This window comes from Pseudomonas sp. GW531-T4 (genome assembly GCF_017349615.1).
Classification (GTDB): Bacteria; Pseudomonadota; Gammaproteobacteria; order Pseudomonadales; family Pseudomonadaceae; genus Aquipseudomonas; species Aquipseudomonas chlororaphis_I.
In genome coordinates, this window is the sequence record NZ_JACMZT010000036.1 from 1 (window position 1) to 53191 (window position 53191).

The window sequence follows — 53191 nt, forward strand, 5'->3', positions numbered from 1 at the left end:
GGCAACCCGAAAGCCATCCTCATCTTCACCGCCTTCCTGCCGCAGTTCGTCGATCCTCAAGCGCCGGTGTCCGCCCAGTTCCTGGTGCTGGGCGTGCTGTTCCTGATCCTGGAGTGGATCGCCATCAGCGCCTACGCCTACATGGGCCTGCACATGCGCCGCTGGTTCGCCGAACCGCGAGGCAAGAAGCTCTTCAACCGCTGTTGCGCGGTGTTGTTGTCGGGGGCTGCTTCGGTGCTGTTGTTGGCGCGGCGGGCGTGAGTCGGTTGGTAAGCATCGTTGGGGCTACGGGCGCTTGGTTGAGTCCACAGCCAGAAGCTGCCTTTCACGCTGTCCACAGAAACACACTCAACGTACCCTGCTGAAAGACAACATTGAAAAGGAGTTCGAATGAAAACCGATTGGCAACAAATTCGAGAAATGATGAACACTGTTATCGATAGCTGTGAGCAGATCGAAACGGCAGGGTTCAATGAGGAGCATCGCTCCGCGACTGTGAAAATCGAAGGCGTCGATTACTCCGTTCAGGAGTTTTTAATCAGTGCCTGGAGCCTCCCGGAGAACATTCGCTACCAGATCATTCGCGAGCGCCATGAAGCTGGAAATGATCTTCCCTACGTTCCCGAAGCAGCCCGCATTCTTGTCTCAATGGCGCAGGCTTGTGCTGAACTGGTCGGAGCAGCCGACACGGCACCCGCTCAGAAAGCTATTGCAGGAATGAATCATTGGTACAAGGCCTGCGCTGTACCGCATATGACTGCCGCCATCAGGCTGGCAAAAAAACAATCTGACGCTTAGGTTCACGGGCAATCACCCAGCGGAGACGGATCTGTCATCTCTGGTTTGAACGTCTCCTATGGGGCGGGAGCCGCCCCATAGCCGAAACGAACAATGGGGTTAAAACCCATGCTTCGTGAGGGATCACAAAGGAAAACTTATGCCTATCGACAACTGTCTTCATACATTTGAAGAGCTTGCCTCAACGGTGTTGCCTAGCCATTTTGCAAGGCTGAAGGTTGCCCTGGAGACTCCAATGCCTGCTGCAACCTTTGTTGGCTTCAAGAGCGCATCAAAAGAAGCTCTGTCCAAGGTGGGTAGAACCACAGACTTTCCAGGGTGCTACGTCTTCAGCGATCAAGGTAAACCGGTCTATGTAGGTATCTCGAGAGGGGTAGTAAAGAGGCTCGTCCAGCATTTGAATTTCGAGTCGCACAACACCGCAAGCCTCGTCTACAAAATGGCTGCAGAAGACTATCCGCACGAAATGAAGCGTGATCAAGCGATGAAAGACGAACAATTCAAGGAAGTCTTTCTTTCAGCTCAGGGGCGCCTCCGACAAACAACGGTGGCCTTCATCGAAGTCAACAATGACCTTGAGTTGTACGCCTTCGAAGTACTTGCGGCCATGAAGCTGGACACAGATGTATGGAACACATTCCGCACACATTGAAGCTGATAGCGAACCTTTCCATAAAGCGGACTCTGCCACGCAAACAGGTTGCCGCCGTTCATTACAAACGTTTAGTCGCGTCCGCGCTGAATCGAATGTGGTCTGAAATGAGCGTCCGCTTCCGGCCACCAGCGAACATCTGGATAGCCAACCTCAAAGAGACTGAACACTGAGGTCCTCGGCTATTTAAGCCGCCGCTCCCTAGAACTTTTCTCTATTTATCGGTCTATGTGGATAGGCTCATTTGCTCGGTAAGCGCGACCTCGCAGGCTTACCGCTGCCAGATGGCCACACGTCCGATTGTCAAGCAGAGGTTGTCTTCGCTCATGAAACTCCATGACCCACGGATGGTGCTCTTCGGCCTGTTTGCGTTCGCGGCATTGGGCTCGGCATCAGCAACACAGATGAAGACCTCAACCCCTGTTTTAGCAACTGAAGTCACAGCCGTTCAGACCCCTGCCCAGGCCGCCGGCAACCCTTGGCCGACCTTGACCAGCATGGCTGGCAAGCAGCCCGGGCCATTGCTTGCCCATGACGACCGATACTGGCATGACGACCGTTGGCACGATCGTAGAGACGATTGGCGCCGGCACGACTGGCGTCGAGAAGACTGGCGTCGGGAACAGTGGCGTAGGGAGCAAGCCCGCCGAGAAGCTGAACGCCATCGTGATTGGGAGCGCCACCATGATCGCGCCATGCGGCACCGCTACGAAGACAATCACCGCTACTATCGTCGCTAGTGTGGCGCCACGAGATTAATCCACCTCAGGCTGGTGCCAAAACAAGCGCGGGGATATCGAGTGGCTAGGTCAACAGGCGAACTGGCAATACGTCAGATCTCAGCGCTTGCTCCGGAAATCCTGGAACTGGAAGCGGAGGCCGTTGCAGAAGGTTTCAGGTTTCTCACGCGCCTGGTTGCGGATTGGAAAAGCGGGGCCAATCGATTCGACCAACCCGGTGAGTGCCTTTTGGGCGCTTTCCGCGACGGGCAACTGATTGCCATCGGCGGTCTTTCCTATGATCCATATGCCGGGCCGGGCATCGGCAGGCTGCGGAGGGTATACGTCGCGCGAGCAGCAAGGGGGCAGAATGTGGGTAAAGCCCTGGTGCAGCAGCTTTTGGCCTATGCGGCTCAGCGATTTCGTGTCGTGCGCCTATCCACGGATACTCCGGAGGGCGCCGCATTTTACCTGCGCTGCGGGTTCCAACCGATACAGGATGATTTTGCGACTCATGTGAAGTCATTAGCCGATGCCACGTAACCCGCTCATTGAAGGGCAGATGGTTGGCATAGCCGGTCAACGGCGAAGAGTGAAGGCTTTGCAGGCTTGCAAAGCCTTGCTGCAGAGGCCATCAGCGCGAAACGGCCATCCAGCCCGCACACCCCGTCATTACCCCAGCTGAGGTTCTGTTCAGTCGCTGCATTGCCTTCGGAGACTGTATGGCGTTCTTGATGCGTGATGCCGTAACGAGGTACGCCAATTGGATGGTCAGATCGATCCCGATGCCGAGCGCGGTAATCAGGATGACTTCCGGCCAGGACAGCGCCGTCAGATCGAATGCGTGAGGCAACACTGCACCGAAAAATACGACCGCTTTTGGATTGCTCAGCGTCAGCACTGCGCCTGCAAGCAGGCCTCGGCTTGCCGAGCGCTTTGGAGGGGCTTGAAGGTGCTCGGTGTTCTTCGACCACAAGTTCCAGGCGATGAACAGAATAAAGGCGACACCCAGCCACTTCACGGCAATGAACACCTGCTCGAACTGCAGCGCCAGTGCCGCAAGACCGAGGGTGGCGACCACCAGCCAGACAGCATTGCCCAGCACCATGCCTGCGATGAAAGGCAGCGTAGCCCTCGCGCCGCGTGATACCACTTGCCCTAGCAGGGCTCCCTGAGCGGGGCCGGGGATTGCAGCCGCAATCGCGAATGGCACGACAAAAAACCAGAGCGAAGAAGTAGCGCTCATGGGTGAAGCCTCCCTGTTGTCTTGGTATATCGAACGGCATGTTCGCATTGGGTGAGCAGGGAAGACAGTAAGGTCGCTTGCTTCCCAAGGCACGCAGTGGTGAATTCCCGCGTTGAGTCCAGAGTGTGTAAAAACCTACGTCGAAGTGCATGAATTCCGGCTAGCAAGCTGGGCCAACCATCGGAACACACTGGCGAACATAGTAATTGTCGAACTCACCGCTTTCGATGAATTGGAAACCATGGCGGGTATAAAAACGATTCGAAGCGCTTTCTTTGAGAGCACCCACTCTAATCGGGAGCCCAGCCATATCCGCCTCTTTGAAAATCTGGGCGAGAACAGCAGAGCCGATCCCTGATCCCTGCGCGTTCGGTCTCACATACAAGTGGTCGAGCAAGAGTTCAGGGTGCCGGTGCTTGACCACGACAAAACCAACCCTCTCTCCAGATACCTCGATGTAGCGTGTATTGCGGGCTTCAAAGCCGCTAAGAAAGCGTTCGCGCGCGCGTACCGGATCAAATCGCCCAACCCGTTCCAGGCTTTCGCGCATGGCCTCGATTCGAATGGCTACAAGAGTGTCCAAGTCGCTTTGTCGAGCCGGGACCAAAATGACCTGGGATTTTTTATCGGGTGTGGCGGGCATCATCTGCGCTCTGACTGTCATCCTGGGCAGCGAGTATAGAGAGAATGGAAACAAGCGGCCCACCCGCTTTTTCTGTCGAGGCCAACAGGCGAAAGCCGCTGAAATCAAGCCGGGCTTGTCACGCACCGAATATCAGGCCTGACCCCATCTCATCAATGGAACGGAAAGATGTAGTTCATCCAGGCCGACATGCGCAGGAGGATCTTGCGCATGATCGCCACATGGTGGAAGTGCTGGCTGTAGAGCGCCGCCTGGCCATAGGCGCCACCGGGCATGAGTTTGGCGTAGGGCAGGTAGTCCGGGTCAGTGATTTCGATGACCACCGGCACCCGCCCCGGCGGCGGGGAGCCGGTGTAGCTCAGCAGGGTGCCGGACGGTTGTACCTGTCCTTCGCCGATCACCGTGATGACGTTCTTGACCCGGCCCTTGAACACCCTGCCGGGGATACCGTCGAACGCCACTTCCGCCTCGTCCCCCGGGACCAGGCGCAGCAGGCTGTTCTGGCGCATCCAGGCGGAAAAATAATGGCCCTCGTCGGGAATGAACACCATCGACGGGCGCAACGGCAGTTTGCTCGCCATCATCCCCGGGCGCAGCGACACATGGGTGACGAAGCCTCGGCTCGGGGCGCGGACCACGGTGCTGTCCAGCTCGAACTGGGCGTTGTCGATCTGAGCTTGCAGGTCGTCGACCCGGGCAATCGCGGCTTCCTGCTCGCGGCGGGTGCCGAAGTTGCGCTTGATCAACTCGTTGATCCGGTACAGGTCGCCCCGCGCCGCCAGTTGCTGGGCCTTGAGCGACTTGAGCCGGTTCTCGAAAGGTTCGGGGTCGATGCGAAACAGCACATCGCCTGGCTCCAGCGGCGTGTTGCCCTGGACCGGCACCTCGATCACCCGGCCGGTGACGACCGGAATCACCGGCACCGAGACGAAGTAGGAGCGCGCCACCTCCGAATAGGGGTGGTTGTAGTTCATCAGGAAAATCAGCGCGCCGATCAACACCACGCCGCCCAGCACGGCGGTGGGCACCGTCCATTTGTTCAGCGGGATACGGAAGATCTTGAAGATGGCCACGCAGATGGCGGTGTAGGTCAGGATCAGTAACAGGTCCATGGGTCACATTTTCCCTTCCGGGCGGGACCCGGCCTGGGCTTGTCCTTCCAGTCGCTCGACCCGCTGCCGCAGCTCGGCCAGCTCTTGCGCCAGAGCCTTTTCGCCCTGCATCCGCGCCTTGTCGGTGGCAAAGCCCCAGCCCCGATCCTCGCGGTACAACATGGCCCAGATCCACAGGAACGGCCACAGGGCATGGAGCGTGAACAGGCTGACCCAGCCTGCCGCGTGAATGGCGTCCTGATGGGGGTGGTTCCGATGGACGGCAATTTCGTAGGGAATGTCGTGCAGGACGATGATTCCGTAGAACAGGACTATTCCGGCGAAGATAAGCATGCCCAGCGCAATCTGATCGAGCATGATTCGCCTCCCGGAAGCCTTCAGCCCGCACGCAACCGCTTATGAAGCACCTTGGTCAGCCTCGGCCATGGGACAGCTCGATGGCGCGGGCCTTGCAATCCATACTAGTTCAAGTTCGTTCATCTGCCGGGCTGCCTTCCAGGGCGCGCGCGCAGCCCTGAACCTGGAAAGCTGCGCTCGCGCGGGCAGCGGTTTATGATCCTTGCCTGTCGTCCATCACTGCGAGTCCGATCATGCCTTTTGAACTGGACCTTCCCGAAATCCGCGCCGGTATCCTTGAGTTCCCGGTCTGGCATGCACGCGGTGGTACGTCCACCGGGCTGATCCTGGCTCGCGAAACCCTGCCCGAGGACCCGGCGCTGGTCGAGGAACTGCTGCGCCACCTCATGGGCGTGCCGCTGAGCGGCGACCTGCCGGGCAATAACCAGATCACCGGCCTGGGCCGTGGCGGGCCCACCAGCAACAAGGTGTTCATTGCCGAGCGGCGGCCTGGCGAGTCGCGTCTGGTCAGCACCCTGGCGCAGCTGGCGGCGGGTAAAAGCGCGATCGACTGGAGCGTCAATTGCGGCAACATGTCGGCGGCCTTGCCCTTGTACGCCCTGGAGCGTGGCTGGCTGAGCCCGGACGAGGACAGCGCGCAGATCGAGATCTTCAACAGCAATACCCAGACCACCATGCTCGTGCGCCTGGCGTTCCGCGACGGTCGCCTGCTGAGCGATACGCGGATTCCTGGGGTCAATGGCGTATTCCCCGGGGTCGACCTGTTTCTCAGCGACCCGGTGGGGGCCAAGACCGGCCAGCTGTTTCCCACCGGGCAACGCATCGATCTGCTCGACGGCGTGCGCGCCACCTGCCTCGATGTGGCGGTGCCGATGGTCATCGTCCAGGCCGCGGACCTGGGCAAGACCGGCCTGGAAACCCCGGCGCAGCTGGATGCCGATGGCGAATTCAAGGCGCGGCTGATCAGCCTGATGGTGCAGGGCGGCCTGCGCATGCAATTGCGCAACCGCAGCGGCGCCCTGATGAGCACCGAGGAGCTGCAACGCAGCGAAACCCTGCCGAAGATCTGCATCGTCAGCCCGGCCCAGGGCGCGGGCGATATCAATACCCGTTATTTCACCCCGCAGAATGCCCATCCTTCATTGGCCGTCTCCGGTGGCTGCTGCCTGGCCGCCGCCTGCCTGGCGCCAGGCACCGTGGCCCACGAGCTGCTCAAGGCGCCCAAGCCCTTGAGCGCCACCACGGCGGAATACCCGGTGTCGATCGAAAACCCGGCGGGGGTGCTGGACACCTTGATCACCGCGCGCGAGGAGGGCGGTTCGATGCGCATCGACGCGGCCGCCTACCGGCGCAGCGCGCAGATCCTGCTCAAGGGCCGGGTGCCGCTGTACAACGCCTCGGCGGCGTTGTTCGAGGCGTTGCAAGGGCGGGGCTGAATCCCGCATCCAGCAGGCAGCAAATCCGCTCAAGCCTGTGAGCGGTATTCGCTGGGAGCGACCCCGAACTCGCGGCGAAAGGCCCGGCTGAAGGCCGCCTCGGATTCATAACCCAGCTGTTCGGCGATCTGCGAAATGCGCAGGCTGGAGGTCTGCAGGCGCTGACCGGCCAGTTGCATGCGCCAGTGCATCAGGTAGCGCATCGGCGACTGGCCCACCAGGTGAGTGAAACGTTGCGCCAGGTTGGAGCGCGACTGGTTGACCAGGCCGGCCAGGCGCTCGACGCTCCACGCCGCGCCCGGCTCGGCGTGCAACAGCGCCAGTGCCTGGCCGATCAGCGGGTCGCGCAGGGCGGCGATCCAGCCGCTGATCCCTTGCGGGGCATGGGCCAGCCAATGGCGCACGGCCCAGATAAACATCAGGTCGATGATCCGCGACAGCATGATGGTGCTGCCGATCGAAGGGTTGCGCACTTCCTTCTGCATCGCCGCCACGGTCAGCGATAGCCATTCACGGGAGCCGATCAGGTCGCTCGGGTCCTCGCCCTGGCAGCTGACTTGCAACACCCCGGGCAAGCCCTGGATCAAGGCCTGGCCACACCCGCCCTCGAACCGGAAGACGCCGCTGGTGATGCGCGCCGGCAGGCCCGGGCTGGCATCCGCAGCGCGTTGCAGTTGATGAGCCTGGCCGTGGGGCACGAACAGGATGTCCCCGGGCACCAGGCGGGTGGCTTCGTCATTGCCGTCGAGCCTGAGCTGGCAGCCGGCGTCCTGGATCACATGGAAACAGGCGCCGCCCGCCGCTTGCTGCAACAGCTGGCCGGGTTGCAGCAGCGTCTCGCCCAGCAGCTCGCCACGCATCCGCGCCAGGCTGAACACTTCGAAAAACACATCGGCGGCCGGGTGCCTGAGGTCGGATGGCGAGGCGGCCGGGGTCAGGTGTCTCTGCACAGTCTTCGGCTTTTCGGTCATGGTCGGTCGGCACCGTCCCCTTCGATAATGAGCGTGCCCGAGCATAAGCCAGCATGGGGGAGGGCGTCTCCTGCCTGTCACTTGACGAGCGACCTGCCCCGCAATGCCCAGGGCCCGGTAGTACCGCCGCCAGCGGCGAGCGGTCTTTATCCAGACAGAGGACTCAAGGTCATGAGTGGTCAGCCTACGATTGTGTTGGTGCATGGTTTTTGGGGCGATGCGGCCCATTGGAGCAAGGTGATCATCGAGCTTTCGCGCAAGGGCTACAGCGCGATCCGCGCGGTGGAAATGCCCTTGACGTCGCTGGCCGATGACGTCGAGCGCACCCGCAAGATGATTGCCCAGGTCGATGGCCCGGTGTTGCTGGTGGGACATTCTTACGGCGGCGCGGTGATTACCGAAGTGGGTGACCAGCCCAACGTGGTCGGACTGGTGTATATCGCGGCCTTCGCCCCGGATGCCGGGGAAAGCCCGGGCTCGATCACCCAGCAGCACCTGCCTGCGGCGGCGGCCAACCTCGAGCCCGACAGCGATGGCTACCTGTGGCTCAAGCCGCAGGCCTTCCATGAGAGCTTCTGCCAGGACCTGGGCGCCGACGAAGCGCTGGTCATGGCGGTGACCCAGAGGGCGCCGCTGGCCAGCACTTTCGGCGACACCATCAGCGCGCCGGCCTGGAAGAACAAGCCGTCCTGGTACCAGATCTCCAGCGACGACCGCATGATCCATCCGCGCAACCAGCAACTGATGGCCGCCCGGCTCAACCCCCAAAAGACCCTGACCCTGGCCAGCTCCCATGCCTCGCTGGCCTCGCGGGCGGCGGAGGTCGCGGCCTTTATCCACGAGGCCGCCAGCGCCAGCGTCCAGGGCTGACAAGGCCGTGCTTCAGGCCCCGCTCGGGAGCGGGGCCGGTTCGGCTCACAGGTCCAGGTCGACCCATACCGCCGCGTGATCCGAACCGGCGTTTTCCTTCTTGTCCAGCTGCGGGTAGACGTCCCAGCGCTTGGGCTTGCTGCCCGGCCACATGCCCTTGCGCCATACGCCGCCGGCGGTGACGGTGGCGAACAGCGCGGGAGACAGCAGCAGGTAGTCGATCTTGTTCGCCGCCTTGCAGGTGTCGAAGGTGCCGGGGTAACCGCCGTCGTCGAAGGCCGGATGGACAAAGGCATCCTTGAGGTCGGTGCCCTTGAGCAAGGGCTCCAGCGGCGCACTGTCCGGGGTGTCGTTGAAGTCGCCGACCACCGCGATATAGGTCTCGCCCTGGGCCACCAGCGCCTGGTAGATGAGCTTGATCCGTTCGGCCTGGGCCAGGCGTTTTTTTGCCGAAGCCGCGAGACTGCCGAAGCCTTTGCTCTTGAGGTGATTGACCAGGACGATCAGCTGCTTGCCGTCAGATAGCGGGATCTGGAACTGCGCGCAATCGCGGGAAAAGATCAGCTCGCCGTTGGCCGCGCTGTCGTCGACATGGCTGCGCAGCTGGCCGATGGGGTAGCCCTCGGCGGTCATCAGGCCGACGTCGATGCCCCGCGTATCGTTGCCGTCGATCAGCATCACATGCCGGAACAACGGGCCGCCCAGGGCGCCGATGATTTCCGTGTTGAAGTCGCGCAGGGCCGGGCGGCTTTCCGCCTCGACCACCGCCAGCACATCGGCTTGCAGGTCGATCATCACCCGCGCGGTATTGCGCATGGCTTCCAGGTCCACCGGGGCTTCGATCAGCTCCAGCGAGCCGACCCACTCGGTGCGGCCGTTGGCGACAATCTCCAGGCCGCCGGCCTTGGGCCGCTTGACCAGGCTGCCGCGGTTCTGCCGCAGGATCACAAAAGGGCCGGTGTCCGACTTGCTCAGCCCCAGCTCGGTCAGCAGCTTGACCATCTGCGCCTTGTCCTGGTCCGTGTAGATGGGCTCGCCCAGCAGCTGGTTGAGCCGGGCGAAACGCTCCAGCACAGGCCGGCCCTCGGCCCAGCCTTCCAGGTTCATGGCTTTGGCGCGGTTGAACAGGTTTTCAACGTTGTAGGACGCGAGTCTCATCGTGCTCTTCCTGTGAAAGGGGGCGGACGTCAATGAGCATTACAACCGATAAAAATGACCGAATGCCGACAGGCGCGGCGTCTTGTTGCCTTCTTTATGCTGAACTCAAGAAAGGGCTAAACCGGCCTGAGATTCCCGGTGGGCGAGTCGCAGAGGGCCGGTGGGGGAACGGCCTGACAGACAGCACTTCGTCCGAACCGAACCGGAGGACAGGGCATGAATGATGAGTCCCGCGAGCAGGGCGAGCCGTTCAAGCGGCTGTTCTTCGCCTTGCCCTGCACCGTCGCCCAACGCCGGGCCATCGCCCAGTGGCGCGGCGCGCTGGGCCTCAGGAGCGGCCGGCCGGTGGCGGCGGAAAACTTTCATTTGACCCTGATGTTCCTGGGCTCGGTCGCTGTGGCGCAGATTCCGCGGATCTGCGCCGCGGCGGCGAGCGTGCGCACCTGTGGCGAGCCGCTGGACGTCCCGCTCGACCGCCTGGAGGTCTGGCGCCGGGCCGGGGTCTTGTTGCTGGCGCCGACACAGGCGCCGCTGGAGTTGCGCCAGCTGGTGTATGCCTTGCAGGAAGCGCTGCTGCCACTGGGGCTGGTCGATTCGCCGCGGGAGTTTCGTCCGCACTTGACCTTGATGCGCGACTATCGGGCGCCGGTGCCCGAGTCCCAGACCCCTGCGGACTTTCACCTGAGTGCCCGGCACTTCGCCCTGTTCGAGTCGCATAAAGGCCGTTACCGGCCACTGGCCGAATGGGCGCTGGCGCGCTGACGGTCGGAGCAGCCCTGTCGACAGGCTCACCGATCAGCCGAAATCCGCGTGCCTCAAGGCCTGAACGTTATAGTTGATGAGGCCGAATCAATGGGAGGAGGACATGCGTCAGATCGTCAGCAAAGAGCCCTGGTGGGCCGCGCCGCCGAAACCGGGCCAGGATGAGTCCGAGCTGGAGTGGGGCTGGCTGGTCACCTACAGCGAGGGCGAGCCGCGCTTCGAGTTCGTCAAGGAGCGTCCTTCGGAGCAGGAGATCCGTCAGCGCAAGAGTTGCCGGACCACGCCGTCCGAGTAGCCTGTCGGCGCAGCGCTTACTGCTTGTAGCCGATCTGCCGCAGCAGGTTCTTGCGCCACAGGATGTCGTCGTCGCCTTCCAGGCCCTTGGCGCAGAAGCCATCCACCACCCCCAGCACCGCCCGGCCCTGCGCCGTTTCCGCGAGAATCACCTGGGTCGGGTTGGCGGTCGCGCAGAAGATGCGGCACACCTCAGGCACCATCTTCAGGGTGTTGAGCACGTTCAACGGATAAAAACCGTCGCCGAGAAACACGATGAAACTATGGCCGGCGGCGATCGCCTGGGCGTTTTTTTGCGCCAGCGCGATCATCGTCGGATCGCTGCCGGACCAGCGCACCAGGCATTGGCCGGAGGCTTCGCAAAAGGCCAGGCCAAAGGCGATGTTCGGCACGGCGCCGACCAGGGCTTCGTGGATGTCCTCGACGGACTTGATGAAGTGGGTCTGGCCGAAAATGAAGTTGGTGGCTTCCGGCTTGTCGATGTTCACGCTGATCAGTTGCATCTCGAACCGCTCCTTGCCGGTGTCGCGCGGCGCTAGGGGGCGTTGGCGGAAAGGGTGGGCCCGTCGCAGCCGTTATCGGGGCGACGGGATTGCTTCCAGCAACAGATCAAGCATAGCCATTCATTGGCCGCGGCTTCGCTCGTTCGCGCTTGGGGCGGGAGCGTCCTGGAAACAGGATCGGCGGTCATGCGCCGGCAGCGCAAGGCTGCTATGCCTTCCCTAGGGGGCAATGGTTTCGGGCCAGCCGAGAGGCGGGGCGATGCCGATGCGTGGCCGTGGTCACGGTGCCTGCCTGGCGCACGCAATGAACAACGGGTGCCCGTTTCGCAGGAGGTGGCAGATGTTATTCATTGTCAGTTGGTCAATCAGCCCCGAACGTCGTAACAGTGCGATCGAGCGATTTCTCAAGACGGGTGGGGCGCCACCCGCAGGGGTGAGCATGCTGGGGCGCTGGCATGCCGTCGGTGGCATGACGGGGTTTGGTATCGCACAGACCGACGATCTCACGCTGATGCAGAAATGGGTGCTGGAGTGGAGCGACCTGCTCAGGATGGACGTGCACCCGGCGCTGACCGATGAACAGGCCGCGCCGTTGCTGGCGGCGGTGATCGGCAAGCAATAGCCGTTGGCGATCGGCCTGAAGCTGTTGCTTCGGCAAGAGCGGGACAGAACTGGAGGTTGTCATGCCTAAATTTGTGATTGAACGCGATTTCCCGGGCGCTGGAGCGCTGTCGGCGCAGGATCTGCAAGGAATCGCGCAAAAGTCCTGCAAGGTGCTCGATGAACTGGGGCCGCAGGTGCAGTGGCTGCACAGCTACGTCACCGGCGACAAAATCTACTGCGTCTATATCGCGCCAGGCGAGGAGCTCATCCGGGAGCATGCCCGGCAAGGCGGTTTTCCGGCGGACCGGGTATCGCGGGTGACCTCGATCATCGATCCGACGACAGCGGAGTAGTGCCTTGCGGTGACAGGCGCGCGCCTGGCTCGGCATACCCTTGCCCCAGGGCGGGGTGATGCCGCTGGCCGGAAAACCAGGCCGCCCTCGGGGCGGCCTTTTTCATCGGCGCGGCGTGCCGCGTTAGCGTTGCGAGGCGTCTTGCCAGGCACAGGCTCGGCTATGCTGCACAGTCGACGGCCGGTTGGCGGCCGATGTCCACACCTTGAACCAAGAGCGCCATGAGAAAAACCACCCAGCAGATGTTGCTCCACGAAATCGCCGACTGGCGCCACCGTGGCCTGATCGATGCCGAGGCGCAGCAGCGGCTCGGCGCCTTGTATGAACGTCCCGAACACCGCCTGTCCACGGTCTTGCAATGGCTGGGTATCGGCGCGGTGCTGCTGATCGGCATGGCGGTGCTGGGCGGCATTGGCCTGCTGGCCGAGTCGGTGCTGGTGGGGGCGGTGCTGTTTTTCGCCGCCGGGGTCGGGCTGTGGCTGATCGGCGCGCGCCTGGCCCGCGACCCGGCGCGGCGCATGCCGGTCACCGGGGTGGCGATCCTGACCATCGGCCTGATCCTGATGGGCGCCAGCCTGTTGCTCGGCAGCTCCGACAGCGAGACCGGCGAGTTCGGCAACCTGCCGCTGGCGCTGCTGGTCACCGCCGCCCTGAGCATCGCCACCGCCTATGGCTATCGCCTGCGCTGGCCGCTGCTGCTGGGCCTGCTCTGCGTCTTCCACGGCTTGGGTTCGTGGGAGTGGTATGGCGGTTCCGGCACGTACTATTTCGGCATCCAGGACCCGCGCTCCATGGCCGTGATCGCCGCGCTGACGGCGCTCCTGGGGCTGTGGCACCAGCACGCCGAGGATCATGCCTTGCGCCGGTTCAGCGGTTTCGGACGGCTGTATGTGATCTTCGGGCTGCTGTACTTCAACTGCTCGCTGTGGTTCCTGACCTTCGGCGCCATCAGCCTGGCGGCTGGGCTGCTGATCCTGCTGCATGAACACCTGACGTTCACCTTGCCGAAACTGGCCGGTGGCCTGGGCGTATTGATGGTCGGGCTGTTTGCCGCCGGGCGCTGGCTGCTGGGCAAGCAGTTGAAGCTGCTCGGCGCGACCCTGGAGTTGCTCGGCGGCTTTGCCCTGATCGGCCTGAGCCTGGTGCTGGGCATGATCTACTCCGACGGCTCGGGCAACTGGCCGGCGCTGTTGCTGGTGGACCTGCTGCTGTTGCTGGTGCTCAGTTATGTGCTGAACAACGCCTTGCTGCTGACCCTGTGCAGTGTGCTGTTCTTCGTCTGGTTCGGCGGGCGCAGCGGTTACGAGTCGGGCTGGGGCGCCTACTGGTTCGGCATGAACTATCCGCTGCGTTTCCTCGGCGCGGCCCTGGCCATGGCGCTGTTCGGTTTTGTTCATCTGTGGGGCGAGGCGTCAACGCTTGCCCGTTATCGCGGCTTTGCCAAGGTGTGGATTTCCGCCGGGCTGTTCATGGCGCAGATGTCGTTGTGGCTGTTGTCGCTGTTCGGCAGCTACGATCTGATCGATGGCCCCTGGCACCTGGCCGAGTCCGGCGAGCTGGTGTTGTTCAACGGGCTGTGGGCGGCGTTCAGCCTGGGCCTGTTGGCACTGGGCATTCGCCTGTGCTTTTCCATGCTGGTGGGTTATGGCGCGACCTTCTTCATCATCCAGCTGTACACGCTGTTCTTCACCCAGCTGGCGGAAACCCTGGGTTGGTTCGTCAGCCTGCTGATCGCCGGCGGCAGCCTGCTGGGGCTGGTGGTCTGGCTGGAAGGCAAACGCCAGCAACGCCGGGCCGGGCCGGGCGAAGCGGAATCGGCGTAGAGCAGGGGAGTAGCCCATGCCCGAAGTTGCGGGCATGGGCGGACGACAGACGACGGGCGTCAAGCCGTCAGTCGTTTTTCGATATCCCGGTAGGTCTCGCTGTCTGTGGCCGCCAGCAGTTTGCGGCCATCCTTGAAGGTGGCGATGAAGGTCACCTCGGTTTCCTTGCCGGCTATCAGGTAGCCCGCCAGAGCACCCACCGGACCCAGCAGCATGGCCCCGGCAATGCCGTAGCCAATGGCGTCCCTGTTGGTGATGCTGTCCTGTGTCGCGATTTCCAGATGTTTGAATGCGGAGGCTTTGACCTCGACCCCCGGTGAGGGGTTGGTGGCTGTGGCCAACCTGAAGACTCCCTGACGGTACTCACCATTCCCTTGTAGAAAATCACCAGCCAATACATTGATCTTTGCCATGTTGAATATCCTTGTTCAAGCATTGCGGAATTGACCATACAGCGCTGTCCGGCGTCCACCGTCAATCGGTGGACGATGAAGGGCGGTACCGCTGATCGTTGATGTTGCGCCTAACAGCATCGGTCTCGAGTGTAGACGCCTGGTTGACGCAGATCAGTGCGCTGGTCGCAATGGGCTACCGCTCGTCTGTTTGATTCTGCGCGGGCTGCAAGGCTGTCGCGGGGTGCCTGGCGTCCGTGTTCGGCAATGTTAATAAATGTTAGGTTGAAAAAATACTTCACATAATCTGTTCATTGGTAGATGATCGGCCACAACCTGATAACAACAAATCACAGGACGGCCCTTCTATGTCCGACAAGGTCTCGATTCACCTGCCAAGCGACCCTGTCGCCCCCGCCGCCCGTGCTCCCATTTATCCCGCGGCCCGCCGCTCGCGCCTTGCCGGCGCGGACCAGGCTGCTGTCTTCCCTGGAGTACCCCATGAATAACAAGAATGTCGGTGTTGTCGGCCTGGGCGCGATGGGCCTGGGCATTGCCCGCTCGCTGCTGCGCGCGGGTTTCAATGTGCATGCCTGTGACGTGCGTGAAGCGGTCACCCAACAGTTCGCCAGCGAAGGCGGGGTGGCCTGTGCGTCGCCGGCGCGAATGGCCGAAGCCTGCGATGTGATCATCACGGTGGTGGTCAACGCCGAGCAGACCGAAACCGTGCTGTTTGGTGGAGAGGGCGCGGTGTCGGCCTTGGGGGCCGGCAGCCTGGTGATCGGTTGCGCCACCGTGGCGCCGACCTACGCCGTGGAGCTGGGCGAGCGCCTGGCCGAACAGGGCCTGCTGTACCTCGACGCGCCGATCTCCGGCGGCGCGGCCAAGGCCGCCGCCGGCGAGATGACCATGATGACCTCCGGCCCGGCGGCCGCCTACACCAAGGCCGAAGCGATACTCGCCGGCATGGCGGGCAAGGTCTATCGCCTGGGCGACGCCCACGGCCTGGGTTCCAAGGTCAAGATCATCAACCAGCTGCTGGCCGGGGTGCACATCGCCGCGTCCGCCGAAGCCATGGCCCTGGGCCTGCGCGAAGGGGTGGACGCCGACGCCCTGTACGAAGTGATCACCCACAGCGCCGGCAACTCCTGGATGTTCGAGAACCGCGTGCCGCACATCCTCAAGGCCGACTACACGCCGCTGTCGGCGGTGGACATCTTCGTCAAGGACCTGGGCCTGGTGCTGGATACCGCCCGTGCCAGCAAATTCCCCCTGCCGCTGTCGGCCACCGCGCACCAGATGTTCATGCAGGCCTCCAGCGCCGGCTTCGGCCGCGAGGACGACTCGGCGGTGATCAAGATTTTCCCGGGCATCGACCTGCCGACCGCCAAGCCCGAGCCTGTCTGAGGAAGCTTTCATGACCGATTCCACTGCACGCCCGCTGCTGGGCTGCATCGCCGACGATTTCACCGGCGCCACCGACCTGGCCAACATGCTGGTGCGCGGCGGCATGCGCACGGTGCAAAGCATCGGCATCCCGAGCCGCGAAGTGGCGGCCGGGCTGGATGCCGACGCTATCGTCATCGCCCTCAAGTCGCGCACCACGCCGGTTGCCGAGGCGGTCGAGGAGTCCCTCGCGGCCCTGGACTGGCTGCGCGAGCAGGGCTGCGAGCAGATCTTCTTCAAGTACTGCTCGACCTTCGATTCCACCGCCGCCGGCAATATCGGCCAGGTCAGCGAGGCCTTGCTCAAGGCCCTGGGCAGCGATTTCACCCTGGCTTGCCCGGCGTTCCCGGAAAACGGCCGGACCATCTTTCGCGGCCACCTGTTCGTCCAGGACCAGTTGCTCAGCGAATCGGGCATGCAGCATCACCCGCTGACGCCGATGACCGACGCCAACCTGGTGCGCGTGCTGCAGGCCCAGACCCAGCTGAAAGTCGGCCTGCTGCGCTATGACAGCATTGCCGGGGGCGTCGAGGCGGTGCGGGCGAAGATCGCCGAACTGCGCCAGCAGGGGATCGGCATGGCCATCGCCGATGCGCTGTCCGACCAGGACCTCTACACCCTCGGCAGCGCCTGCGCCGACCTGCCGCTGCTGACTGGCGGCTCGGGCCTGGCCCTGGGCCTGCCGGGCAACTTCCGCCGTGCCGGCAAGCTGCGCGACTTCGACGCCGCGTCGCTGCCGACCGTCGAAGGCGGCGAAGTGGTACTGGCCGGCAGCGCCTCGGTGGCCACCATCGGCCAGGTCGCGGCCTGGCTGGAGGCCGACCGTCCGGCCCTGCGCATCGACCCCATGGCCCTGGCCGCCGGCGAACCGGTGGTGGAGCAGGCCCTGGCCTTTGCTCGCGACAGTGACGAAACCGTACTGATCTACGCCACCAGCACCCCGGCCGAGGTCAAGGCGGTGCAACAGCAACTCGGCGTCGAGCGCGCCGGCACCCTGGTGGAAAACGCCCTGGGCGAGATCGCCGCGGGCCTGCGCCAGAACGGCGTGCGCCGCTTTGTGATTGCCGGTGGCGAAACCTCCGGCGCGGTGGTCAAGGCGCTCGGGGTAAATCTGTTGCAGATCGGCGCGCAGATCGACCCGGGCGTGCCGGCCACCCTCAGCAACGCCGTCGAGCCCCTGGCGCTGGCCCTGAAGTCCGGCAACTTCGGCAGCCGCGACTTCTTTGCCAAGGCCCTCAAGCAACTGGCCGGAGGTGGCCAATGAGCGCCGCGGCGAACCAGGAACAGGCCCTGCGCGAAGAGATCTGCGACGTCGGTCGCAGCCTCTACCAGCGCGGCTACACCGTGGGCAGCGCCGGCAATATCAGTGCGCGCCTCGACGATGGCTGGCTGATCACCCCGACCGACGTCTGCCTCGGTCGCCTCGATCCGGCGGCCATCGCCAAGGTCAACCTGGCGGGGGAGTGGGTGTCCGGCAACAAGCCATCCAAGACCCTGGCCCTGCATCGCCAGGTCTATGACCGCAACCCGAGCGTCGGTGGCGTGGTGCACACCCATTCCACCCACCTGGTGGCGCTGACCCTGGCCGGCGTATGGCGGCCGGACGACATTCTGCCGCCGCTGACGCCGTACCAGGTGATGAAGGTCGGGCACATTCCGCTGATCGGCTACCAGCGCCCGGGTTCGCCCAAGGTCGCCGAGCAGGTGGCGCAACTGGCCAACAGCGTGCGCGGGGTGATGCTCGAGCGCCTGGGGCCGGTGGTCTGGGAAAGCTCGGTGGCCAAGGCCAGCTACGCCCTGGAAGAACTGGAAGAAACCGCGCGACTCTGGCTGATGAGCAACCCCAAGCCCGCGCCGCTGGATCAGGCAGCCCTGGATGAGCTGCGCGAGACCTTCGGCGCGCATTGGTAGTTAGCGCGCCGCTGCAACTCGAAACTGTAAACCGACATTGCAAGCACCGCCCGGGAGTCGTCAGGCTCTCGAGGGCCCCGGCTTGCCTGAAAAAACAATAACAACAGGACATCCCCGCATGACGTTCCCTGACTGCAGCTGTTTTGGTTTCACCAGCGCTTCTTTCTTTTATGAGGGAGGTGCCGCGCAATGAGCCCGCTTATCCTGATGTTGACGGCCGGCGCGGGCATCGCGCTGCTGCTGTTCCTGGTGCTCAAGTACAAGTTCCAGCCCTTTGTCGCGCTGATGCTGGTGAGCATCCTGGTGGCGCTGGTGGCCGGGGTGAAACCGGCCGACCTGGTGGCGACCATCGAAGGCGGCATGGGCAAGACCCTCGGCCATATCGCGATCATCATTGCCCTCGGCGCGATGATCGGGCGGATCATCGAACTGTCCGGCGGCGCCGAGGCCCTGGCCAAGTCGCTGATCGAGCGTTTCGGCAACCGCCGCACGCCGCTGGCGCTGACCATCGCCGGGTTCATCATCGGCGTGCCGGTGTTCTTCGAGGTGGGGGTGATCATCCTCATGCCGCTGGCCTATGGCGTGGCGCGCCGGGCGCGCAAGCCGCTGCTGGTGTTCGCCTTGCCGATGTGCGCGGCGCTGCTCACCGTGCATGCGTTCCTGCCGCCCCATCCGGGCGCCGTGGCCGCGGCCAGCCAGCTGGGCGCCGACCTGGGCCGGGTGCTGATGTTCGGCCTGCCGATCACCGCCTTCCTGTGTTACGTCGGCTACCGCGTGGCCGGGCGCATGACCCGGCGTTTCTACCCGATGACCGACGACATCCGCGCCGAAGTCTATGGCCCCCACGTGACCAACGAGGACCTGCTGGCCTGGACCAACGGCAATGCCAAGGACCCGCAACAGGCCGCGGTGGCGGTGTCCCACATGGGCCTGGAAGAATCCACCAGCGCCATAGTCGCCAAGCTGCCGCCGGCGCCTGCGCCCGGTTTCGCCCTGATCGTCAGCCTGATCCTGTTGCCGATCGTGCTGATCCTGCTGGGCACCCTGGCCACTTCGCTGCTGCCGGCCGAATCGACCTTGCGCGGTGTCATGACCGTGCTCGGCGCGCCGCTGGTGGCGCTGCTGATCGATACCTTGCTGTGCGCCTGGCTGCTGGGTTCGCGCCGTGGCTGGAGCCGCAGCCAGGTGTCGGACGTGATCGGCTCGGCCTTGCCGGGCGTGGCCATGGTGATCCTGATCGCCGGGGCCGGCGGGGTGTTCGGCAAGGTGCTGGTGGACACCGGGATCGGCGCGGTGGTCTCCGACCTGCTGCGCACCACCGGCCTGCCGGTGCTGGCCCTGGGCTTCTTGCTGACCATGCTGCTGCGCGCAGTGCAGGGCTCCACCACCGTGGCCCTGGTGACCACCGCCGGGATCATCAGCCCGCTGATCGCCACCTTGAACCTGACCCCCAACCACATGGCGCTGCTGTGCCTGGCCATGGGCGGTGGCGGGCTGGCGATGTCGCATATCAACGACGCCGGCTACTGGATCTTCACCAAGCTCGCCGGGCTCAACGTGGCCGACGGCCTGCGCACCTGGACCCTGATCACCACCTTGCTCGGTACCCTGGGTTTCTGTATTACCTTGCTGATCTGGCCTTTTGTCTGAGCCGTTTTTAGGAGCCAACATGCCTCGTTTTGCTGCCAACCTAAGCATGCTCTACCCGCAACACGGGTTTCTCGATCGTTTCGCCGCCGCCGCGGCCGACGGTTTCGAAGCGGTGGAATACCTGTTCCCCTACGACTACAGCGCCGAGGAACTCAAGCAGCGCCTGAGCGACAACGGCCTGGTCCAGGCGCTGTTCAACGCGCCGCCCGGCGACTGGGCGGCGGGCGAGCGGGGCACCGTGACCCTGCCGGGGCGCGAGGCGGAATTCCGCACCGGCTTCGACCGCGCCCTGGAGTACGCCGCGGTGCTGGGCAACTCGCGCATCCATGTGATGGCCGGCCTGCTGCCCTCGGAGAGCCTGCGCGAACGCCATCACGCGGTGTACCTGGAGAACCTGGCCTACGCCACCGCCCAGGCGGCCAAGGTCGGCGTCACGGTGCTGCTGGAGCCGATCAACACCCGCGACATGCCGGGCTTCTTCCTCAACCGCCAGGACCAGGCCCAGGCGATCTGCAAGGAAGTCGGCGCGAGCAACCTCAAGGTGCAGTTCGACTGCTACCACTGCCAGATCGTCGAGGGCGACCTGGCGACCAAGCTGCGCCGCGACTTCGCCGGCATCGGCCATATCCAGATCGCCGGCGTGCCGGACCGCCACGAGCCGGACCTGGGCGAACTGCACTACCCGTACCTGTTCGCGCTTATGGACCAGCTGGGCTACGACGGCTGGGTCGGTTGCGAGTACCGGCCGCGGGGCGACACCTCGGCCGGCCTGCAATGGCTGCGGGACTGGAAAGCTTTCTGAGGGGCGGGCAGGGCGGCTGCACTGGTCAGTGCGTGCCGCCCGCGAAGCGTGATTCTGCGCGAATCTGAACATTTCTGAAGGTGTCGGCCTTCGCCTCCCACCTGCGGGTACATTGGCTCCCTGTCGCCAGGGCCATCACTGGTGCCATCAATGGGAGCGGGGAACATGGAAAAGTCGATATTCGTCGATCAGTCGGGCCTGGACGATGCGCCTTGCCGCCCGCGCGATCTGCATTGGGAGCAGATCCCCACCGTGACCCTGGAGCGCATCGAGCGCGAATACCGCCGCGCCCGGCGCACCACCATCCTCGGCCAGTGGATCAATATCGCCAGCGTGCTGCTGGTGGTGCTGAGCGCCGCCTGCGGCCTCTGGCTGTGGAACCACTTCCGCGCCCAGGGGCTGGACCAGGGCTTCGGCCTGCGGCAACTGTTCGTGCTGCTGTTCTTTTTCGCCAGCCTGTGCGCGGTGGTGGAGTGGTTGCGGCGCATTCGCCGCACCACCCGGGTCGCCCTCGACGGCTTGAGCGAAGACCTGCGGGATATCGCCTGCGTGCTGTGGTTCAGAAAACAGCACCAGTGAGCCGCACCCGCGCTGCGGCTGTCAGTCTTTCGCTGCAACCGCTTGCGAGTCGGACGGCAGCAACAATTCCACCCCTTGCTTGCGAATCCCGTCCGCCGCGGCCTGGGCCAGGTCGTCGTCGCTGATGATCACGTCGAACTGCTCCAGCCCGGCGATGCGGTACATGCTGAAGGTGCCGTACTTCGAACTGCTGGCCACCAGCACCACCTGGGACGCCGACTGCATCGCCACCTGCTTGACCTCGACCTTCAACGCCGACGGCGTGGTGATGCCGCGGCGCAGGTCCCAGGAGCTGGTGGACATAAAGGCGATATCGGTCACTACCTGACGCAGGGTCGCCACCGCCAGCCCGCCGACGCAGGAATGGTTGTCGTGGTCGAGCTGGCCGCCGGTGTGGATCACCGTCACCTGCGGCGCCTCCATCAGCGCCTGGACGATACCGAAGTCGTTGGTCACCACCGTCATGCCCGACAGCGCCTTGATGTACGGCACGATCTCCAGGGTGCTGGTGCCGGCGTCCAGGTACACCGTCATGTCCGCGTGCAGCAGGCGCGCCGCCAGCCGGGCCATGGCCTGCTTCTGCGGCAGCTCGACCACCGCCTTGCTCTGGTGGCTCGGCTCGCTGTGCAACTGGCTGGCGATACGCACCCCACCGGTCACCGAATAGGCCCGGCCTTCCTGCTCCAGCAGCGCGATATCGCGGCGCACCGTCATGTGCGAGCAGTCGAACATCTCCATCAACTGATGCACGCTCAACACCTGATGCTTGCGCAACTGGCGCAAAATCAGCTCGCGACGCTGCTCGGGAATCATCGGGGCGCCGCTATCGCTGGCGATGTCCTTGGGGTTGGGCATTGAGGCTCCGCAGTGGTTGGGCAGAAGGCGGGTAACTGGCGGACATAGTAGCGAATCCGCGAGGTGTGGACGAGAAGCGGTGCACGCCGGCTTCTTCCGTAGGAGCGAGGCTTGCCCGCGATGAACGATAACGCAGTACCCCGGTATTGCGCGTGACGGCTATCGCGGGCAATCGAGCGTCGACCGGCCGCTCCTACAGAATGGCGCGTGCTTCTTCTGTAGGAGCGAAGCTTGCTCGCGATGAACGATAACGCGGTACCCCGGCATTGCGCGTGACGGCTATCGCGGGCAAGCCTCGCCCATACAGAATGGCGTGTACCAGCGGTTACCAAGGAGCGGTCATGGACCCCAAACGTTATGAACACCTGACAATCAGCGTCGAGCCCCATGAAATGCGCATGAGCCATTGGGTATACGCCCCGAAGGTGGTGGATGGCCGCAATGGCCGGGTGCTGCTGGACCTGAGCGGCGGGCCCTGGGACCTGGTATCCAGCTCGCCATCGACGGCGGCGGTGGAACTGCTGTTGCGCAAATACCCCGGAGATCGTGAAGCGATCTGCCTGAGCATTCGCCTAGCCGACAACAGCCTATGGCTGGAGGGCACTGCGGTTGCCGCCGAGGATATCGAACGGGCGCTGGAGCGGGCGCAGGGCTGAGCGGCGCCGTGGCGCATGCCGGCGAAGCGTCACCGGGCCCTGGCGACCGTTGGTAAGCTGGCGGTTCTTTCTTTTGCCAAATGGCATTATTATTAATGCCATCTGTCATCAGGCAGGGAGATGAGCATGACCGCCGCCGCCAAGAATACCGCCACCGTGAAACCTTCAGCCAAGGCCGAGAAGGTCAAGGGCGTTGCGCCCAAGGCCATCGCCAAGGTCGAACCGCGCAAGCCCTCCGCAAGCCGCATCCCCAAGGCCAAGGTGAACCTGCTGCGCGAAGAGGCGGCGGTCTATGCGCTGCCTTCGCCCATGGTGCGCGGGCTGCTGCCGGGCACCGACGCCGATGACCCCATGGCGGTCTTCAGGGCCACCCAGCTGGGGTTCTCCCTCGGCGCGGTGATCGAACTGGTGGAGTCGGTCGAGGCCTTCAAGCGCTACAACGTGCTGTCGAAGATCGTCGGTTTCTCCGAGCGCACCCTGGCGCGGCGGCTGAAGAACCAGGAGCAGGCCCTGACCCCCGAACAGAGCGCCCGCGCCTTGCACTACGCGCAAGTGCTGGAAAAGGCCGAGGCGGTGCTGGGCTCGCGGGCGCTGGCCGAAGACTGGATGACCCAGCCGGCCCTGGGCCTGGATGGCGAAGTCCCCATCGACCTGCTGGCCAACCCGGTGGGCTATGAACTGGTGACGGACTTTCTGCATCGGCTCGAGTTCGGGGTCTACTGATGCTCACCGACCCCCTGGCCCCGTCCCTGCATTTCTGGCGCCTCGACCAGGCCCGGCATGCCTCGACCTGGAACAGCGGCATCGGCGCCGAAGGCAGCGGCGGCCGCTGGAACCCCAAGGGGCTGCAAGTGGTGTACGCCAGCCTGGACGCCTCGACCGCCATCCTGGAAGTGGCGGTGCACAAAGGCTTCAAGGCCCTCGACTGCCTGCCCCACACCCTGACCGCGGCCCGGGTGCTGGACCCCTCAAAGGTCCACACCGTCCGCCCCGAAGACATCCCCAACCCCAACTGGCTGATCCCCGGCACCCCCAGCCACAGCCAACAAGCCTTCGGCGCCAGCCTGCTGGAACAGCACCCCTTCGTACTGATCCCCTCCAGCGTGTCGCGCCATAGCTGGAACCTGCTGATCAACCCCTTGCTGGCCACGGGGTTGTATGAGCTGGTGTTGCAGGAGCGCTTTGCTCTGGATGGGCGGTTGAGTCCGCCGGAGCGATGAGAGAGACGCAACGCACATCACAAAGAGACCTTTGAGGCCTTCAGTTCAGAATCGTCCTAACTACTAACTGCCGCCCTTCGGGGTAACGTCCAACCGCCAACTGCAACTATTCGCCTCCTCCCGGAGGCTTTTTTATGGGCAATGCGGAAGCGGACACGGATGAGCGGCTATGTACCCAATGCCCCGAAGGGCTATCGCAATACAGGCGTAGAGCCTGTCGATCTCGGTGAACAGCGCTGGGCCGAATACAAAGACCTGCCAGCCAAACCAGAGGCAAAACCCGGTCCTGTTGGCTGTGTCTTCGCCAAGTCCTGCACCTTGCCCAATGGGGTGATAAACCACAGTAACCCTGGCGGCTTCGTACCTGTTGAGTCGCTGAAGCAGTACGGCACCTTTGCGGTACTGGGTACCGACTCTGCGATAACTGCAGGCAGCACAGCACTGCAATGGGTGGGTGGTTCGGGTAGTGCTTCGGGACTGTTAGCCCGTCTTGGCGGCACCTTGGCCTTGGCCGGTTCCACGGCTGTGGGTTTCGCGGCATTACTGCTGCCTGACAATACGTCAGCTGACAGTGCGTTCTATACCTCCGAGCAATACGCGCAGTTGAGCCAAGGGAACACCCGTGTACGGGTCAATGTAAAACACCTGCCGGATGGCTCGGTGAGCGTGTATGGGTTCTATACCGGGACCAAGGCAGAGTGGCAGAAGGTGCCTGTTATCGAAGCGAAGAACCGTGGCGATCAGTTAGTAGCGGACATTGGAAATGGGGTAGAGGTCATATGGACCCCGGCAACTGATCCAAACGCTGTGCTAGGAATCCCTGCTTTGGAAGGCGCCTCGTTGAAGCCCGGGACCTGGGTTTTTCCTCCCACTGAGCAGGCCGATAAGATACTGGTCAACCCAGTGCATCCACCTGACTACCAAGACGCAATCATCTGGTTTCCCAACACGGGTATTCAGCCGATTTATATTTCGCTGAGTGTTCCGGGGGATCATAGCTATCACATAGCGCCTAAAGGGTTGGCCGCCTTTCCTGATGCAGTACGGGATAGGGTAAAAAGCAGTGTTCGAGGTGGCGGCAAAAAACGCACGCGCTGGAAAGACTCAAAAGGACGCATCTATGAGTGGGACAGTCAGCATGGCGCGGTGGAGATATACGACAAACAAGGAAAGCATCTGGGCGAGTTCAACCCTGAGACAGGCGAGCAGACCAAACCCGCAAAACCTGGAAGAACCACACCTAAATAGCCTTGGAGGCTCGTTATGCATCTGTACATCACTGGATTTTTACCTGACAGCTTTGCAGATAGCTCGTTGAAATATGATCTGGATGTTGCTCCAGAATTTGAACAGAAGGTAATGGACATCTTGGGCTGGGAAAGCCTAGCCGCTGAGGCTGATGGTGAGTTGCCACTAACCAAGGAGCAGGTCAGTCAGATAGCCGCAGCCATCAAAGAGTCCTTACCCGATCACCTTGATTTGTTTATTGGTGTCGTCGCGTAGCGCCACTGTTGGGGCGATAGCTCAGGGAAGTTTATGAGTGGGGTACTCTGCGCAGGGAAGAACCACACTCAAATGAAGAGGAGTTTTATGTACTTGCGCATCACTGGTTTTCTGCCTGACGACGCTAACGACGACTCATTGCAGTACAAGCTGAAAGTCTCATCTAAGTTTGAACAGGCCGTAATGGAAATATTGGGTTGGCAGAGCTTGGCCGTCGAAGCCGATGGCGAGCTACCGCTAACCAAGGAGCAGGTCAGACAGATAGCATCTGCCATCAAAGAGTCCTTACCCGATCACCTCGATTTGTTTATTGGTGTCATCGCATAGCGCCGCTGCTGGGGCGATACCTGGCAGAACACCAGTCACCATTTGATCTTGATATTTTTATTGGGGTTGAGGCGTTGGGGGAGGGCACGATTAAAGCCCGTGAGGTCGAACCGTGAGATACACCGTTGAAGCTTTCGATAAAAACGAATTTTTAGCTTTTGAGATAGACCTCCCGCACTGATGCGATTGAAACAGGCGAACAAACCAAACCTGCCAAAGCCGGTAGAACAACCCCAAAATAGGGAGGCTATCAGCATGTTTTTATGGATTAGCGGTTTTTTGCCGGGCGATAACGAAGACGACTCACTGAAGTACGAGCTCAATGTACCTCACGAGTTTGAGCGAAAAGTTCTGGATACTCTTGAATGGGCAGACTTGGAAAACAGCCCCGAGGGCGATTGGCTACTTAACACTATGCAGGTACAGCAGATTGCAAAGATTGTTGGCGAATCTCTGCCAGCAGATTTGGATTTGTTCATTGGCGTAACCGCTTAAAACGGGAGAAACAATCGCCAAAATGTGAACGAGCCAATATTTTTAAAGCCCAAATTTCGCCCAAAAAAAACGCTGCACTGTTGCAAGCGTTTGAAATGAACGAACTGTTTCCGGTGAGCAGGCCAGCCAGCCAAGCCTGGAAGAACAACAGAAAAACAGGAGCGTTTTATGTATCTGTGTATCACCGGCTTTTTGCCAGACAGTTTCAACGACACCTCATTGAAATATGAGCTGGACGTGGCGCCTGAATTCGAGCAGCAGATCGTAGCCCTACTGGGTCATAAAAGCCTCAACGCAATGGCAAGCGGGGAGTGGTTATTAACAGCGGAGCACGTTAAGCAGATCTCTGTTTTGATCAAAGAACCTATTCCTGATGATCTGGATATTTTTATTGGGGTTGAAGCGTCATTGTTGGGTCGATAGCTCAGGAAACCTCTATGAGCGGGGTAATCGTTGTCGGCGTGACCTCTTATGCTGCGGGGAAGGCCGGAGAAAAAGGGGGGTGAAATCATGGGTGAGATCATTTACGAGGCTGACAAGTGAGTTTGCTGAGTACGATGGCAACGGTATTGGCCTTTTTGTTTGCCGGGATTCTTGCCGCCGCTTTTATCCTGATGGGCGTTTTTCTGTATGTCGGGTATTCACGTATGGAGGAAATGTTGGGCCATCTTGAGAATTGCCAAGCAATACAGCAAAGAAGGTTTCTTATGCACGTCGGGCCGTGGGGGACAGTCATGCTCACGGCGTCGATTGCGGGAATCATGACATTTCCCGGAGTTTATCTTCGTCACGGCGGAGTTAGTCAGGCGGACTTGGACGCTTTTCCATCGACCCTAAAGCGCAAGCTGATCCTGTTGCATATCGTGAATATTGCGTTGGTCGTGGCTGGGGTGTTGGTCGGCGGAGCAATGGTTGTGTGTTGGAACTATGTAAAAAAAGGCGGCCTTTAAGGCCCCGAGGTTCGGACATAAACTGCCACGCCTTTGTCGTTGCCCCGTATCGAGTCCAGAGCTAGCCTTCGATCGTCGCTGCAAACGCAGTGACCGGGTTTGGTCGCCCGACTTTGATACAGGCGCAACGATATGGAGTTCAATCATGTGCGCCGACAAATCGTCCGCAGATCGCGGTTTTGCCCACTTCCTTTTCTTGCTCAATCACCTCTGCTTCCCAATAGCAAAAGGAGGTGCGCTATGAGCACCTCCCCCCCTGTCAAAACCCTCGGCTTCGTCACCTTCGGCCCTTGCGGCGACGGCGACCAAACCCTGTTTCGTGTCAACGCCGACGTGCCTCTGCACCAAGCCCTGGAACATGCTTCGACCCTGCTGTACTACGCCAAGAAACTCGCCCTGGACGCTGCCATGGAAGAGCAGGGCGAACGTTACGCCTGGGCTGCGCACTTTCTGGCGGAGATGGGCAAGGCGGTGATCGATGATGTGGGGTTGGGGTTGAGGGAAGAGGAGGTGTTGCAGGTTTAGCAGGTAGGGGGATGTTGGGTAGGGCGCCGTTTCTGGGTGGCAGGGAAACGGCGTTTTTTATGGTGGTTACCCTGGTATCGCACTGTCGATTTCCCGGAGTCTGGTTCGACTATCTTTCAGGGAAGGAAGCCGATGGGGTCGCAATGATCGTCGGCGCTCCCTGCCTGAGCACTTTTACGCAGACGAACCAGGAGAAGACCATGCGCAAGCTTATCGTTGCCGCTTTCATGAGTCTGGATAACGTCATTCAAGCGCCCGGCGGGCCTGAAGAAGACACCAGCGGCGAATTCCGCTTCGGTGGCTGGATCGTGCCCTACGCCGACGAAGCCTTCGGCCGGGCCATACAGGACCTGTTCTCGCAGACGTTCGACTTGCTGCTGGGGCGGCGCACCTACGACATATTCGCCGGGTATTGGCCGCACATACAGGCCGGTTCAAGCAACAGCGCCATCGCCGACCTGTTCAACCGCGTGCCCAAGCACGTGGCCACCCATAGTCCCGATACGCTTGATTGGCACAACAGCCATGCGCTGCAAGGAAACCTTGCCGACGCCATACAGGCCCTCAAACAGCAGGACGGCGCCAACCTGCTAACCCAAGGCAGTGCCGAGCTGGTGCGCCAACTGCTTGCGGCCGGGTTGGTGGATGAGTTGCGGCTGATGATCTTTCCTATCGTATTGGGACGCGGCAAGCGCCTGTTCGACGATCATGCACAGGCGTCGGCCTTCAGGTTGGTGAACTCGACCAGTACGCCTGGCGGGGTGCTGATTGCTCACTACGTTCGCAGTGGCGACGTACAAACAGGAAGCTTTGAAGAGTAGGAAAGACCGTGACGGCGTTGGAACCCTACACCGCCTCACCTTCATCGACCGGCAACGAAGCAAACATTTCAGCGCGGCATACCTCAAGGATCTCGTCCGCCAACGCGGAATCATCCGGGCAGGCACGCGACAGCATAAGCGCGCCGACAGCGCGAGACAGCAGGGCGATCATTTTCCTTCTCCCTTCACCCGGCGCGGCATCTGTCCCTGTCGGATATTTGTCCCCGAGGGTTTGCAGGGTGTGTTCGATCCCTTCGGCAAACGTCGCTTTCAAGTCGTCCGATTGACGCGCCGCGTCGCCACACAGCGCGGCCATGGTGCAACCGCTGCCACGTCCGTCCCGATGTTCTCTCGTCACATAGACGTCGATGAAGCCCGGAACATCGAGCGCTTCAGCACTTGCCAGCGATTTGGAAAGGCTACAGGCCGAGGCTTCGGCCATCAGGTCGGCTTTCGAACCGAAATGCTTGTAGAAACCTCCGTGGGTGAAGCCGGCAGCCGCCATGAGATCCGCCACACCGACGCCATCAAAGCCGCGCTCACGGAACAGCTCAGAGGCTGTCTCAACGATGCGCTCCCGATTGGCCTGCGCCTGGGCCTTGGTCACTCTCACGTGTAATACCTCATGTCCACTGGGAAATCATGCGCCCAATGATACATAGATGTTGGTCGTAATCAAAACTGTTGACAGTTTAGATTTCGATCATCATCCTAATTGCACGCATAACCGACCTCCATCAACAGGCACGGAAGAAACTCCCGATGACCGACCAGAATCTGTTCACCCCTTACACGCTTGGCGCCCTCACACTGTCGAACCGTGTCGTCCTCGCGCCGTTGACGCGCAACCGCGCAGGCGAAGGCTTTGTGCCAAGTGAGTTCGCGGCCACCTATTACAGCCAGCGCGCTAGCGCGGGCTTGCAGATCAGCGAAGCCACGCAGATTTCCCAACAAGGACAGGGCTATCAGGACACCCCCGGGATCTACACGCAGGCACAAATAGATGGCTGGCGCAAAGTGACCGATGCCGTCCACGCCAAGGGCGGAAAAATCTTCCTGCAACTGTGGCATGTCGGCCGTGTGTCGCATGTTGATCTGCAAGAAAACGGCGCCGCTCCCGTGGCCCCTTCTGCGCTGCGCGCCGCCACCAAAGTGTTCGTCAACAACCGTTTTGAAGATGCCTCCGAGCCACGCGCACTGGACATTGGCGAACTGCCGGGGATCGTCTCCGACTTCCGCCAGGCTGCGGCAAACGCTATCGCCGCCGGGTTCGACGGTGTGGAGATTCATGGCGCGAACGGCTATCTGCTGGATCAATTCCTCAAGGACAGCGCCAACCTGCGCACCGATGCATACGGCGGCTCGATCGAAAATCGTGCGCGTCTGTTGCTCGAAGTGACGGCGGCCGTCATCAATGAAGTCGGCGCGGACCGCACCGGGGTGCGCTTGTCGCCAGTGTCGCCGGCCAATGGCGTTTCCAGCAGTGACCCGCAGGCGCAATTCGATTACGTGGTCGATCAACTCAACGCCCTCGGCGTCGTTTATCTGCACGTGGTCGAAGGCGCGACCGGTGGCCCGCGTGACGTGGCGCCATTCGATTTCGGCGCCCTGCGCCAACGCTTCAAAAACACCTACATCGCCAACAACGGCTATGACCTGGACCTGGCGACTGCGCGCCTCGCCGACGACCAGGCCGATCTGATCGCCTTCGGTCGCCCGTTCATTGGCAACCCGGATCTGGTGGAGCGCCTCAAGCGTGGCGCACCGTTGTCCGCCTTCAATCCGGCCACCCTTTATGGCGGCGGCGCGGCAGGCTACATCGACTACCCGACGCTGGCTGAATCGAGCGCCACTGCACGCTGAGCGATCAGTGACCGCGCTCTTTTGTTTTCCCCCACTCTGAAAGAGAGATGACCCCATGAGTACCCGCTCTACTGTCCTCATCACTGGCGCCTCCACCGGTATTGGCGCCGTCTACGCCGAACGCTTCGCGCAACGCGGCCACGATCTCGTACTGGTTGCCCGAGACCAGGCACGCCTGGGCGCACTTGCAGCCCGGTTGCGCAGCGAACACGACATTGCCATCGATGTCATTCCGGCGGACCTGACCCAACTCGGTGATCTGACAACCGTCGAAGCCCGCCTGCGCGACGACACCCGTATCGGCATCCTCGTCAATAACGCCGGCGCCGCGCTGTCCGGTAACTTCATCGACCAAAGCACCGACAGCGTTGCGCAACTGGTCGCCCTCAACACCACGGCGCTGGTGCGGCTCGCCAGCGCCATCGCCCCGCGCCTGGCCAAAGCAGGCGAAGGCGCGATCATTAACATCGGTTCGGTGGTGGGCCTGGCACCGGAGTTCGGCATGTCGGTCTACGGTGCGACCAAGGCGTTCGTGCTGTTCCTCTCCCAAGGCCTGAGCCTGGAACTTTCGCCCCTGGGCGTGTACGTGCAGGCCGTATTGCCGGCCGCTACCCGCACGGAGATCTGGGATCGCTCCGGCGTCGACATCAACACCTTGACCGAAATCATGGAAGTGGGCGACCTGGTGGATGCCGCACTGGTCGGTTTTGATCGTCGCGAACCGGTGACAATCCCACCCCTGCACGAAGCGGAACGCTGGGATGACCTGCAGACCGCGCGCCAGGGCCTGTTGCAGCAAATCCGCCAGTCTGCGGTTGCCCAGCGCTACCAGCCCCCACGGTGATCACTTTGTAGCGAACACTCGTGCGGGATTCGATGCAGGTGCCCAAGGCACCGCATCGAATGCGGCCCTCTGTTCGGAGTAGACATGACCCCCACGAATACAAATAGCCCCGCGGGTTCGCAGACGTCGTACGTCGAGGCGCAGAACCAGTCGATCACGGTCAACGGCATCCCCTTCGCCTATCGCGACATCGGCCCCAGGACCTGCGTGCCCCTCGTACTGTTCAACCATTGGGGCGCGGTGCTGGACAACTTCGACCCCGCAATCATCGATGGCCTGGCACAAACCCGACGCGTCATTGCCACCGACTATCGCGGCATTGGCGGCTCTGGCGGAATCGCGCCACTGACGGTCGGTGAAATGGCTGACGATGGCATTCAACTGATACGTGCGCTGGGCCTCGACACTGTTGACGTGCTCGGTTTTTCGCTCGGCGGCTTTGTCGCTCAGGACATCGCCCTGAAGGCGCCGGGCGTGGTGCGCCGCTTGATTCTGACCGGCACCGGGCCGGCCGGCGGCAGCGGTATCGACAAGGTCGGCTCGGTGTCGTGGCCATTGATACTCAAAGGCTTGCTGACCCTGCGCGATCCCAAGTTCTACCTGTTCTTTACTTCAACGCCCAACGGCCGGCGATCTGCCTCGCAGTATTTACAGCGCCTGAAAGCACGCAAAAAAAATCGTGACAAAGGCCCGACGCCCAGCGCTTTTCTGCGGCAGTTGAAAGCCATCACCGCGTGGGGCAAGCAGGCGCCCCAAGACCTCGGGCGCCTGCGGACACCGACGCTGATCGTCAACGGCGACAACGACATCATGGTGCCCAGCGTTAACTCGATTGCGCTGGCCAACCGTATCCCCAACGCACAATGGGTTATTTATGAAGATGCCGGCCACGGTGGCATTTTCCAGCACTACATTGATTTTGTGGCCAAGGCACTGGCGTTCCTCGATGCCTGAGCGCGCGGCGTAGCAACGCCGCAAAAGCACTCGCAAACCCTCCTTCCAACCGACAAGAGCCGCACCACGATGAAGGCATTTTTGATTGATCGCTATGGCAAGAACACCGGGCGCATTAGCGAAGTGCCCGCTCCCGCGGTAGGGGACCACGACGTCCTGATTGAGGTACACGCCAGTAGCGTCAACGTGCTGGACTCGAAGATCAGCAACGGCGAATTCAAACTGATCCTGCCCTATTCATTTCCGTTGATCCTGGGCAATGACCTGGCGGGCGTGGTGGTTGAGGTGGGCTCGCAAGTGAAACGCTTCAAGCCGGGAGACGAAGTGTACGCTCGCCCGCCCGAAGCGCGGATCGGGACGTTCGCCCAATTGATCGCCGTGAACGAAAACGCGATTGCCCTGAAACCCGCCAATATCAACATGGTGCAAGCCGCGTCCATCCCCTTGGTCGCCCTGACCGCCTGGCAAGTGCTGGTCGAAACCGCTCGACTGAAAAAGGGCCAGAAAGTGTTGATCCACGCCGGTTCCGGCGGTGTCGGCAGCCTTGCCATCCAGCTCGCCAAACACCTCGGCGCCTTTGTCGCAACCACCACCAGCAGTGCGAATGTCGAATGGGTGAAGGCGCTGGGGGCCGACCTGGTGATCGACTACACACAGCAGAACTTCGAAAGTGTCTTGCACGACTACGACGTGGTGTTGAACAGCCTCGGCGCCGACGTGCTGGAGAAATCACTCAAGGTCCTCAAGCCCGGTGGCCAGCTCATTTCCATCTCAGGGCCACCCACTGCGCAGTTCGCTCAGGAGCAAGGGTTGTCCTGGCCACTGAAGCAAGTCATGCGCCTGCTGAGCCTGGGCATTCGGCGCAAGGCGCGCAAACAGGACGTCAGCTACGCGTTCGTGTTCATGCGGGCCAATGGCGCCCAACTGCAACAAATCACCGCGCTCATCGAGGCCGGAATCATCAAGCCTGTGGTCGATCGCTCCTTCACCTTTGAATCAACGGCAGAGGCGTTGAAGTACGTCGAGCAGGGGCGAGCCAAGGGCAAGGTCGTTGTTACGCTCAAATGACGATGCCGCCTATCGATGAGTCGGCCGCAGAGGCTGCGCAGCTTCTACTGCTTGAGCAGTCATTATCCGAAGTGACTTCGCCAGAGTCGCAGGAACAGCAAGAGCCGCAACCGGACGTTGTGCCTGTTGAACCGCCAGTGATCGTTTGGCGCAGTTTGATGCTTGAACAGTAGGACGAAACGGGTTGCATGGATGGGGCGGCGAGCATGGCTTGCTCCAACTACCGCAATCGCCCACTCGCTATATGAGCGTGCCAGTATCGAGTCACTGCTGGATGCTAGCAGCCATCCACGAGCTTTCACTCGCCCATTAGCCGAAATGACCAGCTGCTCCATTGACAGGCGGGTTTTGAGGTGGACATCCATCCATGCACAGAACCGCACTCACAGACAAGCCGACGCCTTCGCGTTGCATATGCAGGCGATGTTCCTGGCGCGGTAGCGACTGGACGCCGAAGTTTGGCGGCGTTCGCACGGTTTTTCGTGGCCCTGTCACTTCGCGGCTATTCTCTAATTTCAGGTCGATGGCCTAGAAGATCCATGTCCACGCCTATGGCCTGATGTCCTGCTCGCCCGGGTAAACGCGCGTTTCTCAGCCTCGCTGAGCCGTGCCGGGTACTGCTTCGAGGACCGGCCCCCTCCAGTTCGAGGGCTCTTGATGGCGCTTCACCGTGATCAGGGACGATGACCGTGATGGCATGCATGCAGTGGCGGCGATGGATATGAGCGTCGGGTCAACGACCGGAGAAGAGGCGGCGGACTTTTTCGCGCAGACCCTGGAACAGGCCAACGATGCGGTGGTGATCATCGACGATCGTAACCAGGTGGTGTTCTTCAACGCGGCAGCCGAGCGTTTCTGGGGCTGTCAACGGCACGAGGTGCTGGGCAGCGAGGTCGGCACGCTGGTGCCGATCCCCATCCGCTCGCGGAACGACGGCGAAACCGGCATCAACAAGATCATCGGCACCAGCCGCGATGTGTGCATCACCCGCAAAGATGGCGAAGAACGCTGGGGCGCGATGGCGATCTCGAAAATCACCCTGCAGGGGCGCATTCTCTATGCCGCCTTTTTTAAGGACGTGACCCAGACGCGGCTCAAGGATATCGAGCAGTGCTTGCTGTCGATGTCGGTCAACGTCAGCAGCTCGGCCACCTGCATCGTCGACGCCGACGGCCGGCTGATCTACATCAACGACGGGCTGGTGCGCTTGCTCGGGTATTCCCGCGAGGAATTGCTGGAGCGCTCGCCGCAGATGTTCTTCGTCGCCGATACCCCGGGGGCGGCCCAGGCCGACGAGCTGCATCTGGAGAGCATCCTCAGTGGCCAGCCCCATGAAGCCTGCGGCCTGATCAGCAAGCGCAACGGCCAGCGGCTGTGGGTGCAGGTCTGCTCGGCGCCGGTGTTCGACGCCAAGGGGCGGATCGGCAACATCGTCATCGTGTTCACCGACATCACCCGTTCAAGGCTGCCCGAAGTGCTACAGGACAAGGTCATCGGCGCTCTGTTGCAAGAGCAGGCCCTGGAGAACGTGTTGACCCTGCTGTGCCAGGAAATCGAGCGCCTGGCGCCGGAGGTCGTCGTCTCGATACTCCGCGTGGACGAACAGGAGCTGCTGCATCACCTGGCCAGCCCCGGCCTGCCGGCCGATTACGCCAGGGCCATGGAGGGGCTGCCGATCGGGCCCGCCGCCGGCTCCTGCGGCACCGCGGCCTTTCGCGGCGAGCCGGTGCTGGTCAGCGATATCGACACAGATCCGCTGTGGGCCGATTACCGCTGGCTGGCGCAGCAGGCCGGAGTGCGGGCCTGCTGGTCGATGCCGGTGCGCAACAGCGGCGGCAGGGTCTGCGCGACCTTTGCCCTGTACTTCAGGGAGAGCCGCAAGCCCGATACCACCCATGCCCACCTGATCATGACCGGGACCTACCTGTGCATGCTGGCCCTGGAGCGCGAGGAGGCGCGCCAGTCGATCCAGCGCATGGCCTTGTCCGATGCCCTGACCGGCTTGCCCAATCGCAGTTCCCTGCTGGCCGAGGCCAACCGCAGCCTCGCCGAGGTCGCCCTGGAGCAGGGCGAGCTGGCGGTGCTGTATGTCGACCTGGACCGCTTCAAGCAGGTCAACGATGCCCTGGGGCATGCCTCGGGCGATGAGCTGCTGAAGGTCATGGCGCAACGGCTGCGCAGCGTGCTGCGCGAGTCGGACATCGTCGGCCGGCTGTCGGGCGACGAGTTCGTGCTGGTGCTGCCGCGGATGAATGCCGCCCGGGTCACGGCCTTTATCGAGCGCCTGATGCTGACCCTGGGCGCCCCGGCCGATATTGCCGGGACCGCCATGGTTCCTTCGGCCAGCGTCGGTGTCAGCCTGTACCCCAGCGACGGCCAGGACATGGAAAGCCTGTTGCACTGCGCCGATATCGCCATGTACCAGGCCAAGCGTACCGAGCGCGGCGGTTTCAGGTTTTTCCTCGAGGAGATGGACCAGCTCGCCCAGCAGCGCCTGCAACTGGAGACGGCGCTGCGCCAGGCCCTGACCAGCGACGGCCTGCACCTGGTCTATCAACCGCAGATCGACTTGCGCACCAACGGCCTGGTCGGGGTCGAGGCGCTGGCGCGCTGGGAGCATCCGAGCCTGGGCACTATCGCGCCCGCGCAATTCATCGCGCTGGCCGAGGAGTGCGGGTTGATCAACTACCTCAGCCAGTGGGTGCTGTGCGAGGCCTGCGAGCAACTGGCGCGCTGGCGCCGATCGGGAATCCGGGTGCCGTCCATCTCGGTCAACCTGTCGCCGATCAACTTCCATAACTTCAACCTGGCGGCGCTGATCGCCCGCCAGTTGCAGCGCTGCGGCCTGCAGCCGGCGGACCTGTGCGTGGAGGTCACGGAGGGCGTGTTCCTGTGCAGCAACCCGACCACCGAGCAGACCCTGCAGGACCTGCACACCCTGGGCGTGCGCCTGGCCATCGATGACTTTGGCGCGGGCTATTCCAGCCTGGGCTATCTGCGGCGCTTGCCGATCAGCGAGCTGAAGCTGGACCAGAGCTTCGTCGAGGAACTGGAGCACGACGCCACCTGCCGCGCCTTGAGCGAAGCGGTCATCGGCATCGGCAAGGGCCTGTCCCTGCGGGTGGTCGCCGAGGGCATCGAACACGCCGCGCAGCGCGACATTCTTCAAGCGCGGGGCTATGACGTGGGGCAGGGCCAGCTGTTTTCCTCGCCCATGCCGGCCCGGGTGTTCGGGCAGTGGTTTGTTGGTTGGCAGCGTTAGCGGGCGGGGCGATTCGGGCCTGCACTTTCTGTCAAGGATCAAGGCCTGCCGGGCGCCAGGAACGGGCTTGGCTATTGGATGAGTATTTTCTTTAGTTCAAGTTATTAGCGTGTAGGAAACTTCTATTTTTCTCCGTGAAAACCAACTAATCCTGACAGGCTTTTAGTTATGGTCTATGGGCGGATAGCACTTTGCTAGTGTGTCGATTTTTTAAAACTTTTAACCGCAGGCGTATTCCCTGAGCGACTGATGTGATGCGGGAAAATCATTTGTCAGCGGTATTTTTGTGGGCTTTAGTGAGTGCGGAAAACAATCCAGGGACACTGCCATACCGCGTGAGTCAACTCATCGGTGGCTTAAATATAATAAAAAGGTGATCCATGACCGACTCCACAAAAGTGCCGGGTGCGTGCGACATGGCCGGCGATTTTCACAGCGAGAAAACCACCGGCGGACTGAAACGAACCCTGACGCCCCGGCACCTGAGCATGATCGCCATTGGCGGCAGCATCGGCACCGGGCTGTTCGTCGCCTCGGGCTCGACCATTGCCCAGTCCGGCCCCGGCGGAGCGCTGCTGGCCTTTGTGGTCATTGGCGCCATGGTGTTCTTTCTGATGACCAGCCTCGGTGAACTGGCGTCCTGCATGCCGGTCACCGGTTCGTTTTCCACTTATGCCTCCAAGTATGTCGATGAAAGTTTCGGCTTCGCCCTGGGCTGGAACTACTGGTATGCCTGGGCAGTGACCATTGCTGTGGATCTGGTGGCCGCGCAGATCATCATGGCTTATTGGTTTCCGGATGTGCCGGGGTATATCTGGAGTGCGGGTTTTCTATTGATCATTACCGCACTCAATATGGCCTCGGTGCGCTTGTTCGGTGAGTCCGAATATTGGTTCGCCCTGATTAAAGTCATCACTATCCTGCTGTTTATCGCAGTGGGCGTTCTGATGTTGTTCGGCATTCTCAGCGGCGGCGAAAATGCCGGCCCCAGGCTCTGGTTGATTGGCGATGCGCCTGTTGTCGGCGGCCTGGGGGCCCTGGTCGGGGTGGCGATGATCGTGGGGTTTTCGTTCCAGGGCACCGAGTTCGTCGGTATCGCCGCCGGCGAGACCCGGGACCCCGGGAAAAACGTGCCGCGCGCGGTGCGGCAGATCTTCTGGCGGATCCTGCTGTTCTACGTGCTGACCATCCTGATCATCGGCCTGTTGATTCCGTACAACGACCCGAGCCTGTTGAGGAATGGGGTGTCCGATATCCGTGTCAGCCCCTTTACCCTGATCTTCGAACGGGCCGACATGCTCGGTGCGGCCGCGGTGATGAACGCGGTGATCCTGACCTCGGTGCTGTCCGCCGGAAACTCCGGCATGTATGCCTCCTCGCGGATGCTCTACAGCCTGGCCCTGGAAGGCAAGGCGCCGGCGATCTTCGCCCGTTTGAGCGCATCCGGCACCCCGCGGTGGGCGCTGCTGGCCACCGCCACGGTGGCGGCCCTGTGCTTCTTGACCTTCATCTTCAGCCCGGGGCAGATCTACAACTGGCTGCTCAACACCTCGGGCATGCTCGGCTTTATCGCCTGGCTGGGCATTGCGGTCAGCCACTACCGGTTTCGCCGCGGCTATGTGCGCCAGGGCAACGACCTGGGCAATCTGCCCTATGTGTCGCGGTTCTTTCCGTTCGGGCCGATTTTCGCCTTTGTCCTGTGCCTGTGCGTCACCCTGGGGCAGAACTATCAGGCCCTGCTCGGCGACTCGATCGATTGGGCCGGGCTGACCGCCACCTACATTGGCCTGGTGCTGTTCCTGGTGATCTGGCTGGTGCACAAGGTCATCAGTGGCTCCAGGTTCGTCCGGTTCGATGACATGAGCTTTTCAATGATTCGCAGCAAGTCCGAATGTGATCTGCCAGCGGAATCGGCGATGAATGAGAAGGTGGGTCTTCCTGTGCGCATGACCCAGGTCGGAGCCAAGTGATGAGTCAGGATTTTCTCGAAAGTTATTACGAAGCCACGGTCGAGAAGACCGCCTATCCGGCGCTCGGCGGCCGGGTGGAGACACGGGTGTGCATTCTGGGCGGCGGGCTGGCCGGGCTTTCCACGGCGCTGGGTTTGGCCGAACGTGGCGTCAAGGATGTGGTGATCCTCGAATCCCACACCGTCGGGCACGGCGCCTCGGGGCGCAATGGCGGCTTTGTGTTCGGCGGCTACTGCCTGGGCAATGCCGAGCTGCTCAAGACCCTGGGCCGCGAGGAAGCGCGGCGGCTCTACCGGCTGACCATCGACGCGGTCGACCTGATCCGCCAGCGCGTCCGGCAATACGGCATCCAGTGCGACCTGACCGACAGGGGCGTGCTGCTGGCCAACTGGTTCAACGACCCGGCGCGCCTGGAAAAACCCCGGCAGTTGATGAAGGAGGTCTATGGCGTCGACTGGCAGTACGTGCCGCCGGGCGAGTTGCGGGAAAAGCTCAAGACCGAGCGCTACTTCGGCGCCTTGTTCGAGAGCAACGCCTTTCACTTCCACCCGCTCAAGTATGTGTATGGCGTGGCGGCGGCTGTCGCCGGCTACGGCATCGATATCCACGAACACTCCGCGGCCCTGGCGATCGAGCGGCAGGGCGGCAAGTACCTGGTCAAGACCGCGGGCGGCGAGGTGCTGGCCGAGCAGGTGGTGTTCGCCGCGGGTGGGTATGCCCGCGGGCTGTACCGCCCGGTGGAGCGGGCGACGCTGCCGATTGCCACCTATGTGGTGGCGACCGAGCCCCTGGGTGAGGCCCTGAAGGATTCGATCAACTGCGAGTCGGCCATTTACGACACCCGCTTTGCCTTCGACTATTACCGTCCGTTGGCGGACAGCCGGATCCTCTGGGGCGGGCGCATTTCCATCCTCAACCGTGGCCCGCAGGCGATCGCCGGCTTGCTCAAAGCCGATCTGGTCACGGTCTACCCGCAACTGGCCGACGTCGAGATCGAGTATGCCTGGGGCGGGCTGATGAGCTACGGCCGCCAGCAGATGGCGCAGATCGGCCGGGACGACAACGGCGTGTGGCATGCCGTGGGGTTCGGCGGTCACGGCATGGCCCCAACCACAGTGGCGGGGGAGGTGCTGGCGGATGCCATCGCCAAGGCCATTCCTATTCCCCAGGGCTTTGGCCGGTTCGGCCTGGTGCCCACCTTTGGCCTGGCCGGCCTGGTCGCGGCGCAGGCGACCTACACCGCCTATCAGGCCCTGGACGCCTACGATGCCCATCGTTTGAACAAATGACCGCCGCTTTTCCCACGCCGTACAGGCCATGGAGCAATCTCAGCGTTTTCTGGCCCAAACCCCGGAATGAACTTATGCTGGCGGGCAAATCTGCACTCATTGAAAACCCAAGGCGTGACGCGAGGACGTTCCGAGCGTCTACGACTTGAACAAGTGACGCTGCTGCAGCCCGTATTGGCTCTTGGCATATTGAAATTGGGAGATTGTGTATGGTCATCAAACCCCGCGTTCGCGGCTTTATCTGTGTGACGACCCACCCGGTCGGTTGCGAAGCCAACGTCAAGCAACAGATCGACTACGTCACCGAACAAGGCACCATCGACGCTGGGCCAAAGAACGTACTGGTGCTCGGCGCTTCCACCGGCTACGGCCTGGCCGCACGTATCACCGCCGCCTTCGGTTGCGGCGCCAACACCCTGGGTGTGTTCTTCGAGCGCGGCAGCGTTGACGGCAAGCTCGGCACCGCCGGCTGGTACAACACCGCGGCTTTCCACAAGTTCGCCGAAGAAAAAGGCCTGTACGCCAAGAGCATCAACGGCGACGCCTTCTCCGACGAAGTGAAGCGCCAGACCATCGAAACCATCAAGCGCGACCTGGGCAAGATCGACCTGGTGGTCTACAGCCTGGCCGCTCCGCGTCGCACCCACCCGAAAACCGGCGAAGTCCTGAGCTCGACTCTCAAGCCGCTGGGCAAATCGGTGACCCTGCGCGGTGTCGACACCGACAAGGAAATCGTTAAAGAAACCACCCTGCAGCCAGCCACCCAGGAAGAAATCGACGGCACCGTCGCCGTGATGGGCGGCGAAGACTGGCAGATGTGGATCGACGCGCTGCACGAAGCCGGCGTACTGGCCGAAGGCGCGAAGACCACCGCTTTCACCTACCTGGGCGAGAAGCTGACCCACGACATCTACTGGAACGGTTCCATCGGCGAAGCCAAGAAGGACCTGGACCAGAAAGTCATCGGCATCCGCAAGGAACTGTCGGACCTGGGCGGCGACGCGCGGGTATCGGTGCTCAAGGCCGTGGTGACCCAGGCCAGCTCGGCGATCCCGATCATGCCGCTGTACCTGTCGCTGCTGTTCAAGGTCATGAAAGAGCAGGGCAGTCACGAAGGTTGCATCGAGCAGGTCTACGGTCTGTACAAGGACAGCCTGTACAACCCGAACCCGATCATCGACCAGGAAGGCCGCCTGCGTGCCGACTACAAGGAACTGGAACCGGCCGTCCAGGACCGCGTGAAGCAGCTGTGGGATGAAGTCACCAGCGAAAACCTCTACCAGATGACCGACTTCACCGGCTACAAGCAGGAATTCCTGCGCCTGTTCGGCTTCGAGATCGACGGCGTCGACTACGAAGCCGATGTCGATCCGGACGTGAAGATCGCCAACCTGATCCAGGTGTAAGCGAGCTTACTGCGTCATCGCCAACGCCCCTCCTGTGAGGGGCGTTGTCGTTTCTGGGTCAGGCGGTTTTCACGTTCATGGTGATGCGCGCGCTGAAGACCTTGAGGTCTTCCTCATCGTAGATTTCCACCGCGACAATCTTGTCGCCGCTGCTGCTCCAGTCCACCGCGCCGCCATCGGCCACCGCGCGCACCGAAGTCTTGGCCTTGGCCAGGTATTCCACGGTCATGCCCTTGGGAATCCAGCGCGCGCCGGCCGGGATCGACACATCGGTCATCACCCCGGCCGCCAGTTCGGCGGCGTTGCACAGGGCGATGGCGTGCACCGTGCCCAGGTGGTTGGTGATCTCTTTGCGAAACGGCACCCGCACCACCGAACGTCCCGCGCTCAGCTCGGCGATCAACGGGTTGATGGTGCTGAAGTAAGGGGCCATCTGGCAGGCCATCTGACTGAACTTTTCCGGACCTGCGGCGCTGAACATGCTGAGAACCTGACTCATGGTAATGCCTCGTAGCGGATTATTTTTGGGTTTAAAGAATAATATTCTGTAAAAGAACAATATTCGGCTTTCGCGAAATATGTCAAGCTGGCGCCACCATTCACTGAGGCGTGCGCGCCTTGTTCCCTGGACCTTGGTTTTGTGATGGGCAATGGACACGATCGATCTGCTTGAACGCTGCTACCCCGGCCGCAGGGCCGAACTCAAACGCGACATCCTGCGCCGAGCCCTGGCGTGCTTTAACGAACAGGGCATCGAAGCCACCACCATCGAAATGATTCGCGCGGCCTGCGATACCAGCGTCGGCGCGATCTATCACCACTTCGGCAACAAGGAAGGGCTGGTGGCCGCGCTGTTTTTCGCCGCGCTGGACGATCAGGCCGGCCTGCGCGAGCGCTACATGAGCGACGCCCAGACCCTGGAGCAGGGTGTGCAGGCGCTGGTGCACAGCTATGTGGATTGGGTCGACGCCCAGCCCGAATGGGCGCGGTTCCAGTTCCAGGCGCGGTATGCGGTCGCCAAGGGCCCGTTCGCCGAAGAGCTGGCCAGCCGCAACAAGGCGCGCAACCGCCAATTGCGCGAGTGGCTGACGGCCCACACCCGGGCCGATGAATTACCGCGGATACCCGCCGAACTGCTGCCGTCGCTGATCGTCGGGCAGGCGGAAAACTACTGCCGCGCCTGGTTGTCCGGCCGGGTCCAGAGCAGCCCGAGCACCTATCGCCAGGAACTGGCCGAGGCCGCCTGGCGCTCGATCGGCGCCCATCAGTGACGAGTTGAACGACACCGAATTGCCAAGGGGGAAGACCATGCAAGCCGCACCCGTGCGCATCACCGCCGAGGAGATGCTCTCCGACAACTGGTATTTGCTGAAGAAATACAGCTTCGACCTGCAACGCCGCGACGGCAGCTGGCAGGCGCAGACCCGCGAGGTCTACGACCGCGGCAATGGCGCGACCATCCTGCTGTACAACCGCGAGCGGCGCACGGTGCTGCTGATCCGCCAGTTCCGCATGCCGACCTACGTCAACGACCACAGCGGCTACCTGATCGAGACCGCCGCCGGCCTGCTGGACAATGCCAGCCCGGAAGCACGCATCCGCCTGGAAGCCGAAGAGGAAACCGGCTACCGCGTCGGCGCGGTGGAGAAGGTCTATGAAGCCTTCATGAGCCCCGGCTCGGTCACCGAGCGCCTGCACTTTTTCATCGGCGAGTATTCCCCCGACGACCGTATCGGCGACGGTGGCGGCCTGGAAGAAGAGGGCGAGGACATCGAGGTGCTGGAGCTGGGTTACCAGCAGGCGCTGGACATGGTGCGCAGCGGCGAGATCGTCGACGGCAAGACCATCATGCTCCTGCAATACCTGGAGCTGCGCCTGATGCCGCCGCGCCGCCTGACGATCCTGGTGGCCGCGCCCCGGTATTCGGGGGCAGAAGATCCAGCGGCGCTGGCGCAGCAGGTCGCCAGCCTGGATGACTGTGCCGCGCGGCTGTTCGAGGCCGGGCACAGCCCCGTATTCGGCCAGTGGCTGGGGCTGGCGGCGGAGGATTCGAGCGCTGCCGGCGAGCCAGGCGCCGGGTTCCAGGAGCGTGCGCAACAGCAGTTGCAGCGTTGCGACGCGCTGCTGCGCATCGGCGGCGCCTGCGCCAGTGCCGATGCCCTGGTCGCGATGGGCGAGCGCCTGGGCCTGCCGGTCTACCGTTCGCTGCAGGACATCCCGCGTTGCACTTCGGCCAGTTGAGTCAGCGCTCAATTGGCCGACGGTCTTGTATCGAAGTGTGTATCGGCCCGGCGCTGATACACCTGCTTGTCCTGGCGCCGGTTGCGCACACAACCTGGATACACCCCGAGGATTAACTACGTCCACCCGCCAGCACCGAGCTTCTCGGTGTCGGTGGCGGGAACCGTTAATCAATCCATCGAAGGGGTATCAGCATGTTCAAACTCTCCAACGTTTCCAACGTCGCGCTCGGCCTGGCACTGGTCGGCGGCCTGGGCCTGTCCACCGCCGCTTCGGCGCTGAGCATGACCGAGCTGTCCCAGGGCTACACCCTGGCCGCGGCCGACGGGGTCAAGACCTCCACCGAAGGCAAGTGCGGCGAAGACAAGTTCGCCAAGACCGACACTAACCACGACGGCAAGGTCTCCCGCGAGGAGTTCATCGCCGCCGCCCCCGAGCGCGCCGCCGAGTTCGACAAGATCGACGCCAACCACGATGGCGCCATCAGCCTGAGCGAAGCCAAGCAGTACCTGGCGGCCAAGGCCGGTTCGGCCGAAGGCAAATGTGGCGAAGGCAAATGCGGTGCGGCGATCGAGTCCTGATCGACGGTGGCGGGGGGCACTCAGGTGCCCCCCGTTTTTTTCCGGGGCAACCAGGAGACGGACCCATGCCTCCCTCAATACCACCCTGCAACATCCCATCATCCGCCCAAGCCCCACGGCTGCCCGTTTCGGCAGCCGCGGGGCTTGGCTTGCGTCGTGCCTTGCTCGACGCATTGAATACGGCGCCTGCGGGCGCTTTTGATTTTCTGGAGCTGGCGCCGGAAAACTGGATCGGCCTCGGCGGTGCCCATGGCGCCGCGTTGCGCGCCCTGGCCGAGCGTTACCCGTTGAGCTGCCACGGGCTGTCGTTGTCCCTCGGTGGCCCGGCGCCGCTGGACCTGGGGTTCCTGCGGGAAGTCCGGCAGTTCCTCGAGCGCTTCAAGGTGCCGCTGTACAGCGAACACCTGAGCTACTGCGGCGACGACGGGCACCTCTACGACCTGCTGCCGCTGCCGTTCACCGAAGAGGCGGTGCGCCATGTCGCGGCGCGCATTCGCCAGGCCCAGGATGTGCTGGGCCGGCGACTGGCGGTGGAGAACGTCTCGTACTACGCCGCGCCACGCCAGGACATGGACGAGCTGGCCTTCACCAACGCGGTGCTGGCCGAAGCCGATTGCGACCTGTTGCTGGACGTCAACAACCTCTACGTCAACTCGGTGAACCACGGCTTCGAACCCCAGGCCTTTCTCGCCGGCCTGCCGCCGGAGCGGGTGGTGGCGATGCATGTGGCCGGGCACTACGACCAGTCCGCCAGCCTGAAGATCGACACCCATGGCGCGCCGGTCAAACCGGTGGTCTGGGACTTGCTGGCGCGCGCCTACCAGCTGTTTGGCGTGCAACCGACCCTGCTGGAACGGGACTTCAACTTCCCGCCATTCGCCGAGCTGCTGGGCGAACTGGACAGCATCCGCCGGTTGCAGGCCGATGCCTGCCAGGCTCAGGGGAGGCTGGCCCATGGATAAGCCGCTGATTGTCCTCGACGCCGAGCAACAGGCCCTGACCGCCTACCTGCGCGATCCCGAGCACCGCGCGCCGCCCGCCGGGATGGATCGCGCGCGGGTGGAGATTTACCGCGAGCTGGTGTTCGACAACCTGTTGTCGTTGCTTGGCAATACCTTCCCGGTGTTGCGCTCGATACTCGGCGAGGCGGACTGGCGCCGGCTGCTGCGGGTGTTCCTGCGCGAGCACCGTTGCGCCACGCCGAAATTCGGCGAGATCGCCGGCGAGTTCGTGGCCTGGATGGCTTCCACGCCCGTCGCTTTGCAGGACGCCAGCTGGCCAGCCTTTATGCTCGAGCTGAGCCATTACGAGTGGATCGAAATGGCCCTGCAACAGGCCGAGGCTGAGCCGCTGCCAGCCAGCGACCCGGAGCGGCTGCTGAGTCAGCCCTTGCGCCTGTCGCCCCTGGCCTGGCCGCTGGCCTACGCCTGGCCGGTGCAGCGCCTGGGGCCGGCCTGGCGTCCCAGGGAGCCCGGGGCAGCACCGACCTTGCTGCTGATCCGCCGCGACGCCGATTACCGGGTGCATTTCTCCGAGCTCAGCCCGCTGGCCTGGCGCCTGCTGGAGCGTATCGAGGCCTTTCCCCAACTCCACGGCCGCGACCAGTTGCAAGGCCTGGCCCTGGAAGCGGGCATCGACGACCTCGACACCTTTCTCGCCAATGGCCAGAGTCTGCTGCAACAGCTGCACAACCAAGGCGTTATTTGCCCTGTGTAGCCGCTGGCGTAGCCTGCGCCCGGCTGCGCAGCGGCCGCAAACCCAGGCAGCGCGGTGTATCAGACCGAACGCGATCATCGGTTTTACGACGGCTGCGCCGCCGATCGCAGGCTGCGCCAGCGGCTACAGGGAGATGGGCCTGTTATCGAATTTCCCCCGTAGAAACGCCAAAGCCGCAGCTCACGCTGCGGCTTTTTTGCCCCGGGACATCAGCGCCTGTGGCGCAGGTGCCCGATCAACTGGCTGAGCCTGCTGCGACAGCTGCACAACCAAGGCGTTATCGGCCCTGTGTAGCCGCTGGCGCAGCCTGCGATCGGCTGCGCAGCGGCCGCAAACCCAGGCAACGCGGTGTATCAGATCGAACGCGATCACCGGTTTTACGACGGCTGCGCCGCCGATCGCAGGCTGCGCCAGCGGCTACAGGGAGATGTGTCTGTTATCGAACTTCCACCCTGCAGAAACACCAAAGCTGCAGCTCACGCTGCGGCTTTTTTTTGTCCCCGGGGCATCAGCGCCTGTGGCGCAGGCGCCCGATCAACTGGTCAAAGCCTGCTGCGACAGCTGCACAACCAAGGCGTTATTGGCCCTATGTAGCCGCTGGCGCAGCCTGCGCTCGGCTGCGCAGCGGCCGCAAACCCAGGCAGCGCGGTGTATCAGACCGAACGGGATAGCCGGTTTTACGACGGCTACGCCGCCGAGCGCAGGCTGCGCCAGCGGCTACAGGGAGATGGGCCTGTTATCGACTTTCCCCCGTAGAAACGCCAAAGCCGCAGCTCACGCTGCGGCTTTTTTTGTCCCCGGGGTATCAGCGCCTGTGGCGCAGGCGCCCGATCCATGCATCCAGGCTGAGCTTGCCTGGGCCCTGGAACAGCAGCGGCAGCAGCGCCGCCAGGTAGATCACCGGCAACTTGAAGTTGCCGTGGCCCTTGTTGCTGATGGCGTAACCCTGGGCCAGCTCGCTCAGGGTCGACCAGTCGGCCGGCCAGTGCACGGCGGCGGTAGCGACGACTGTGACCACAATCAGCACCAGTGCGGCGAAGCGGGTGCCCAGGCCCAGCAGCAGCGCCAGGGCGCACAGCAGCTCGGCCCACATCGACAGCTGCCAGTTCAGGCTCGCCGGCAGCTGGTCGAAGGGAAACGGGAAGGCGGACTGGATCTCCTGGAACCAGTTTTCACCCTGCCATTTTTCCCGGCCCGACTCGAAGAACTCCCAGGCCAGCAGCAGGCGCAGGCTGAGGAGCGCGACCCAGGGGGAGACGCGATTGAGCTGGCGTTGCAGCCCGTCGAGGGCGGATGAAAGCGTGAGGATCATGGGGTGGATCTCCTGTGCAAAGTGGGGGCATTACAAAAGCGGCGCCGTCTGCGGCGTCGATCGCAGCCTGCGGCAGCGGCTACAGGGTGGTTGAATTCAGCGTGGGCTCAGGGCCTGGCGTTGCCGGCGTTTGTTGGCCTGGGCCAGCTTGCCCAGCAGGTTGATCGTCATGGCCGAGCAGGTGATGGCGAAGGGCAGCAGGTACCAGGCGCTCAGCGGAATGCGTTTGAAATTGGAGAAAGCGAATATCGCGGCGATCACCCACATGCCGGTGGTGTGCAGGCGTTTCCAGGCGACACGGCTGAGCAGCGCGGCCGGGCCTTTGAACGAGGTCAGGGTCAGCAGCAGGATAAACAGGTAGCCCACGGACCCGGGCAGGTTGCCCAGGGTGCTGCGGCCGGGCCAGAACTCCGGGTTCAGTTGTCCGTAGCTGTAGATCAGCAGCGCGTGCACCAGGTGCGAGAAGGCGAACGCCAGGCCGATGAAGCGGCGTTCGCGTACCAGCGCCTGACTCAGCGGCGAGGGCAGCAGCACGGCGAATGCCGAGGCAGTAAAGGCCAGCAGAAACAGCACGAAGGACGAACGCGCGGTGGCACGGATGGCGCTGCGGGTGGCCTCGACCAGGTCCGGCTCGAGCAGCAGGATCAGTGCGGTCATCAGCAGCACGGCGGCGGCCAGCAGGCTGAACAGCCGCCAGCCGTGGAAACGCGAGGGAAGGGATTGAGTGGGCATGAGAGGCTCCTTGAGGTTGGGCGCCGCTGTCGCGGCGTGTCCCAGGAGTCTTGCAAGGCCGTGTATATCGGCTGTGTCGGCAAAGGGCGGTTATGTATGCCTGTGTAGCAAAGTGTTCAGAGACTGGCTTTGCTGCTGACCAGGATCAGCTCGGCGCACAGGCCGCCCCCTTCGCGATTGCTCAGGCGCAGCGAGCCGCCCAGGGCCACCGCCAGTTGCTGGGCGATGGCCAGGCCCAGGCCGGTGCCGCCGGTGTCGCGGTTGCGCGAGCTTTCCACCCGATAGAACGGCTTGAGTACTTCGGCCAGCTGTTCTTCGCTGATCCCCGGGCCACGGTCCAGGACCTTGACCGACAGGCGATCGCCGGCCTGTGCCTGGACCTCGATCCGCGCCGCGCCGGAGAACTTCAGCGCGTTGTCCACCAGGTTCACCAGGACCCGGCGCAGGGCGTGGGGGCGGGTGTCGATCAGCGCGCCATTCTTGCCTGTCAGCTCGACGTCCTGGCCGGTGTCCTGGTAGTCGAACACCAGGCTGTCGAGAAACGCGTCCAGGTCGATGCGGCAACTGGCCTCGGTGGCGCCATGGATGCTGCGGGCATAGGCCACGCCTTCGCGCACCAGGTGCTCCATTTCACTCAGGTCGTTCCACAGTTTGTCCTTCTCGGCGGACTCGTCCATGAACTCGGCGCGCAGTTTCATGCGGGTGATCGGCGTCTGCAGGTCGTGGGAGATCGCCGCCAAGAGTTGCATGCGCTCCTTGAGGTAGGCGCCGATTCGCGCCTGCAGGGCATTGAAGGCCTTGGCCGCGTGCACCACTTCGATCGGGCCCTTTTCGTCCAGGTGTACGCCGTGGGTGTTGGGGTCGAGGCTGTCCACCGCCTGGGCCAGCCGGGTCAGCGGGCGCACGGCGATGCGCACCGCCAGCCAGGCGCAGAGGATCAACACCAGCAACTGCCCCAACAGCACCGCCGGCAGCCAGGGCGACATCGGTGTCAGCGCCGGGCGCACGTCGATGGTCACCGGGCTGCCGTCGGCCAGGCGCAGGTGGGCCTGGTAGTGCTGGCGCGGCCCGGGAATGTTGTTGAACGCCAGGTCGTAGTCGCGGCCGAGGGCGTTCTTGATCGAGTACACCGAGACCGGTACATCCTCGCCGTCCAGGGGCTGGCCGGGTTCACCGGCGCTGAGCAGGTAGCCATAGTTGCGCCGTTGCAGGCGTTGCAGCCAGGCGGGGCGCTCGGCGGCGGGCAGGCGGTCGAGGATGGCGATGGAGGTCGAGACGTCGCTCTCCAGGTTGCCGAGCATGGTCATCTTGGCGCTCTGGTAGCGCTCGTAGGACTGCGCGGCGAACGACAGGCCCTGGGCCAGCGCCAGGCCGATCAGGAAGATCAGCGACAACCGCGAGGCGAGGGTGCGCGGCCAGTGCAGCGCCAGCTTCATGACGCGGCCTCGAGGATCTCCACCGGCAGCGAGAACACATAGCCCTCGCTGCGCACGGTCTTGATGTAGGCCGGTTCGCGGGCGTCGTCCAGCAGGCGCTGGCGCAGGCGGCTGACCAGCAGGTCGATGGAACGGTCGAACAGGTCGGCGTCGCGGCCCTGGGTCAGGTTGAGCAACTGGTCGCGGTTGAGCACCCGTTGCGGGTGGTCGAGGAACACCCGCAGCAAGCGGTATTCGGCGCCGCTCAGGGCGACCATGGTGCCGTCCTGGTCCAGCAGGTGGCGCGCGGTGGTGTCCAGGCGCCAGCGGCCGAAGCCCAGCAGGCGGCCGCTCTCGGTGACCACCAGGTTCGGCGGCAGCATGCGCGTGCGGCGCAGCACGGCATTGATTCGCGCCAGCAGTTCGCGGGCGGCGAACGGCTTGACCAGGTAATCGTCGGCGCCCATCTCCAGGCCGATGATGCGGTCGGTCTCGTCGTTGCGCGCGGTGAGCATCAGCACCGGCGTGGCCTTGTGCTTGCCGGCGCGCAGCTCGCGGCACAGCAGCAGGCCATCGTCGCCGGGCAGCATGATGTCGAGCACGATCAGGTCCACCGGGGTGGTTTCCAGGAAGCTGCGCATCTGCCGGCCGTCAGCCACGACCGTGGTGCGCAGGCCGTTCTTTTTCAGGTAGTTGCCTACCAGCTCTCTGATTTCGCGGTCGTCATCGACTATCAATACGTGATCGACATGATCCATGGGGCTGCCTCTGTATAGGGTCGTGCTGCCTAGTTTATAGGGCCCGGGCGGGCCTGCCTGCGGGCTTTTGTATTGCAGTGTATCTGGCGCCTGGTTGAACACACGGCGATGCAAAACAAGGTTTTTCCGGCGCTTTTGTATCGCTCTGTATCCCCCGGCGGCGTGGATACGCAGGGAGACCGCAAGGGTGGTTCGCCGACACAAGCGCGATACCTCCCGCGCATTCAATGGGCTCCATCGAGGCACAGCCACTCGCCTCGCAGCCAAAACCCATTGTCGCCCGAGGAAACCACCATGAAACGCACCGCCCTCTACGCCGCCTGCCTGTTCGCCGCCCTGAACATCTGCACCCTGTCGGCCCGCGCCGAAAGCACCGTGCAGGCCCAGACCTACAGCTACGGCACCCAGCTGGATATCCAGAAGGTCCTGTCGATGACCGAAGACGCCGAGCCGAGCTGCGGCGTGGTCAATGCCCGCATGACCTACCTCGATTCCCAGGGCCGCACCCAGGCCCTGGATTACCGCAAGTTCGCCAACAACTGTAACGACGGCAACTGAACACACTCCCTGTCCTATCACCCTGTTCGCCATGAGGATTCGCCCATGAACGCCCTGAAAAGCTCCCTGCTTGCCCTGACCTTGACCCTGGCCGGCGTGGCCGTGGATGCCAGCGCCGCCGACTCATCCTGTGCGACCTGCTTCCAGCTCAGCCCGCTCTCAAGTGCCAACCCCTTGAAGGCGGCCACCTTGAAAGCGAGCACCTTGAAAGCCGGCACCTTGCAGACGCACAGCTGGCTGGCCGAAGGCGGCTACGAGCGCACCCCACAAGGGATGCGCGCCGACCACCAGGCCTGAACCGGGCCTGCCACCCCTGGATACGCCCGCCGCCGATGGCGGGCGGACATTGACCGATCACAGGTGATGCCATGTTGCTCATAGCGTTTCTCGGCGGGGTCCTGACCATCCTCAGCCCCTGCATTCTTCCGGTGGTGCCGTTCCTGTTCGCCCGGGCCGACCGCTCGCGCGGCTCGCTGCTGCTGACCCTGGGTGGCATGGCGCTGACCTTTGCCCTGGTGTCGAGCCTGGCGGTGGTCAGCAGCGACTGGATCGTCCGTGCCAACGGTATCGGGCGCCAGCTGGCGCTGGTCGTGCTGGGGCTGTTCGCCTTGTCGCTGATCTTTGCCCGCTTCGGCAACTGGCTGGCGCGGCCCTGGGTCAGCCTGGGCAATCGCCTGGATGGCCTGCGCCTCGACCGGGCGCGCAAGTTCTCCGGGCCCTTGGCGGCGCTGTTGCTCGGGGTGGCCACCGGCTTGCTCTGGGCGCCCTGTGCCGGGCCGATTCTCGGGGTGATCCTGACCGGCGCCATGCTGCAGGGGGCCAGCGCCCAGACCAGCCTGTTGCTGCTGACCTACGGCCTGGGCAGTGCCTTGTCCCTGGGGCTGCTGATCTTCGCTGGAAGAGGGCTGGTCAACCGGCTCAAGCCATCCCTGCCGGCCACCGCCTGGTTGCGCCGCGCCGCCGGTTACCTGGTGTTGCTGGCGGTCGTGGCGATCGGCAGCGGGGTGGACGACCGTCTGTTGGCCAGCACTTCATCGCAAGGCGGCGCGTCCCTCGAGCAAGGCCTGCTGAAGAGCGTGCCCAAGGCCCTGGACTACCTGATCGACAAGGCTGGCGCGGCGCCCGTCGAGACGCTGCCGAGCAAGGGCCCGATGCCTTCGTTGAGTGGCGCGGTGCAATGGCTGAACTCACCGCCGCTGGACGCCGAGGCCCTGCGCGGCAAGGTGGTGCTGGTGGACTTCTGGACCTACGACTGCATCAACTGCCAGCACAGCCTGCCCTATGTGAATGCCTGGGCGAAAAAGTACGCCAAGGACGGGCTGGTGGTGATCGGTGTGCACACCCCGGAGTACGCCTTCGAAAAGGTCATCGACAACGTCAAGGCCCAGGTGCGCAAGCTGGATATCGGTTACCCGGTGGCCATCGACAATGACTACGCGATCTGGCGCGCCTTCGACAACCAGTACTGGCCGGCCCACTACTTTATCGACGCCCGCGGGCAGGTGCGCTACAGCCACTTTGGCGAGGGCAGTTACGAGGCGCAGGAGCAGGTGATCCAGCAGTTGTTGCGGGAGGCCAAGGCGTCGTGAGGGGCAGGGTTGCCGGTCGGGGATTTGCGGGGCGGTGAGTCAGTGACACCGCGTTGCCCCCAATCGCCGGCAAGCCTGGCTCCTACAGGTTTGCGGCGCATGCCGGATTCGCGGCGAACACCGAACCTGTAGGAGCAGCCGGTCGACGCTCGATTGCTCGCGAGGCGTCCTGCCTGACGCCCCGCGCAGCCCCGATCGCCGACAAGCCAGCTCCTACAACCACCACCGCAGCAGGAAAAAGAACGCCATGCTCAGCAGCATGCTGAGCAGGGTGTTGCGGGTGTAGATCACCAGGACGATGGCCACCAGCGAGCTGATCAGGTACGGGTTGTCGTAGGCCAGGTTCAGCTGGTGTTCGGGCATGAACACGATCGGCCCGCAGATCGCCGTGAGCATGCCCGGTACGGCAAACCCGAGGAACTGCCGGGCGTTGCTGCTCAGGCGCACCGGCAGGCGCGGTTCGAGAAACACATAGCGGTTGAGAAACACCAGCAAGCCCATGCCGAAAATCACTGCCCAGACCATCATGTGCGCTCCCGGTAGAACTTGTTGCAGAGAAAACCCGCGGTCATGCCCAGCAGGCCCGAGAGCACCAGGGCCGAGCCCCATTGCCAGTAGCTCAGCAGCACCGAGCAGAACAGCGATACGGCCACGCAGACCAGGGTCGGCACATTGCGCACCAGCGGCGTGATCAGGGCGATAAAGGTGGCGGCGATGGAGAAGTCCAGGCCCAGGTGTTCGAGCCCGGGAATGGCGCGCCCGAGGACAATGCCCGCCAGGGTGAACAGGTTCCAGGCGATATAGAAGGTCAGGCCCACGCCGAGGGCGTACCAGCGGTCGAACTGTTGCTTGTCGTGCTGGCTGGTCAGGGCGAACAGCTCGTCGGTGAGCAGGAAGCCCAGGCCGACCCGCCAGCGCCCCGGCAGCGGCGAAATCACCGAGCGCAGGCTCATGCCGTATAGCAGGTGCTGGGAGGTCAGCAGCAGGGTGGTGAGCAGGATCGAGAAGATCCCCGCGCCGCCCTTGAGCATGCCGATCGCCACCAGTTGCGCGGCGCCGGCGAAGACGATGCTCGACAAGCCCTGGCCTTGCAGGGGCGTGAGATTGGCCTCGATGGCCATGGAACCCGCCAGCAGGCCCCAGGGCGCGGTGGCCAGGGACAGCGGCATGATGGCAACGGCGCCGCGCAGGAATGCGGCGC

General features: G+C 62.9%; 63 protein-coding genes (1 of these 63 cut by a window edge). 46 read left to right on the top strand and 17 right to left on the bottom strand.

Annotated features, from left to right (window positions below):
• The 5 genes from J4D28_RS23410 to J4D28_RS23430 form a co-directional block, all read left to right on the top strand.
• Positions 1-261: LysE family translocator (locus tag J4D28_RS23410; RefSeq protein WP_207246461.1), on the top strand; the 261-nt coding region annotated here is incomplete at its 5' end.
• Between the two features lie 129 nt (positions 262-390).
• Positions 391-798 (top strand): hypothetical protein, encoded by a 408-nt coding sequence (locus J4D28_RS23415; RefSeq protein ID WP_028682210.1) that lies wholly within the window; start codon positions 391-393, stop codon positions 796-798.
• A gap of 139 nt (positions 799-937) precedes the next feature.
• The gene (locus J4D28_RS23420) at positions 938-1450 is read left to right on the top strand and encodes a hypothetical protein (RefSeq protein WP_028682209.1); all 513 of its coding nucleotides are present in this window, start codon (positions 938-940) and stop codon (positions 1448-1450) included.
• A 326-nt stretch (positions 1451-1776) separates the two neighbouring features.
• Complete coding sequence (locus tag J4D28_RS23425; protein ID WP_158250322.1) at positions 1777-2190, top strand: hypothetical protein; 414 nt, start codon at positions 1777-1779, stop codon at positions 2188-2190.
• A 60-nt stretch (positions 2191-2250) separates the two neighbouring features.
• Positions 2251-2712, top strand: coding sequence for a GNAT family N-acetyltransferase (locus tag J4D28_RS23430; protein WP_103330944.1), 462 nt, complete (start codon positions 2251-2253; stop codon positions 2710-2712).
• Positions 2713-2803: 91 nt separating this feature from the next.
• Here J4D28_RS23430 and J4D28_RS23435 read toward each other — a convergent pair whose 3' ends face one another.
• Together J4D28_RS23435 and J4D28_RS23440 are read right to left on the bottom strand one after the other, a co-directional pair.
• Positions 2804-3415 carry a LysE family translocator gene (locus J4D28_RS23435; protein ID WP_103330945.1) on the bottom strand — a complete coding sequence of 204 codons (612 nt, stop codon included), beginning with the start codon at positions 3413-3415 and terminating at the stop codon, positions 2804-2806.
• Between the two features lie 160 nt (positions 3416-3575).
• On the bottom strand, positions 3576-4058 hold the full coding sequence (locus J4D28_RS23440; RefSeq protein ID WP_103330982.1) for a GNAT family N-acetyltransferase: 483 nt from the start codon (positions 4056-4058) through the stop codon (positions 3576-3578).
• Here J4D28_RS23440 and J4D28_RS23445 point away from each other — a divergent pair.
• Positions 4024-4200, top strand: a complete 177-nt coding sequence (locus tag J4D28_RS23445) for a hypothetical protein (protein ID WP_164486596.1) — start codon at positions 4024-4026, stop codon at positions 4198-4200. The two genes, J4D28_RS23440 and J4D28_RS23445, sit on opposite strands and share 35 nt — an antisense overlap.
• Positions 4201-4210: 10 nt before the next feature.
• Here the strand turns inward: J4D28_RS23445 and J4D28_RS23450 are convergent, their stop codons facing one another.
• Positions 4211-5170, bottom strand: a complete 960-nt coding sequence (locus J4D28_RS23450) for an HlyD family secretion protein (protein WP_009048615.1) — start codon at positions 5168-5170, stop codon at positions 4211-4213.
• Between the two features lie 3 nt (positions 5171-5173).
• Positions 5174-5527 carry a DUF3302 domain-containing protein gene (locus tag J4D28_RS23455; RefSeq protein ID WP_016704572.1) on the bottom strand — a complete coding sequence of 118 codons (354 nt, stop codon included), beginning with the start codon at positions 5525-5527 and terminating at the stop codon, positions 5174-5176.
• Between the two features lie 233 nt (positions 5528-5760).
• Between J4D28_RS23455 and J4D28_RS23460 the strand changes: the two genes are divergently transcribed.
• Positions 5761-6963 (top strand): PrpF domain-containing protein, encoded by a 1203-nt coding sequence (locus J4D28_RS23460; protein WP_103330946.1) that lies wholly within the window; start codon positions 5761-5763, stop codon positions 6961-6963.
• 29 nt (positions 6964-6992) lie between these two features.
• On the opposite strand, the gene J4D28_RS23465 is transcribed toward J4D28_RS23460, so the two are convergent.
• Positions 6993-7934: an AraC family transcriptional regulator gene (locus J4D28_RS23465; RefSeq protein ID WP_103330947.1), complete on the bottom strand. Its 942-nt coding sequence runs from the start codon at positions 7932-7934 to the stop codon at positions 6993-6995.
• 171 nt (positions 7935-8105) lie between these two features.
• Here J4D28_RS23465 and J4D28_RS23470 point away from each other — a divergent pair, with 171 nt between their 5' ends.
• Positions 8106-8804, top strand: coding sequence for an alpha/beta hydrolase (locus J4D28_RS23470; RefSeq protein WP_103330948.1), 699 nt, complete (start codon positions 8106-8108; stop codon positions 8802-8804).
• 45 nt (positions 8805-8849) lie between these two features.
• On the opposite strand, the gene J4D28_RS23475 is transcribed toward J4D28_RS23470, so the two are convergent.
• Entirely contained in the window at positions 8850-9962 is a 1113-nt protein-coding gene (locus J4D28_RS23475; protein WP_103330949.1) for an endonuclease/exonuclease/phosphatase family protein, read from the bottom strand.
• Between the two features lie 216 nt (positions 9963-10178).
• Here J4D28_RS23475 and thpR point away from each other — a divergent pair, with 216 nt between their 5' ends.
• Entirely contained in the window at positions 10179-10724 is a 546-nt protein-coding gene (gene thpR / locus J4D28_RS23480) for an RNA 2',3'-cyclic phosphodiesterase (RefSeq protein ID WP_009048621.1), read from the top strand.
• 103 nt (positions 10725-10827) lie between these two features.
• The gene (locus J4D28_RS23485) at positions 10828-11019 is read left to right on the top strand and encodes a hypothetical protein (protein ID WP_009048622.1); all 192 of its coding nucleotides are present in this window, start codon (positions 10828-10830) and stop codon (positions 11017-11019) included.
• Between the two features lie 16 nt (positions 11020-11035).
• Here J4D28_RS23485 and J4D28_RS23490 read toward each other — a convergent pair whose 3' ends face one another.
• The gene (locus J4D28_RS23490) at positions 11036-11521 is read right to left on the bottom strand and encodes an adenosine-specific kinase (protein ID WP_009048623.1); all 486 of its coding nucleotides are present in this window, start codon (positions 11519-11521) and stop codon (positions 11036-11038) included.
• A gap of 340 nt (positions 11522-11861) precedes the next feature.
• Here J4D28_RS23490 and J4D28_RS23495 point away from each other — a divergent pair, with 340 nt between their 5' ends.
• The 3 genes from J4D28_RS23495 to J4D28_RS30495 all read left to right on the top strand — a co-directional run bounded on the left by J4D28_RS23495 (position 11862) and on the right by J4D28_RS30495 (position 14300).
• Complete coding sequence (locus J4D28_RS23495; protein WP_016704577.1) at positions 11862-12143, top strand: DUF3303 domain-containing protein; 282 nt, start codon at positions 11862-11864, stop codon at positions 12141-12143.
• Between the two features lie 61 nt (positions 12144-12204).
• Positions 12205-12477 (top strand): DUF4242 domain-containing protein, encoded by a 273-nt coding sequence (locus J4D28_RS23500; RefSeq protein WP_009048626.1) that lies wholly within the window; start codon positions 12205-12207, stop codon positions 12475-12477.
• A 221-nt stretch (positions 12478-12698) separates the two neighbouring features.
• On the top strand, positions 12699-14300 hold the full coding sequence (locus J4D28_RS30495; protein WP_103330950.1) for a DUF2157 domain-containing protein: 1602 nt from the start codon (positions 12699-12701) through the stop codon (positions 14298-14300).
• A 59-nt stretch (positions 14301-14359) separates the two neighbouring features.
• On the opposite strand, the gene J4D28_RS23510 is transcribed toward J4D28_RS30495, so the two are convergent.
• Entirely contained in the window at positions 14360-14713 is a 354-nt protein-coding gene (locus tag J4D28_RS23510; protein WP_009048629.1) for a hypothetical protein, read from the bottom strand.
• Between the two features lie 480 nt (positions 14714-15193).
• Here J4D28_RS23510 and ltnD point away from each other — a divergent pair, with 480 nt between their 5' ends.
• The 6 genes from ltnD (at position 15194) to J4D28_RS23540 (ending at position 21080) form a co-directional block, all read left to right on the top strand.
• A complete protein-coding gene (ltnD, locus tag J4D28_RS23515; protein ID WP_103330951.1) occupies positions 15194-16099 on the top strand; it encodes an L-threonate dehydrogenase in 906 nt (301 codons plus the stop codon).
• A gap of 10 nt (positions 16100-16109) precedes the next feature.
• Positions 16110-17402, top strand: coding sequence for a 3-oxo-tetronate kinase (gene otnK, locus J4D28_RS23520; protein ID WP_103330952.1), 1293 nt, complete (start codon positions 16110-16112; stop codon positions 17400-17402).
• Positions 17399-18049, top strand: a complete 651-nt coding sequence (locus tag J4D28_RS23525; protein WP_009048632.1) for an aldolase — start codon at positions 17399-17401, stop codon at positions 18047-18049. The genes otnK and J4D28_RS23525 overlap by 4 nt, the downstream gene beginning before the upstream one ends.
• 189 nt (positions 18050-18238) lie before the next feature.
• Positions 18239-19699 carry an SLC13 family permease gene (locus J4D28_RS23530; protein ID WP_103330953.1) on the top strand — a complete coding sequence of 487 codons (1461 nt, stop codon included), beginning with the start codon at positions 18239-18241 and terminating at the stop codon, positions 19697-19699.
• A gap of 19 nt (positions 19700-19718) precedes the next feature.
• Positions 19719-20501: a 2-oxo-tetronate isomerase gene (otnI, locus tag J4D28_RS23535; protein WP_009048634.1), complete on the top strand. Its 783-nt coding sequence runs from the start codon at positions 19719-19721 to the stop codon at positions 20499-20501.
• 165 nt (positions 20502-20666) lie between these two features.
• Complete coding sequence (locus J4D28_RS23540; RefSeq protein ID WP_207246463.1) at positions 20667-21080, top strand: hypothetical protein; 414 nt, start codon at positions 20667-20669, stop codon at positions 21078-21080.
• Between the two features lie 21 nt (positions 21081-21101).
• Here J4D28_RS23540 and J4D28_RS23545 read toward each other — a convergent pair whose 3' ends face one another.
• On the bottom strand, positions 21102-21935 hold the full coding sequence (locus J4D28_RS23545) for a DeoR/GlpR family DNA-binding transcription regulator (protein ID WP_007931857.1): 834 nt from the start codon (positions 21933-21935) through the stop codon (positions 21102-21104).
• Positions 21936-22276: 341 nt separating this feature from the next.
• Here J4D28_RS23545 and J4D28_RS23550 point away from each other — a divergent pair, with 341 nt between their 5' ends.
• The 11 genes from J4D28_RS23550 (at position 22277) to J4D28_RS23600 (ending at position 28432) form a co-directional block, all read left to right on the top strand.
• On the top strand, positions 22277-22591 hold the full coding sequence (locus J4D28_RS23550) for a hypothetical protein (protein WP_016704588.1): 315 nt from the start codon (positions 22277-22279) through the stop codon (positions 22589-22591).
• A gap of 126 nt (positions 22592-22717) precedes the next feature.
• Positions 22718-23314 carry an antitoxin Xre/MbcA/ParS toxin-binding domain-containing protein gene (locus J4D28_RS23555; protein WP_103330983.1) on the top strand — a complete coding sequence of 199 codons (597 nt, stop codon included), beginning with the start codon at positions 22718-22720 and terminating at the stop codon, positions 23312-23314.
• Positions 23314-23811, top strand: a complete 498-nt coding sequence (locus J4D28_RS23560) for an RES family NAD+ phosphorylase (protein WP_009048639.1) — start codon at positions 23314-23316, stop codon at positions 23809-23811. Before J4D28_RS23555 ends, J4D28_RS23560 begins: the two co-directional genes overlap by 1 nt.
• A 159-nt stretch (positions 23812-23970) precedes the next feature.
• On the top strand, positions 23971-25059 hold the full coding sequence (locus J4D28_RS23565; protein WP_103330955.1) for a colicin E3/pyocin S6 family cytotoxin: 1089 nt from the start codon (positions 23971-23973) through the stop codon (positions 25057-25059).
• Positions 25060-25074: 15 nt separating this feature from the next.
• Positions 25075-25314 (top strand): pyocin S6 family toxin immunity protein, encoded by a 240-nt coding sequence (locus tag J4D28_RS23570; RefSeq protein ID WP_016704590.1) that lies wholly within the window; start codon positions 25075-25077, stop codon positions 25312-25314.
• 87 nt (positions 25315-25401) lie between these two features.
• The gene (locus J4D28_RS23575; protein WP_016704591.1) at positions 25402-25641 is read left to right on the top strand and encodes a pyocin S6 family toxin immunity protein; all 240 of its coding nucleotides are present in this window, start codon (positions 25402-25404) and stop codon (positions 25639-25641) included.
• Positions 25642-25896: 255 nt separating this feature from the next.
• Positions 25897-26136: a pyocin S6 family toxin immunity protein gene (locus tag J4D28_RS23580; protein WP_103330956.1), complete on the top strand. Its 240-nt coding sequence runs from the start codon at positions 25897-25899 to the stop codon at positions 26134-26136.
• 168 nt (positions 26137-26304) lie between these two features.
• Complete coding sequence (locus J4D28_RS23585) at positions 26305-26559, top strand: pyocin S6 family toxin immunity protein (protein ID WP_103330957.1); 255 nt, start codon at positions 26305-26307, stop codon at positions 26557-26559.
• Positions 26560-26675: 116 nt separating this feature from the next.
• Positions 26676-27086 carry a hypothetical protein gene (locus J4D28_RS23590; RefSeq protein WP_124338199.1) on the top strand — a complete coding sequence of 137 codons (411 nt, stop codon included), beginning with the start codon at positions 26676-26678 and terminating at the stop codon, positions 27084-27086.
• A 240-nt stretch (positions 27087-27326) separates the two neighbouring features.
• Positions 27327-27611, top strand: coding sequence for a DUF3077 domain-containing protein (locus J4D28_RS23595; protein ID WP_016704600.1), 285 nt, complete (start codon positions 27327-27329; stop codon positions 27609-27611).
• A 200-nt stretch (positions 27612-27811) separates the two neighbouring features.
• Positions 27812-28432 (top strand): dihydrofolate reductase family protein, encoded by a 621-nt coding sequence (locus J4D28_RS23600; RefSeq protein WP_009048647.1) that lies wholly within the window; start codon positions 27812-27814, stop codon positions 28430-28432.
• Positions 28433-28457: 25 nt separating this feature from the next.
• On the opposite strand, the gene J4D28_RS23605 is transcribed toward J4D28_RS23600, so the two are convergent.
• Positions 28458-29045: a TetR family transcriptional regulator gene (locus tag J4D28_RS23605; protein WP_009048648.1), complete on the bottom strand. Its 588-nt coding sequence runs from the start codon at positions 29043-29045 to the stop codon at positions 28458-28460.
• A gap of 149 nt (positions 29046-29194) precedes the next feature.
• Between J4D28_RS23605 and J4D28_RS23610 the strand changes: the two genes are divergently transcribed.
• The 8 genes from J4D28_RS23610 to fabV all read left to right on the top strand — a co-directional run bounded on the left by J4D28_RS23610 (position 29195) and on the right by fabV (position 41088).
• On the top strand, positions 29195-30295 hold the full coding sequence (locus J4D28_RS23610; protein WP_009048649.1) for an alkene reductase: 1101 nt from the start codon (positions 29195-29197) through the stop codon (positions 30293-30295).
• Between the two features lie 55 nt (positions 30296-30350).
• Positions 30351-31139: an SDR family oxidoreductase gene (locus J4D28_RS23615; protein WP_101282326.1), complete on the top strand. Its 789-nt coding sequence runs from the start codon at positions 30351-30353 to the stop codon at positions 31137-31139.
• A gap of 84 nt (positions 31140-31223) precedes the next feature.
• On the top strand, positions 31224-32093 hold the full coding sequence (locus tag J4D28_RS23620; RefSeq protein ID WP_009048651.1) for an alpha/beta fold hydrolase: 870 nt from the start codon (positions 31224-31226) through the stop codon (positions 32091-32093).
• A 69-nt stretch (positions 32094-32162) separates the two neighbouring features.
• Positions 32163-33161 (top strand): NADP-dependent oxidoreductase, encoded by a 999-nt coding sequence (locus tag J4D28_RS23625; protein WP_009048652.1) that lies wholly within the window; start codon positions 32163-32165, stop codon positions 33159-33161.
• A 670-nt stretch (positions 33162-33831) separates the two neighbouring features.
• Positions 33832-36423 (top strand): EAL domain-containing protein, encoded by a 2592-nt coding sequence (locus J4D28_RS23630; RefSeq protein WP_232291006.1) that lies wholly within the window; start codon positions 33832-33834, stop codon positions 36421-36423.
• Between the two features lie 416 nt (positions 36424-36839).
• The gene (locus tag J4D28_RS23635) at positions 36840-38393 is read left to right on the top strand and encodes an amino acid permease (RefSeq protein ID WP_009048655.1); all 1554 of its coding nucleotides are present in this window, start codon (positions 36840-36842) and stop codon (positions 38391-38393) included.
• Positions 38393-39682 (top strand): FAD-binding oxidoreductase, encoded by a 1290-nt coding sequence (locus J4D28_RS23640; RefSeq protein ID WP_009048656.1) that lies wholly within the window; start codon positions 38393-38395, stop codon positions 39680-39682. Before J4D28_RS23635 ends, J4D28_RS23640 begins: the two co-directional genes overlap by 1 nt.
• 209 nt (positions 39683-39891) lie before the next feature.
• Positions 39892-41088, top strand: coding sequence for an enoyl-ACP reductase FabV (fabV, locus tag J4D28_RS23645; protein WP_009043549.1), 1197 nt, complete (start codon positions 39892-39894; stop codon positions 41086-41088).
• A 58-nt stretch (positions 41089-41146) separates the two neighbouring features.
• Here the strand turns inward: fabV and J4D28_RS23650 are convergent, their stop codons facing one another.
• Positions 41147-41587, bottom strand: a complete 441-nt coding sequence (locus tag J4D28_RS23650; RefSeq protein WP_039968008.1) for a hotdog fold domain-containing protein — start codon at positions 41585-41587, stop codon at positions 41147-41149.
• A gap of 151 nt (positions 41588-41738) precedes the next feature.
• On the opposite strand from J4D28_RS23650, the gene J4D28_RS23655 reads away from it, so the two are divergent.
• From J4D28_RS23655 to J4D28_RS23675, 5 genes are all read left to right on the top strand, one after another.
• Positions 41739-42359 (top strand): TetR/AcrR family transcriptional regulator, encoded by a 621-nt coding sequence (locus J4D28_RS23655; RefSeq protein WP_009048658.1) that lies wholly within the window; start codon positions 41739-41741, stop codon positions 42357-42359.
• Positions 42360-42396: 37 nt separating this feature from the next.
• Positions 42397-43329 carry a GDP-mannose pyrophosphatase NudK gene (gene nudK / locus J4D28_RS23660; protein WP_009048659.1) on the top strand — a complete coding sequence of 311 codons (933 nt, stop codon included), beginning with the start codon at positions 42397-42399 and terminating at the stop codon, positions 43327-43329.
• Positions 43330-43523: 194 nt separating this feature from the next.
• Positions 43524-43910, top strand: coding sequence for an EF-hand domain-containing protein (locus J4D28_RS23665; RefSeq protein WP_009048660.1), 387 nt, complete (start codon positions 43524-43526; stop codon positions 43908-43910).
• Positions 43911-43975: 65 nt separating this feature from the next.
• Positions 43976-44872 (top strand): DUF692 domain-containing protein, encoded by an 897-nt coding sequence (locus J4D28_RS23670; RefSeq protein ID WP_009048661.1) that lies wholly within the window; start codon positions 43976-43978, stop codon positions 44870-44872.
• Positions 44865-45626, top strand: a complete 762-nt coding sequence (locus J4D28_RS23675) for a DUF2063 domain-containing protein (RefSeq protein WP_009048662.1) — start codon at positions 44865-44867, stop codon at positions 45624-45626. Before J4D28_RS23670 ends, J4D28_RS23675 begins: the two co-directional genes overlap by 8 nt.
• A gap of 805 nt (positions 45627-46431) precedes the next feature.
• Here J4D28_RS23675 and J4D28_RS23680 read toward each other — a convergent pair.
• The 4 genes from J4D28_RS23680 to J4D28_RS23695 form a co-directional block, all read right to left on the bottom strand.
• On the bottom strand, positions 46432-46938 hold the full coding sequence (locus J4D28_RS23680) for a DoxX family protein (RefSeq protein WP_028682297.1): 507 nt from the start codon (positions 46936-46938) through the stop codon (positions 46432-46434).
• A 96-nt stretch (positions 46939-47034) separates the two neighbouring features.
• The gene (locus J4D28_RS23685; protein ID WP_028682296.1) at positions 47035-47670 is read right to left on the bottom strand and encodes a hypothetical protein; all 636 of its coding nucleotides are present in this window, start codon (positions 47668-47670) and stop codon (positions 47035-47037) included.
• Between the two features lie 116 nt (positions 47671-47786).
• A complete protein-coding gene (locus tag J4D28_RS23690; RefSeq protein WP_016704615.1) occupies positions 47787-49106 on the bottom strand; it encodes an ATP-binding protein in 1320 nt (439 codons plus the stop codon).
• Positions 49103-49843 (bottom strand): response regulator, encoded by a 741-nt coding sequence (locus tag J4D28_RS23695; RefSeq protein WP_009048666.1) that lies wholly within the window; start codon positions 49841-49843, stop codon positions 49103-49105. Before J4D28_RS23695 ends, J4D28_RS23690 begins: the two co-directional genes overlap by 4 nt.
• A 294-nt stretch (positions 49844-50137) precedes the next feature.
• On the opposite strand from J4D28_RS23695, the gene J4D28_RS23700 reads away from it, so the two are divergent.
• From J4D28_RS23700 to J4D28_RS23710, 3 genes are all read left to right on the top strand, one after another.
• Positions 50138-50401 carry a DUF2790 domain-containing protein gene (locus J4D28_RS23700; protein WP_009048667.1) on the top strand — a complete coding sequence of 88 codons (264 nt, stop codon included), beginning with the start codon at positions 50138-50140 and terminating at the stop codon, positions 50399-50401.
• Between the two features lie 45 nt (positions 50402-50446).
• Positions 50447-50698: a hypothetical protein gene (locus J4D28_RS23705; protein WP_028682295.1), complete on the top strand. Its 252-nt coding sequence runs from the start codon at positions 50447-50449 to the stop codon at positions 50696-50698.
• 71 nt (positions 50699-50769) lie between these two features.
• A complete protein-coding gene (locus tag J4D28_RS23710) occupies positions 50770-51990 on the top strand; it encodes a cytochrome c biogenesis protein DipZ (RefSeq protein ID WP_103330958.1) in 1221 nt (406 codons plus the stop codon).
• A gap of 213 nt (positions 51991-52203) precedes the next feature.
• On the opposite strand, the gene J4D28_RS23715 is transcribed toward J4D28_RS23710, so the two are convergent.
• Both J4D28_RS23715 and J4D28_RS23720 read right to left on the bottom strand, forming a co-directional pair.
• The gene (locus J4D28_RS23715) at positions 52204-52515 is read right to left on the bottom strand and encodes an AzlD domain-containing protein (RefSeq protein ID WP_009048670.1); all 312 of its coding nucleotides are present in this window, start codon (positions 52513-52515) and stop codon (positions 52204-52206) included.
• On the bottom strand, positions 52515-53191 hold the 3' portion of the coding sequence (locus J4D28_RS23720) for an AzlC family ABC transporter permease (protein WP_009048671.1). 22 nt of this gene lie beyond the right edge of the window; the window shows 677 of its 699 coding nt (coding positions 23-699); its start codon lies beyond the right edge, outside the window; the stop codon is at positions 52515-52517. The genes J4D28_RS23715 and J4D28_RS23720 overlap by 1 nt, the downstream gene beginning before the upstream one ends.

What these genes read in the sequence shown, in the direction of transcription:
- J4D28_RS23415 (WP_028682210.1), top strand. Translation starts at nt 391, where the DNA reads ATGAAAACCGATTGGCAACAAATTCGAGAAATGATGAACACTGTTATC.
- J4D28_RS23420 (WP_028682209.1), top strand. Translation starts at nt 938, where the DNA reads ATGCCTATCGACAACTGTCTTCATACATTTGAAGAGCTTGCCTCAACG.
- J4D28_RS23425 (WP_158250322.1), top strand. Translation starts at nt 1,777, where the DNA reads ATGAAACTCCATGACCCACGGATGGTGCTCTTCGGCCTGTTTGCGTTC.
- J4D28_RS23435 (WP_103330945.1), bottom strand. Translation starts at nt 3,415, where the DNA reads ATGAGCGCTACTTCTTCGCTCTGGTTTTTTGTCGTGCCATTCGCGATT.
- J4D28_RS23445 (WP_164486596.1), top strand. Translation starts at nt 4,024, where the DNA reads ATGACCTGGGATTTTTTATCGGGTGTGGCGGGCATCATCTGCGCTCTG.
- J4D28_RS23440 (WP_103330982.1), bottom strand. Translation starts at nt 4,058, where the DNA reads ATGCCCGCCACACCCGATAAAAAATCCCAGGTCATTTTGGTCCCGGCT.
- J4D28_RS23450 (WP_009048615.1), bottom strand. Translation starts at nt 5,170, where the DNA reads ATGGACCTGTTACTGATCCTGACCTACACCGCCATCTGCGTGGCCATC.
- J4D28_RS23455 (WP_016704572.1), bottom strand. Translation starts at nt 5,527, where the DNA reads ATGCTCGATCAGATTGCGCTGGGCATGCTTATCTTCGCCGGAATAGTC.
- J4D28_RS23460 (WP_103330946.1), top strand. Translation starts at nt 5,761, where the DNA reads ATGCCTTTTGAACTGGACCTTCCCGAAATCCGCGCCGGTATCCTTGAG.
- J4D28_RS23465 (WP_103330947.1), bottom strand. Translation starts at nt 7,934, where the DNA reads ATGACCGAAAAGCCGAAGACTGTGCAGAGACACCTGACCCCGGCCGCC.
- J4D28_RS23470 (WP_103330948.1), top strand. Translation starts at nt 8,106, where the DNA reads ATGAGTGGTCAGCCTACGATTGTGTTGGTGCATGGTTTTTGGGGCGAT.
- J4D28_RS23475 (WP_103330949.1), bottom strand. Translation starts at nt 9,962, where the DNA reads ATGAGACTCGCGTCCTACAACGTTGAAAACCTGTTCAACCGCGCCAAA.
- thpR (WP_009048621.1), top strand. Translation starts at nt 10,179, where the DNA reads ATGAATGATGAGTCCCGCGAGCAGGGCGAGCCGTTCAAGCGGCTGTTC.
- J4D28_RS23485 (WP_009048622.1), top strand. Translation starts at nt 10,828, where the DNA reads ATGCGTCAGATCGTCAGCAAAGAGCCCTGGTGGGCCGCGCCGCCGAAA.
- J4D28_RS23490 (WP_009048623.1), bottom strand. Translation starts at nt 11,521, where the DNA reads ATGCAACTGATCAGCGTGAACATCGACAAGCCGGAAGCCACCAACTTC.
- J4D28_RS23495 (WP_016704577.1), top strand. Translation starts at nt 11,862, where the DNA reads ATGTTATTCATTGTCAGTTGGTCAATCAGCCCCGAACGTCGTAACAGT.
- J4D28_RS23500 (WP_009048626.1), top strand. Translation starts at nt 12,205, where the DNA reads ATGCCTAAATTTGTGATTGAACGCGATTTCCCGGGCGCTGGAGCGCTG.
- J4D28_RS30495 (WP_103330950.1), top strand. Translation starts at nt 12,699, where the DNA reads ATGAGAAAAACCACCCAGCAGATGTTGCTCCACGAAATCGCCGACTGG.
- J4D28_RS23510 (WP_009048629.1), bottom strand. Translation starts at nt 14,713, where the DNA reads ATGGCAAAGATCAATGTATTGGCTGGTGATTTTCTACAAGGGAATGGT.
- ltnD (WP_103330951.1), top strand. Translation starts at nt 15,194, where the DNA reads ATGAATAACAAGAATGTCGGTGTTGTCGGCCTGGGCGCGATGGGCCTG.
- otnK (WP_103330952.1), top strand. Translation starts at nt 16,110, where the DNA reads ATGACCGATTCCACTGCACGCCCGCTGCTGGGCTGCATCGCCGACGAT.
- J4D28_RS23525 (WP_009048632.1), top strand. Translation starts at nt 17,399, where the DNA reads ATGAGCGCCGCGGCGAACCAGGAACAGGCCCTGCGCGAAGAGATCTGC.
- J4D28_RS23530 (WP_103330953.1), top strand. Translation starts at nt 18,239, where the DNA reads ATGAGCCCGCTTATCCTGATGTTGACGGCCGGCGCGGGCATCGCGCTG.
- otnI (WP_009048634.1), top strand. Translation starts at nt 19,719, where the DNA reads ATGCCTCGTTTTGCTGCCAACCTAAGCATGCTCTACCCGCAACACGGG.
- J4D28_RS23540 (WP_207246463.1), top strand. Translation starts at nt 20,667, where the DNA reads ATGGAAAAGTCGATATTCGTCGATCAGTCGGGCCTGGACGATGCGCCT.
- J4D28_RS23545 (WP_007931857.1), bottom strand. Translation starts at nt 21,935, where the DNA reads ATGCCCAACCCCAAGGACATCGCCAGCGATAGCGGCGCCCCGATGATT.
- J4D28_RS23550 (WP_016704588.1), top strand. Translation starts at nt 22,277, where the DNA reads ATGGACCCCAAACGTTATGAACACCTGACAATCAGCGTCGAGCCCCAT.
- J4D28_RS23555 (WP_103330983.1), top strand. Translation starts at nt 22,718, where the DNA reads ATGACCGCCGCCGCCAAGAATACCGCCACCGTGAAACCTTCAGCCAAG.
- J4D28_RS23560 (WP_009048639.1), top strand. Translation starts at nt 23,314, where the DNA reads ATGCTCACCGACCCCCTGGCCCCGTCCCTGCATTTCTGGCGCCTCGAC.
- J4D28_RS23565 (WP_103330955.1), top strand. Translation starts at nt 23,971, where the DNA reads ATGAGCGGCTATGTACCCAATGCCCCGAAGGGCTATCGCAATACAGGC.
- J4D28_RS23570 (WP_016704590.1), top strand. Translation starts at nt 25,075, where the DNA reads ATGCATCTGTACATCACTGGATTTTTACCTGACAGCTTTGCAGATAGC.
- J4D28_RS23575 (WP_016704591.1), top strand. Translation starts at nt 25,402, where the DNA reads ATGTACTTGCGCATCACTGGTTTTCTGCCTGACGACGCTAACGACGAC.
- J4D28_RS23580 (WP_103330956.1), top strand. Translation starts at nt 25,897, where the DNA reads ATGTTTTTATGGATTAGCGGTTTTTTGCCGGGCGATAACGAAGACGAC.
- J4D28_RS23585 (WP_103330957.1), top strand. Translation starts at nt 26,305, where the DNA reads ATGTATCTGTGTATCACCGGCTTTTTGCCAGACAGTTTCAACGACACC.
- J4D28_RS23595 (WP_016704600.1), top strand. Translation starts at nt 27,327, where the DNA reads ATGAGCACCTCCCCCCCTGTCAAAACCCTCGGCTTCGTCACCTTCGGC.
- J4D28_RS23600 (WP_009048647.1), top strand. Translation starts at nt 27,812, where the DNA reads ATGCGCAAGCTTATCGTTGCCGCTTTCATGAGTCTGGATAACGTCATT.
- J4D28_RS23610 (WP_009048649.1), top strand. Translation starts at nt 29,195, where the DNA reads ATGACCGACCAGAATCTGTTCACCCCTTACACGCTTGGCGCCCTCACA.
- J4D28_RS23615 (WP_101282326.1), top strand. Translation starts at nt 30,351, where the DNA reads ATGAGTACCCGCTCTACTGTCCTCATCACTGGCGCCTCCACCGGTATT.
- J4D28_RS23620 (WP_009048651.1), top strand. Translation starts at nt 31,224, where the DNA reads ATGACCCCCACGAATACAAATAGCCCCGCGGGTTCGCAGACGTCGTAC.
- J4D28_RS23625 (WP_009048652.1), top strand. Translation starts at nt 32,163, where the DNA reads ATGAAGGCATTTTTGATTGATCGCTATGGCAAGAACACCGGGCGCATT.
- J4D28_RS23635 (WP_009048655.1), top strand. Translation starts at nt 36,840, where the DNA reads ATGGCCGGCGATTTTCACAGCGAGAAAACCACCGGCGGACTGAAACGA.
- J4D28_RS23640 (WP_009048656.1), top strand. Translation starts at nt 38,393, where the DNA reads ATGAGTCAGGATTTTCTCGAAAGTTATTACGAAGCCACGGTCGAGAAG.
- fabV (WP_009043549.1), top strand. Translation starts at nt 39,892, where the DNA reads ATGGTCATCAAACCCCGCGTTCGCGGCTTTATCTGTGTGACGACCCAC.
- J4D28_RS23650 (WP_039968008.1), bottom strand. Translation starts at nt 41,587, where the DNA reads ATGAGTCAGGTTCTCAGCATGTTCAGCGCCGCAGGTCCGGAAAAGTTC.
- J4D28_RS23655 (WP_009048658.1), top strand. Translation starts at nt 41,739, where the DNA reads ATGGACACGATCGATCTGCTTGAACGCTGCTACCCCGGCCGCAGGGCC.
- nudK (WP_009048659.1), top strand. Translation starts at nt 42,397, where the DNA reads ATGCAAGCCGCACCCGTGCGCATCACCGCCGAGGAGATGCTCTCCGAC.
- J4D28_RS23665 (WP_009048660.1), top strand. Translation starts at nt 43,524, where the DNA reads ATGTTCAAACTCTCCAACGTTTCCAACGTCGCGCTCGGCCTGGCACTG.
- J4D28_RS23670 (WP_009048661.1), top strand. Translation starts at nt 43,976, where the DNA reads ATGCCTCCCTCAATACCACCCTGCAACATCCCATCATCCGCCCAAGCC.
- J4D28_RS23675 (WP_009048662.1), top strand. Translation starts at nt 44,865, where the DNA reads ATGGATAAGCCGCTGATTGTCCTCGACGCCGAGCAACAGGCCCTGACC.
- J4D28_RS23680 (WP_028682297.1), bottom strand. Translation starts at nt 46,938, where the DNA reads ATGATCCTCACGCTTTCATCCGCCCTCGACGGGCTGCAACGCCAGCTC.
- J4D28_RS23685 (WP_028682296.1), bottom strand. Translation starts at nt 47,670, where the DNA reads ATGCCCACTCAATCCCTTCCCTCGCGTTTCCACGGCTGGCGGCTGTTC.
- J4D28_RS23690 (WP_016704615.1), bottom strand. Translation starts at nt 49,106, where the DNA reads ATGAAGCTGGCGCTGCACTGGCCGCGCACCCTCGCCTCGCGGTTGTCG.
- J4D28_RS23695 (WP_009048666.1), bottom strand. Translation starts at nt 49,843, where the DNA reads ATGGATCATGTCGATCACGTATTGATAGTCGATGACGACCGCGAAATC.
- J4D28_RS23700 (WP_009048667.1), top strand. Translation starts at nt 50,138, where the DNA reads ATGAAACGCACCGCCCTCTACGCCGCCTGCCTGTTCGCCGCCCTGAAC.
- J4D28_RS23705 (WP_028682295.1), top strand. Translation starts at nt 50,447, where the DNA reads ATGAACGCCCTGAAAAGCTCCCTGCTTGCCCTGACCTTGACCCTGGCC.
- J4D28_RS23710 (WP_103330958.1), top strand. Translation starts at nt 50,770, where the DNA reads ATGTTGCTCATAGCGTTTCTCGGCGGGGTCCTGACCATCCTCAGCCCC.
- J4D28_RS23715 (WP_009048670.1), bottom strand. Translation starts at nt 52,515, where the DNA reads ATGGTCTGGGCAGTGATTTTCGGCATGGGCTTGCTGGTGTTTCTCAAC.